Raw genomic sequence first — 57,671 nt, 5'->3', positions numbered from 1 at the left:
TGAGCACACCGCAGACCGTCGCGCTGAACGTTCAAAGTGCAATCAGCGGCCCTTGGGGCGCCTTCGGATCGATCCGATGGAGGAATTGGGATGACGTCGCTGTAGAGTCTCCGGTTCTTGGCGGCCCGCTTGCGGAATTTGCGGAAAACTCGATCGACTACCAGATCGGCGTCGGTTACCTGCTGAATCCAAAATGGTACTTCTACGGCATCCTTTCGCGGTCGCAACCCGAAGGCGGGTTCGTTGGCTTTGACTATGAAGGCGGTGGCAAGGGCATCACTCTGGGCGCCGTACACTCAATTGGTCAGACCCGAATTCTGGTGGATGTCACGTATGGTACGCTTGGCGATGTGAACGAACCAGACGCCGGCCTGCGGATTCGGGATGTTTCCGGCACCGCCGTGCGTGTGAGCCTATCGCACAATTTCTGAACATGAACCCGACCGCAAACGCGGTCGGGTTTGGCGCACTGCTTTGCAAATGGTCGCTGCTCTATGTCCGATTTGTCGGCGACCATCTGCTTCCCATACGAGTTTGCTCGGCGGCGTTTCCTAACACCTTTGACAAAAAACGATCCTTATGATCTGTGTTTAGTGATCGATCACTTACTGCCTTGCTGAAAAAATGTTTCGGAGGAGAAGATGAACACCAATACCGAAAACCCATCAGTCAGCATGCAGCTGTTTTATGGCGCAGGTGGCATTGCCAACGGCATCCTGTCGAACGGGCTGAGCTTCTTCCTGCTGATCTATTACAACCTCGTCGTCGGGCTTCCAGCCGAGACCGTCGGTTTCGCGCTTTTTGTTGCGCTGATGTTCGACGCAGTGTCCGATCCCGTTGTTGGCTATCTTTCCGACAACACGCGTTCTCGTGCGGGCAAGCGCCACCCGTTCATCTACGCTGCGATTATCCCGGTCTCCTTCCTTTTTTGGTTCATCTGGAATCCGCCTGCGTCTCTGACATCAGAATCCCAACTGTTCTGGTTCCTTTTGATCACAACGATCCTTCTGCGGATGGCGATGACGTTCTTTGACGTACCCCATAACGCGATGGTGCCAGAGTTGACCAAGAACTATGGCGGGCGAACTATGTTGTCCGGCCTCAAGGTTTCGGTCACCTGGATTGCAGGTCAGATCATGGTCATTGCGATGTATGTGGTCTGGTTAGTTCCAACCGACACGATGCCTTACGGCATCCTCAACCAGGCAGGTTATCAGCAGGCCGGGCTTGTCGGGGCCATCCTCATAGCACTGGCGATCGCTATCACCGCCTTTGGAACGCGCCATTGGCAGAGCAGAATGCTGGATATATCGCACGAGGCGACCTACAGCACATCCGGGTTTTTCAAACAGTTTCTAGCGGCCTTCAAGTTGCCGGCATTACGTGCGATCTTTGTCAGCTCGGCCATATTCGCCGTGGGCGCCGGCATCGGAGCCGCCTTGTGGACTTATCTGACCTCATTCTTCTGGGAGCTTAACAATGATCAGATATCTCTGATCCTGTTGGCAAACCTGATCGGCGCCGTGATCGCAGGTGTCACCTTGAAGCCCATTGCGCGCTCCAGCGACAAGAAATCCAGCGCGATTTACCTGTCTATCCTTTCGGCAATCGTGGGCGTCGCACCTTATGTGCTACGCGAAATCGGGTTTTTCCCCTCGAACGGTACCGAGCTTTTGGTCTGGTTGCTGTTTGTCCACGGCATTCTGCAAATCATCCTGATTGTCTGGACCACGTCTCTGTTGACGTCGATGACGGCGGATGTTGTCGAACTGGGGATCAGCCAGAACGGGTTTCAAAACGAGGGGATCATCACGTCGGTCATCACATTCGTGCTCAAGGCCGGTACGGCAGGCGGCTTGGCGACCTCGGGAATATTCCTGGCATATGTTGGTTTTCCAGAGACGCCCGATCAATCGAACCTTACTGCCGAGGTTACTCGCGCGCTGGGGTGGAACTATGCCTGCCTGAGCCTTGCAATATACCTGACCTCAATTGTGGCGTTGATGTTCTACCGATTGGACAAGGCTCAGTTCGACCAGCTTCAGGCTGCCCATGACTAATCATTCGGCTCATCGTCATTTCGGCCTGTACCGCAGCTGCTCTGCATTGGCAGGCCACAACGTCACCTAACCCCTTCAACGCCATGCAGTCTGGTGAAGCACAGATTTACTTTCGTCGCGCTCACTTTGGATGCAGGCACAAACCCTAAAGAAAAACAGAGAAGTTCAATGCAATACCTCAAATCTCATCCCTTTTCCTGGATCATTTTCCTGTGTCTGCTGTTGGCAACATGGTTTCAGGTCTACTCAATCTGGGGATTGCTGTTCATGTGGTGGGCCGTTTCATCTTTCATGACCGGTCAGGCCTTTTTGATTGAGACAATCGACAGTCAGGAAAACCCGCCGCTCTTCTACGTCATTACGATCATGTGGTTCGCCTTCGGGCTGCTTTACGTCGTGCAGGATCTGGCATGGCGTCTGTTCGGAATTTACATCGGTTAACTGTTCAGGAGAAACCCAATGATCAAGTCTGCATTCATAGCCAACCTCATAGCGCTTACGGCATCCCAGGTTGCGGCGGGGGACATTCAGATAGATATCTCAGGCGTCGACGCCGGGCGCGGAGGTGTCATCCACGTTCTGGCTTTTGACGACAAGACGGCATTTGACCAAAGCCAGATGGCAAAAATCGTGGGCTACGCGAAAATCCCCGCAACAGGTGGCTCGGTTTCGGGAACGCTTAAGAACCAGAAACCCGGCCAGCTTGCAATCATGATCCACCATGATCAAAACGACAACGGCCAGTTCGAAATGAAGGGGCCAATCCCGCAAGAAGGATGGGCGTATTCCAAGGGCGCTGGCGTCAGATCGCTGCCCGCGTTTGAAGACGCGGCTATCGAATACGATGGCAGTAACTCGTCGGTAGATTTGAAAATGAACTACGCCAACTAACGCAGCTTCAGATGTGTGACCCCAACTGCCCCGGAAACGGGGCATTTTTTTAACAACCCGGGCCTTTCAGGTTGAAATAACGCGATCAGATTTTAAATTGTCTATTAAGACAATTAATATTTGTTTCAACCATCCTTGCCAGCTCTGAAGGACCGCTATCCGCCATGCAGACATCTCTGAAAGACACCAGTCGATTTTTGATGCAAGCCACACTTGGGGCAGATCAGAAGCTGCTTCAGCAGGTCCACCAAATCGGCGTGGAGCGATGGTTGGACGATCAGCTCAACGCTCCGATCGGAAACAAAGGGCCATTCGAAAAATCCACCCGCAAGATTTGGAAAAACTTCCGAAAACGACTGAAACGCGCGCATGGTGAAGAGTCGATCAATGGCGACGGCAATAACCCTGCCCTACCTTATAAATGGTATTTCCGTATGGCTTGGTGGAACCACACCCTAACGCAGCGCGAAGACCTTCTGCGCCAGCGTGTTGCGCAGGCCCTGTCCGAGGTTCTGGTCATCTCGGACGCGTCATCACTGGAGCTCGATGCCATCGGGATGGCGAACTATTACGACCTGCTCTACAAACACGCGTTTGGAAGTTATTCGGACCTTTTGTATGATGTGTCGATGCATCCGATGATGGGTATCTACCTATCCCATATGACCAACCAGAAAGCAGACAAGTCCAAGAATATCCATCCTGACGAAAACTATGCGCGTGAGATCATGCAGCTGTTTTCGATTGGCTTGTTCGAGCTAAACGCCGATGGCACGGAAAAACTGGATGCCGGGGGGAACCCGATCCCGACTTATGACAACCGCGACATCAAGGAATTGGCGCGCGTTTTCACCGGCTTGTTGCCTGCAGCATATCAATACGAGTGGAACACATCGTTCTGGGAAAACAGCTATAACGGCTATCCCGTCCAGTTCGATGACGGAGTCGAAAAGGCCTATAAGACTGTGCCGTTCATCGATGCTACGAAGCCGATGATCGTGGAAGAGGCCTATCATGACCGCGGCGCAAAGTCATTGCTGAACGGCCGATTGACCCTGCCCGGCGATCAGCCCGGCGCAAATGAAATTCGCTCGACCATTAATCAATTGGTTGCCCATCCAACAACCGCGCCATTTATTGCGATCCACCTGATCAACCGGCTTGTCACGTCCAACCCCTCGCCCGCCTATGTCGAGGCGGTGTCCCGGGCCTTTGGTCCAAACGGGGATCTGAAAGGCGCGGTTCGCGCAATTCTGACCTACACGCTGACCAATGAGGTCGCCAGCAACCGATTATCGTCGGCGTACAAAACCCCGGAAAAGACTGTGCAATCCCAAAAGCTGAAATCGCCATTGCACCGTGTTACGCAGGTTTTGCTTGCGTTTGGAGTGCACAACCAGACCGGCAGGTTGTGGCTGTTGGGGGATGACATTCAAGAAGCGTTGCAGATGCACCCACTGTCCGCGCCCACAGTTTTCAATTTCTACAAACCGGAATTCACTCCGCACGGCGCGTTGCAGAAAATGGGTCTGCGCGCGCCAGAGTTCGAACTGCACACAGCCGCGACCTCTGTCGCTTATATCAACAACATCTACTACTGGTTCTTTGGCGGCTACCTGCCGCTGGTTTCCACCGAGATCGGTTCGGGTCGCGAGCAGATGATGGTCATGGAATTCGACCCCGACACATTATGGGCCGATACCCAGAATGCGCTGCGCTTCGACCTAAGCGAAGAGATCAAAATCGCACAAAACCGAGGCCGTCATGATGAGCTGATCGACCGAATTTCGGTTCTGTTGACCGGTCGAACCGATGCCAACATGCGCAAACGGATCAAGCAGGCATATGCGCAGTATTCGGGCAATCCCGAATGGGTGGTGCAGACTATCGCTTTCATGATCGCCGTTTCCCCAGAATTCAACGTGCAGGAGGCCTGAGCCCATGCTGACCAGATCTTTCACACGCCGGAAGTTTTTGGCCTCGACCGGGGTCGCCGCAACTGGCGCAATGATGGGTGCCGCCCTGCCCGGCTTGGCGAAGGCTAGCACAGGAATGATCAAACCCGCCCGAAAAGCGCTTGTTTTCGTGATGTTGGACGGCGGCAATGACAGCTTCAACATGCTGGTGCCAAATGACAAAATCGCGCACAGCCAATACTCGGAAACGCGGGCAAATTTGGCCCTGTCACGGGGTGAGTTGCTGGACTTGAATACCCCCGAAGACAAACTGGGCCGCAGCTTTGGCCTGCACCCTTCAATGCCCGAGATGGCCGATCTGTTCAACCAAGGGCGCCTCTCCTTTGTTGCCAATGTCGGCCCTTTGGTCGAACATGTGCGCAAAGAGCAAATCTATGACGGCTCAGCAGCACTCCCCTTGGGTTTGCTGAGCCATGCAGATCAGTTCAAGCACTGGCAAACCTCGCGCCCAGATCTGCGGGTCAACGACGGTTGGTTCGGATTTTTCGCCGATGACTTGCAGCCCTCGAAATCGGCACATGAAATCGGAATGAACATCTCTTTGGCAGGAAACAACATTGCCCAGAACGGCAAGATCGACCTGCCGTACGCAATCACTGAAAAGGGCAGCGTCGGCCTTTACCTGAAAGAAGAGAAAAGCCCGCTCAACGACTTGTTGCTGGATAGCTTCAATCGGATGATGAATGCTGACCAAAACGGTGATCCATTCCGCGAGACATATCTGAACCTGACCCGCGACGCGCAATCCAAGCACGAGACGTTCAAATCAGCGACCCGCGAAATAAAGGTACCCAGGTCCTTCCCGCCCTCGGACCTTGCGCAACAACTGCGCATGGTTGCCAAGACCATTGCTGCCTCGGACCGACTAGGCCACGAACAGCAGACGTTCTTTGTGCGCTATATCGGCTGGGACCATCATGATGAGTTGCTAACGACCCATGCCCGCATGCTGCGCGTGTTGTCCGAAGCGCTCGGCACCTTTCAGGCAACGCTTGACGACATGGGGTTGGCCGATCGTGTCGTGACATTCACTGGATCAGATTTCGGCCGGACGCTGACGTCAAATGGCAATGGTACAGATCATGGCTGGGGCGGCAACACCCTGGTTATGGGCAACCCTGTCAAAGGTGGGCAAATTCTGGGGGACTACCCCGAACTTGGTCTGGCTGGCGACAACGCTCTGGATGTGGGCGACGGAGTATTGATCCCCACAACCTCGACCGATCAGCTCTATGCCGACCTGTCCCTTTGGTTTGGCGTTCAGCCTTCGGCACTGAACACTCTGTTCCCAAATCTCAGCAGATTTTCTGATGTCGCTGGCGGAGAAAGGCTTGGGCTTTTCATCTAGGCACTACAAACTAATGTCCCAGGCGAGTTGATGGGATGGTGGCTTTGCGTCTAAATAGATTGTCTATATTGACAGTATACTAGCAATAAGGTACTTTGAAAACTCTGTTTCAACGCAAGGGTAATCGCATGGGCCGCCCCTCGGTACAAGACCAACGTAAAAAAGAAGTCCTCGATGCATTTATGACATGCGTCGTACTGTACGGTGTCGAAGGGGCCACGCTTGAACATATCGCCGCGCAGGCCGGACTGAAGCGACCTCTGATCCGCCACCACCTGGGCAACCGCAAAGCTATGGTTTTAGCACTGGGTGAGCATATCGCCGATACACTCACCAATCAGAGCGAAGCACTGCGCGCGGCACTGACCAATCACCCCGGCGTCCGGAGCCTGATTGAAGCCTTGTTCAACTCAGACGGCGAATTGGATTCACGGGTCAACATTTGTTACCAGGCGCTGGTGAATTCAATTGAGAACTACCCAGAACTTCGTAAGCCATTGCTGGATTCGATGGAGGCCTTTTATAAGGTCGCTATAGACATCGTTCTTGCCTCGCACCCAAAAACCGACAAACAAGCCTGTGAGATCGTCGCACACGGTATCGTCAACCTCTTTGTCACCACGGATGCGTTCATTCCGCTCAAACCGCCGAAGACATGGGCTTATTCTTCCTATTTCGCCGCGTTGAAACTGGCTGAAACGCTGGAAGATAAATCCTGATCGCTACGGCCCAACCCATAACAAGTTCAATCGTAACTGACCGCAAGTTTGTCAGTTGTCGCAACGGCTTGGCAGGACAGTACGGCGCCCTTTGCGATTTCGCCATCATCCAATGCCGTGCGTGCCCGCATATGGACCGATCCCTTCTTTAGCTGGCACCGGCAGGCGCCACAGACGCCGGATTGACAGGAATAAGGTGGTTCCATCCCTGCCTGCTGGGCAGCCTGTAAGATCGTCTGACCTGACGTCATCTGAACTGATTGACGCTGACCGTTCAGTATTATGTCCAAAGTGGCGTCAACACCCTTGACGCTGTCGTCGGTATCTTGTGCCCCCCCATAACTTTCCATGTGAACCCGATTGGCAGGCACATCCAACGACATAAGCGCGTCTTTAACCGATTTGTTCATGCCGCCCGGACCACAGATGTAGTACTGAGCATTTTGGGCGTAAGGCGGATTTTCGGAGATCAGCGCCTCAATTGCATCCTTGTCGACGATACCCCTGCGCCAATAGTCGAAACTGGACCACATCGAGGGTTTGGACAGGATGTGATGCGCTGTCAGGCGCTCAGCATAGGCCAGCTGGTATTCGGCAAACTCATCTTTGAACAGGATACTATCCGCCTTCACATTGCCATAAGCCAGATGCGCGACCGACCACGGCTCGGCCAAAAGCACGGATTGAAGCATGGAGTGCAGCGGGGTAATGCCGCTGCCCGCGCCAAAGAAGTAATGTGTGCGCCGCTCTGTCGGGTCGGTATCAAGACAAAAACTGCCGAAGGGTGGCATCACATCAATCACATCGCCCGGCTGCACCGTGTCATTGATGTGGTTGCTGATAAGCCCCTTTTTGACTCGTTTGACCGTGATGCGTAGCGGATCGCCCGAAACAGGAGAGGACGAGATCGAATAACTTCTACGCACCTCTTCGCCTTTGATCGAAAAGCGAAGGGTCAGGTGCTGACCCGCGCGCCAGACGAACTCTTGCGCGAGATGCGGAGGCACGTCGAACATGATGGATTTCGCTTGCCCGCCGATCTCATCGCGCGTTTTAAGTACCTTAAGCGGGTGAAATTCTCTGTTCATAAGAGCCTCCGATACTCGTGCCATGCGAATGGCCGGAATGTGTGACGATACCCAATGTAAGCCAGGCGTATTGAAACGAACGTATTAAGCATTGGCACCCTGACGCGTTGCCGGCGTGTTGATCCGTTCGGTGATTTCGGACAAGCGGGCGAGGCTTTGCAGGACCATCGGCAACACCACTACCGATTGCACAAACTCGAACGAATAGGTGACAACGGAAAAGATCTGCCCGGCAGTCACCCCGCCTTGCGTCGACGCAAACCACAGGTTGAAAGCAAGCATACTGAGCAAGACAGCGAAAATCGCGCCGAAGACCAGTGCGTCGGAATCCGACAACCGTACTTCATGCGCGCGCATTCTGAAGAAGTGCTGACTGATCTTTTTCAGATCCATGCTTTGCAGCGCGGTCACCTGTCTTTCGGCCTGGTGGTTCAACAAACCGTTCAACCGGAAAAAACGGCGCGAAAACAAGGTGAAGATGATCAGGATAAGAACCGCAGCAGTCCCGGCGGCGGCGGCGAGCGCCCCGTGAAATGACATCAGAACGCCGACGGAAATCAGAACTTGCACAGCTGCACCCATTGAATCAGGGGCCTCACTTTCAAGAAAATCAACCAACTCGCGTGCCATCAGTACGCGCGCATTCAGTACCGAGACCTCCCGCCCCGCATCCCGTTTGGCCTGCGCCGCGCTCAATTCGACCCGGATTGTGCCATAAGCCCGTGTGTCGTAAATGCGCCGCAGCGTCGACACCACCAATAGTGCGGCCATAGTAATTCCGAAATGGACGAACGACGTGTAATCCCCCTGTGATAGCCCGTCGATTGAATACCCTATCAATAACGGCAGCAGGGCAAACAAAGCTGTCTCTACCAGCGTCAAACCCCAGGTCGTTGCGATTTTTATGCGGAAGATCCGCAGCAGGGTCGCAATCGACAACCGGTCATCCGGGTCGATCATTTTTCCTGCAACCAATCGCGGACGACCCTTTGGTGCTGAACCACTGGGCTTTCTCCGACTGCGGCTGGACCAACCTCAAAGTAAGGAGAAGTCAGCGATTTCTGTTGCTGTTCACAAGCATAGACGTCCTCTTGCGTGAAGTCGCCCGAGGCCATTGGATCGTCTTCGTCATAGGCATCATCACCCTCATATTTTCCCTTGATGCCAAAATTGTTCCAAAACGAGGCCGACCGGCTGGCCTGTTTCGTGAATTCCCAGCCGGAGGCGTTGGCGACCCTTGTCCGATTCAGAATTCGCGTCCTGTCTGGCCCAAGCGGGGTGATGATAAAGACGTTCCACACGTCCTCCGAAGCACCAATTCCCACTCCGGGAAACAACATCGGCACCCACGCGCCATTCTGATCTTCGGGGACGACCCGCGGCATCTGAAGTTTTTTATTCTGGTCTTTGGCGAACTCTTCGACCGGTGGCTCCCAAAAGATGTAGTGAGGCCCGTACCAGCCGTATTGCGCCTTGGCGTGGTCATACATCTGCAACGTGTTCGAGTGCAGGTGACTCAGATGATAAACGTCAATGTAGTTCTCGACGACGATCTTCCAGTTGGCTTTGATCTCATAGGTGTTGGATGTGTCCTCGTGCTCCACCAGTTCTTCTGGCACGTGCGGCCCGACTTTGTCGTCTACTTCGCCAAACCATTTCATGATCGAGCCCGCGTTTGGGTCAGGATGCACAAACAACATTCCCTTCCAGATATCCACCGAAGCAGGTTTCAGACCAAGGCAGGATTTGTCGACGGACTCATACTCTCGATGCTCATCCGGGACCGAGATCAGGTTGCCCTCCAGATCATAGGTCCAGTCGTGATAAGGGCAGGTCAGCGCTTTTTGGGTCTTGCCCACCGCGCGGATTAATTGGGTGCCCCGATGCCTGCATATGTTGTGGAAGGCCCTAAGTCTGCGATCACGGCCCATGACAATAAACAGGTTGTTCAACCCCGCCTGAACTGACAGGTAATGACCCGGCTCAGGCACATCCTCCATAAATCCCGCAAAACGCCACGTTTTAGAGAAAATCTCACGTTGTTCACGGTCGAACCACTCTTGCGACGTGTACGCTTCTGCGGGCAATTCATGGTACATTTGCGGCATGCTGTCCCCTCTTTGGGCCGTAGTGTTCACGGTTGGCAAGCTGATCAATTTGACCTCGGCAATTGTGCCTAACACCTGCCGGATCTTACGTTGCTTCGAAGCGAAATAGGCAAACAGATGCATACTGTCAACAGTGACAATCTAAAAAACGCAGCCTCAGCACCAGTCTTCGCAAATAACGGTTAATAAGTTTTCTTGAAAAAACCGCAAATGACTGCAAGATACTGAGGCAATTTATGAGCAGAACGCATAGATGGTTACGCCGCGACGCCTTTTCCCTTCAATCTCATCCCTGCGCGCGCTCGAAGCGCTGGACCGGTTAGGCTCAGCCTCTGCGGTAGCTGATGAGCTTTCCCTGACCCAAAGCGCCGTCAGCAGGCAATTGCAGACACTGGAAGCGCAATTAGGGATCGATCTTATCCGTCGGGACCGCAAACGCCTGCTGCTGACGCCGGTTGCACAGGAATACGTATCCGAGGTTCGGCAAGGTCTGAACCAAATCGCCCAAGCCTCGTTAAAGCTGCACGTGGCGCCCGTTGGTGGAACCTTGAACCTTGCGATCCTGCCCACGTTCGGAATGCGGTGGTTGGTGCCCAGATTGCCCGAATTTGCCCGCATGCACCCGGATATTACGATCAACATGTCGACCCGCCTGCGGCCGTTCAGCTTTACTTCAGAACCTTTCGATGCTGCGCTGCACTTTGGCGAACCCGACTGGCCCGGTACAGATCGGCTTTTGCTGCGGATGGAAAGTGTATTACCGGTTTGCGCCCCATCTTTGCTGCCCAAGGGTGCCCCAACATCGCCAAAAGATCTGCTGAAACTACCATTGCTACACATCCAGACGCGGCCCCACGCCTGGCAAGAGTGGTTCAGCCACATGGGAACAAATCATCCCGACGCGCTGCCCGGAACAATTTACGATCAGTACACAACGATCAATCAGGCGGCGGTTCACGGCCTCGGCGTTGCGTTGCTGCCCAACTATTTGATCGAGCAGGACCTCGCGACCGGTAAATTGATCGCGGCCTTCCCGGACGCTGTAGAGATGATGGGCGCCTACTATCTGGTATGGCCAAAAACTAAATCGGATGACCCATCGCTGCGCAGCTTTCGGCACTGGCTGTCCACACAGGCCCAAACCGAAGACGACCTGCCGCGTTGATCGCGTCAAATCTGCCAGACTGAGCAACCACAACGTTTCTGTCAACAGCACTGCCGCTCGCTTCAATTCGGCGCGCCAACCGGGCGACGTATAAAGCGTGGCCCAAGAATCCAAGGACAGGAAGATCGTCGAAATGCCTTGTGCGACGGCCCTCACCTGGTCTGACGCAGCATCTGGTGACACGCGACCAAGGAATTTCTCAAGAACCGCCACAAAGTGCGCCAGTACATCCAGCAGCGGCCTTGCTAGTTCGGGATGGTCTGCCGCAGATGCGGGCAATCCCTGCCAAGCAGCAGCAAGACGCGGATCGATCTCTTCACCTTCGGCAAACAGATTGTCTAACAACTGATCGCCAGTCTCCATCTGTAAAAGGTGAAGATCCAGCTCCGATGTCAGATCGTTGAACGCGTTTGCGACATGCTGATTTAGCGCCGCGATCATTTGGTCACGATTGCCAAGATAGTGCCGCAGCAAAGGCCGCTTCAAACCGGCCTCGGCGGCAACACGCTCCTGGGTGGCGCCGTCTAACCCGTGCCGGGCGACGCAGGTCATAGAGGCATCTAGGATTTCTGCTGACGTTGCGGTTTTAAGCTCGTACGAGGCATGGCATTTCCAATCTTTTTTGGCTCAGGAAATGAGCCCAAAACATTTCTGACGTATCGCTGTAATTGCAGCGGGCTTTGACCAATCAGAAAGAAAAGTGAACGATCACTTTTGATTGACAAACGCCATATTTCAAATTATCTGTCAACTTTGACAATTTTAAACTCAGTAGCCACTTGTGAGATTTTACATGCAACAGCCAAACCAAATGCCAGAAGTCGCCACGCAGGAATTGCCCGCCGAAGCTTACACATCGGATGAATGGCTGGCGCAGGAGAACCAGAAGCTGTTCTCGCGCAGTTGGGTTTATGCTGGCATCGAGGCAAAGGTTGCCAACGCGGGTGATTACATGACGGCCAAGGCAGGGCACTTTACCCTGGTCGTAATCCGCGGGAACGACGGTGAGCTGCGCGCGTTCCACAACATTTGCCGCCATCGCGGAACCGAATTGTTGGATCGCGGCTGCGGAAATGCCGGAAAGACGATCGTGTGCCCCTATCATTCGTGGACTTTTGGCCTGGATGGCGCGCTTCGAGGTATCCCTGACCAGAAAGCCTGCTTCCCGGACATCGACAAAAAAGAAAATGGCTTGCACAGGGCATCGGTCGCGACGTTCAAAGGGCTGGTTTTCGTCAACCCAGAACCAGATCAGGACCTGTCCGATTGGCTCAGCGGGTTGGAAGATGTCGTCTGGCCGCACGACATCAACAGCCCTGAGCTTATATCTTACGGTGAACCCGTTACCTATGAAATGCAGTGCAACTGGAAAGTATTCTTTGAGAACGCGATTGACGGATACCATCTGGCCTATTTGCACAAGAACACACTGGGCGGCCCGACCCAGGATAAAAATGTCTGGGACCCCTACGGCGACAATCAAGTCTGGTATTCGACCGAGAATGAAACCGTACGTTCGCGTGTTCCAAACTTCGTATCGACGCGCATGGATAAGTGGAACGCGAAGAAGATCCCGCATGCGGAAAAAGAAGGCTATGGCGGTGTATACATGTTGTTCCCGACGACCCTTATCGTAGCAAGCCCATGGTCCTTCTCGATATCTGTGATGGAACCGATAAGCGCCGGTGTAACGCGCCTGCATGCTTATGTCTGGGCGGCGAAATCGTGGATGTCCAGCCGTGGATCCGTCAAGGATATCCCCGGCTATGACAAGGTATCCGGCATGGTCAAAAGTTCGCACTGGAAGGTGCATCCGCTGGAAACTCAGGATTTCCAGACTGAGGATGTCTATGTCGTCGAGAAAATGCAGCGCTCACTAATGTCGCCGAAATATGCGGTGGGAAAAATGGCCGCTGGTGCGGGCGCCGAGTCTCCGCTGACTTACTTCCAGAAATCCGTGCTGCGCCACATGGAACCGTAGGTCCAAACATGGCTGGCGTCTGGGCTTCACCTTGCCCGGTCGCCTGCCAAAACAGATGACCAATTCACCCGCTGCCGAGCGCAAGAACGACGAGGCTTGACCGCATTACATGGCTCAAGCCTCAAATATATTTCCCCAAGTATTCCCCCTGATCACGAGCATTTGGTCAGGTAAGTTGCTCAGGCGGCACCGCTTTGATTATCACAACTGCAAATCTCAATGATTTCTCGCTTTTGAATTTTGCCGGTCGGTCCTTTGGGCAGCGAGTCCCAGATCTCGATATCTTTCGGGATCTTGAAGTTGGCAATCTTGCCACGGCAATATTCGCGCAACTCTGCGCCGCTGACGGCCGTATCCAAATTCAGGGTTACAACGGCATGAATCCGATCCCCCCATTTCGGATCGGGCAGACCAAAAACACTGACTTCGTCGACAGCATCATGCTCGGCCAGACAGTTTTCAACTTCAACCGGGAACACATTGTAACCACCGGACTTGATGCGGAACTTGGCCCGATCCTTGAGGTGAACAAACCCCTCGTCATCGATCACCGCGATATCCCCGGTGTGCAGCCAGCCATCCCGCACGGTTTCCGAATACTCAACCGCCTGGTTCCAATAGCCTGGTATGACATAGGGCGAATTAATCAGCAGCTCACCCGCCTCACCCCTGGGAAGGTCATTGCCCTGGTCATCCACAACACGGACATCGACGTAATAGAGTGGCCGACCCGCACTTTCCAAGCAGTTATGTCCGTCCTTCAACGCGCGCTCGTGGTCAGTTGCTGTCAGCATCATGCCCATGCCCATCAGTTCCGTCGTGCCGAACATTTGCAGAAATTTGCACCCGAAAGCCTTGAGTGCGTCACGCACCGTGGCAGGAGGAATTGGCGCGGAACCATAGCCCAGCTGACGGATCGACGAGCAATTGTATTGCGTGATCAGGCCGGATGACAGCAGATCGTTCAGCATCGTCGGCACCAGAACGCAGATCGTCGCTTGTTCGCGATCGATAAGCTTAAGCGCTGTTTCGGCATTCCATTCGCTGACAATCGCGCATTTCGTGCCGTGGAACATGTTACGCAGCAGGTGAATGATCGGAACGCCCGATGCCGGCATCGCATGGAGCCAGACATCGTCCGGGCCCGCGCCTTCCGTCAGTGCGATTACGCCCATCGACTCGATCATCAACCCGTGAGGATAGATCGCGCCTTTCGGCAAACCGGTTGAACCCGTGGTGTAGCAGATCATCAACTGTTCATGCGGGGTATGAGTGAAAGCGCCGCTACCAGTCGCAGCGGCGATCAGAGATTCATAATCCTGCCGCAGCTTGTGCTGGCTACCAACGCCGACCAGAACCGGCTGACGCTTACTGAAGGTCAGCGCCTCTTGGGCGATTTCTACCTTCGTGTCCTGAACGAACAAAACATCCACACCGGCATCATCGATCAGCGCGCCGATTTCGCGGGGGGCAAGGCGGTAGTTTAAACCGACCCGGATCGCACCAGCCTTGGCACAAGCGCCTATGGTTTCCACAACTTCAATGCAGTCGGGCAGGATAACGCCAACCCGATCACCCTTACGAATATCCAGCGATCGCAAAGCATGCGCCAGGGCGTTCGTACGCTGACCCAACTCTCGCCAACTGCGACGGCGATCCAGTTCTACATAGGCTTCCAGATCCCCAAAACGGTCTGCGTTTCGGTCGATCAACTGTCCAAGCGTGGGCATTGGTGTCTCCTCCCGGGCATCATCACGGCAAATCTCAGCTGCGTGATTGTCTTTTATTGGCGGCATAAAGCGTTCGGATTAAGATGAAATTTCCCCTTACCCCTCCTTCAACTCTCCAGCGGCGTGAGTTTGTGAAATCCCTTGCGCCCGTATATGAGCGCTGATTTTTCCGGGTTCAGGTGAACTTCTTTTACCATGCCGAAGAACACGGCATGTGTCTTCGTGTTGGCCCAGTTGTCGACCACACACTCAAAGGAAACGACGGCTTCCTTCAATACAGGCAGACCCAGATCACCGTCGATCCATGTCCCGGCCGCATTGAATTGTTTTTCCTTGTCCATTTTCGAAGAAAAGGCACCGACGACTTCGGTCATGTCATCGGGTATGAGGTTCACGGCGAAGTTTCGGCTATCCATCACGACGCCATATGTTCGCGCTGTCCGGTTGATGCAGACCAATAAGGCCGGTGGATCGGCGGTTAGTGAGCACACAGCCGTCGCAGCCATCCCGGCGCGCGATTCCTCGAATTTCGATGTGATGATGGTTGTCGAAGCCGCCAGCAACTGCATGCCGGTCTTGAACCTGTCTTCTGTGGTCAGGGCCATACTGCGCTCTTGCTTATTAGTGAACGATCACTTACCTTTCATATCACAGGGCCAATGTCAATGCAGACTTCGCAGCCCTGCGACGAAAACGCGAAACCCAGCCCTTGTCACAAAGGGGGCAAAAAGGGCACGCAGACCAACAGGAAAACGGTTGCATACAGCAGAACCAACCGTAGGAGACGCATAGTGAACCAGCATAACCCAAACACCGCCGAGGGCCTCTCGACGCTTTTGGAAACTCAGAAAACGCACCGGGTCCAGCACGGCGCGCCGAATGCGACGGAACGCAAGGATCGCATCACACGACTGATCGATTTGGTACTCGATAATCGCGATACCATCGCTGACGCAATCTCGGCCGATTTTGGGAACCGGTCGCAGCATGAAACTATTGCTGCGGATATTGTTGGAACGGCAAAGCAGCTCAAATATGCGCGGGACCACCTTGACCAATGGATGCGACCAGAGAAGGCCAAAATCGAGTTTCCCCTGGGATTGCTGGGCGCGCGCGGTCGCATTCACTATCAACCGCTGGGCGTTGTTGGGATTGTAAGCCCCTGGAACTTTCCAATCTTTCTGGCCATCGGCCCTATGGCCGAAGCCTTTGCTGCCGGCAACTCGGTCATGTTGAAACCATCGGAATTCACACCCCGCACATCCGACCTTTTGAAGTCGCTGATCGAGGCAAGTTTTGCACCGCACGAGGCCGTGGTCACGACCGGCGGCGTCGAAGTCGCACAGGCGTTTACTGCTTTACCCTTTGATCACCTGCTATTTACGGGAGCCAGCACTATTGGCCCGCACGTCCTGCGCGCCGCAGCCGAGCACATGGTACCAACGACGCTGGAACTTGGCGGCAAGAACCCCACCATCATCGCCCCAAGCGCGGATATGAACCTTACTGTTGCTCGGATTGCGGCAGGTAAAGTTTTCAACGCAGGCCAGGTCTGTCTTGCTCCGGACTATGTCCTTGTCCCGCGTGCAAAAATGGAAGAATTCGCCACAGCGCTTGAGGCAAAACTGTCCGAGATCTACCCAACCCTGTCTGGCAACGCGGACGTCACTCACATCGTGACCGATCGCCAATTCGACCGCCTCAAGGGTCTTGTGGATCAGGCGCGCTCAACTGGGGCGCGGGTTGTTCAGGTAAATCCCGCCAATGAAGACCTGTCGTCCACGAACGAGAAGATCTTGCCGCCGACTTTGATTGTCGACGCTGACCCCGCACTGGATGTCATGCAAGACGAAATCTTCGGGCCAATCCTGCCGATCATTCCCTATGACACGCTGGATCAGGCCATCGCCTTTGCGAACGCCCGCCCGCGCCCTCTGGCCGCTTATGTCTTCGCCAAAGACGTGGATGAGCAGCAGCGCGTGATGGAAGATACCATCTCCGGCGGGGCATGCATAAACGATACGATCATGCATTCGACCCAGAACACCCTGCCATTTGGCGGCGTTGGAAACAGTGGCATGGGTGCCTATCATGGTCTACACGGCTTCAAACGCTTCAGCCACGCAAAGGCCGTTTACAAGCAGATCAATATGGACGGCGTCTTTAGGGCCATTCGCCCGCCCTATGGCGCAAAATTCTTCAAGACAATGGCGCCGTTCCTGAAAAAGTAATCAGCTGCAGCGACAAAGAAGGGAACTCCGCGCCCACGGAATTCCTTTCTCCATTTTGAGCAAATTGGCAAAACGGCCTGCCTTGCGTGACGGACCGAGGACACCACCTCAAACCTCTAGCCACTCCTGCCGGATGTCGTCATTTTCGCGCAGAGCCTGCGGAGAACCTTCGAAAACCATGTGCCCATGGCCCATGACATAAACCCGGTTGGTCACTCGCAAAGCGATGGTCAGCTTTTGCTCGACCAATAGGATCGAAACCCCACGCTCGGCAATTTGCAGCAGCAAATCCCCTACCTGCTCGACGATCTTTGGAGCCAGGCCTTCGGTCGGCTCGTCGATCATGATGAAATCGGGATCGCCCATCAGCGCGCGGCAAATGGTCAGCATCTGCTTTTCACCGCCTGACATGACTGAGGCATCCACATCCGCGCGGTTTCGCAGGTTGGGGAACATCTCGAACATGTCTTCCATGCACCAGCGGCCATCGCCATCCTTTTGGCCGGGTTTCAGCCCCAGCATCAGGTTCTGGCGAGTTGTGAGACCGGGAAAGATATCTCGGTTTTCAGGCACATAGCCGATCCCGGATTTGGCTATCTCAAAGCTCTTGCGGCCTGCGATCTCCTCATCGCGGAACTGGATCGACCCGTGTGGGGCGACCTCGCCCATGATGGCTTTGCAAGTCGTTGAACGCCCAACCCCGTTGCGGCCTAGCAGCGATACGATTTCGCCCTCACCTACCTCAAGGTTTACCCCCTGAAGAATGTGGCTTTTGCCGTAATAGGCGTGCAAGTCGGTGACCTGAAGCATTACACCGCCTCCTCTTCCAAACTTGCGCCCAGATAGGCTTCTTTCACTTTCGCCGACGCGCGAACAACGCCCGGCGCGTCAGACTCGATCACTTCGCCATAAACAAGGACCGAGATCTTGTCCGCCAGATCAAAAATCACGCCCATGTCGTGCTCGACAATCAATAGCGTCTTATCCTCGGTAACGTTGCGGATCAGATCGACGATCAGGTCGGTCTCCGAATGGCTCATCCCGGCGCAGGGTTCGTCCAGCAGGATGATATCGGCACCACCCGCGATCGTGATCCCGATCTCAAGTGCGCGCTGTTCGGCATATGCCAGCGTGCCAGCCAGTTCATTCCGGCGCGAACTCAGATTGATCTGCGCCAGAATTCCCTCGGCGTTTTCAGTCACGTCCAGCTGCCGGCCAATCATGTGCCAAAAAGAATAGCGATACCCCATTGTCCACAACAGCCCACAACGAATGTTCTCAAACACCGTCATGTTAGGAAAGATGTTGGTGATCTGGAACGACCGACTAAGGCCGCGGCGGTTGATCTCGAACGGCTTCAATCCGGTGACATCTTCGCCGTGCAGGAATACCCCACCTGAGGTCGGCGCGAACCGTCCGGTGATCAGGTTGAAAAGGGTCGATTTCCCGGCCCCGTTCGGCCCGATGACGGCGTGGCGATCACCCTTGGCGATCTGCAGATCCACGCCTTGGATGATCCTGGCCAGACCAAAGCTTTTCTCGAGGTTTTTCAGCTCGATTGCGGGAGCGCTCATGCCCGATCCTCCGCATGGTTCGCATTGTCCCAGGCATCACGGATTTCCGGCAAAACGCGCGACACCAGGAAGAGTGAGATTGCGGCGATGATGGCAGCCAGCGCCACCGCCTGATAACCGCCACTGTCAAATGCAATGCCATAAAGGTGCATCTCGTGATCGCCACCGTAGCCGTGCCGCTTGTGGAACAGGATTTCCAGAATTGCAGCCAGAGACAAGACACTGGTGATCGCGGGGATCGCAACCTTGACATAGGGCTTGATCAGCAGCTTCAGTTTTCCAAGTGCGAACGGGCGTCGGTGCATCGCGATCAGCCCGGCAAATCCAGACGGGAAGAACATCACGCAGGCCACGAACAAAATGCCAAGATACAGGGCCCAAAGCTCGGTATGCAGTCCAAGAACTGTTTGAAGCAAGGTAAACACGACTGCCCCGATGATCGGCCCGACAAAGAAACCAGCCCCACCAATGAAGGTGATCAACAGGATCGAACCGGACGTAGCAAGGTTCAGGTTTTCCTCAGTCAGGATCTCGAAGTTGATCGCGAACAATGACCCAGCAACGCCGGCGAAGAAGCCCGATGCACAGAAGGAAATCCAACGCACATTGCGTTGGGAATAGCCTAGAAACTCGGCACGTTCCTCATTGTCGCGTACAGCGTTGGCGATCCGCCCGATCGGCGTGCGCGAGAACAGGTACATCAGCAGTGCTGCAACCAATAGCCAAACGACAGTCAGATAATAGACCTCTTGCTGCGTCAGGAATTCATACCCAAACACCGGTGGTCCCATCGTCCGGTCGCCCGAGATACCTTCTTCGCCGCCAAAGAACACAACGATGATGACCGAACAGGCGGCGATCAACTCTCCGACACCCAGCGAGATCATGGCGAATACCGTGCCAGCCCGTCGGGTCGAAAAGCTGCCGATCAGGAAGGCAAAAATCAGACCGAACAGACCGCCGACAAGAGGCAAAAGTGGTAGTGGCAGCCACAGCCCGTCCTCAACCATGTTCATCACATGTATGGCGAAAAATCCGCCAAGACCCATATAGACCGCATGACCAAAGGACAGCATACCACCCTGCCCCAGCAACATATTGTAGCTCAGTGCGAAAACGATGGTGATCGCCATCTGGTTCATGATCGTCAGCGCCGAACTGGTCTGAAACACAAACGGCAGGCACAACAGAAACAGCGCGGCAAAAGCCCAGGGTATCATGTTTGACAGCGAAATCAGGCGGGTCGTGCCCGCGGTCAGGGGCGTCTTACTTACGATAGTCATGATTCACGGTTCCCCATCAGACCCTGCGGACGCAGGACAAGAACGATGATCATCAGTAGGTATGGCAGGATCGGGCCCAGCTGAGGCAGTGTCAGCGTCCACAGGTCCTGCAACGGATGATCCCAGATCATCTCTGGTTTGGTAAAGCCGATCGCGGTCAGTATTTGTTCGGCCGTGACGTCGTAGGCTGTGGCGAAAGTCTGAAGCCAGCCGATTATCAGGGATGCTACCAAAGCACCCCAGAGCGAGCCCAGGCCGCCAATCACTATGGTCACGAAAACGATTGAACCAAGCTGCAAGGCCATGCCGGGGAAAACGCCCAGAACCGGACCGGCGATGACGCCAGCCAGACCGGCCATCGCGGTACCAACGCCGAATACGCACATGAAGACCAGCGGCACATTGTGACCCAGGTTTTGCACGGTTTCAGGATAGCTGAGCGCGGCTTGAATAGTCATGCCAATACGTGTCTTGGTCAGAATGTAAAGCAGTGTCAGGAATATCCCCATCGCCACGGCGATCATGAAAACCTTGTAAGCAGGGAAGGCATTTCCGGCGATTGCAAAGGCTGCAAAATCCAGCGCGGCGGGTTCCGAGAAGGGAAGCTGGCTTTTGCCCCAGAAGAATTGAACGGCCTCTTCAATCAGCAGAGCAAGACCAAATGTAAAGATCAGTTCCGGCACGTGCCCGTATTTGTGAACCCGCCTCAACCCGTATCTCTCGATCAAGGCTCCGATGATCCCGACGATCAGTGGCGCGATCAGCAAACCAGCCCAAAACCCGGTGACGAGGCTGATCTGATAGGCGAAATAGGCCCCCAGCATGTAAAAACTGGCATGAGCAAAATTCAGAACGCCCATCATTGAAAAGATCAGTGTCAGCCCGCTGCATAGCATGAACAGCAGCAAGCCGGTCACAAATCCATCCAACACGTTCACGAGGAACAGCGCCATTACGTGTCTCCTGCAATTTTTTGAGTGGTGGCCCGCCCGGCATTCGGACGGACCAACAGAGTGGTAATAGAGTTATGGGCGCTTCATCTCGCACGTGGTTGCCGAGTCATTGGACGCCAGTTCGACAACAGTCTCGGCAACCATACCGCGGCCAGATTTGTCGTATTCAAAAGCGGCCTCAGGTGTCTGACCCTGTACCGTCACAGTCTGGATTGTCTGGTGATCGCTTGCACGCATTACGGTCTTACCGGTGACGATGCTGTCGTACTCCATGCCTTCCAGCGCGTAAGCGATTGCTTTGATGTCTGTCGCATTGCCAACTTCGTTAATTGCGGCGGCTAGCATCGGTGCGACATTCGCCATCTGTGGCTGACCGAAATCCAGATCCGGGAAGTTAACGTAAAAGGCCTCGATGAACTCTTGCGCTTCTGGCGTCGGGGCCGGGTTCACCTGACCCGAGCCAACCAGCTTGACGATACCATCACCTTCCTCACCAAAGGCTGCGGTAATACCCGACGTTGCGCCATAGTAGGTGTAGATCGGCTTGTCGAAACCAGCACCCATAACCGCCTTGCCCAGACCGACCATATCGCCGCCCCAGTTCCCAGTGATCACGGCATCTGCACCTGAACCGACAATCTTGCGCGCGTAAGGTGTGAAGTCTTTGACCTTACCGATCGGGTGCAACTCGTTCCCGACAATCTCGATGTCGGGGCGCTTTTCTTTTAGGAAGCGCTGCGCTGCCGCAGCAACGGCCTTGCCAAAAGAATAGTCCTGACCGATCACGTAGACCTTTTTGATGTCTGGGTTGGCCGCAATGTCGTCAGTCAGCGCGTCCATTTTGATGTCAGCATTGGCGTCGAAGCGGAAATGCCAAAACTGGCACTTGTCATTGGTCAACGCAGGGTCAACAGCCGAATGATTGAGGAAGATAACGGGATCATCAGGATTACGGCGGTTATGCTTAGCGACGGCTTCGGTCAGCGCATTTGCCACACCGGATGATGCGCCCTGGGCGATGATGCGAATGCCCTGATCCATTGCAACCTGAAGCTGGATGAGGGATTCCTTGGCGCTGATCTTGTTGTCGAAGGGCACCATCTCGAACTCGGCCTGCCCATTCAGCAAGGCGCCGGGTTCATTCACCAATTCTTTAACGCTGTGGCGATAGATCGCCAGACCTTGGGTTCCCGTTGTCGCAAACGGCCCGGATAGCGGATCAATGAACGCGATTCGTATTTTTTCCTGTGCCGCGGCCACCCCCGCGACGAGACCAGCAGCAAGCGCGGACGCCATCATCAAATTGAACTTATTCATTTCTTCCTCCCTGTTGACAGCAGGCGGTAGGTTTCAGCCTGTCGTACGATCCACACTTAGGTGAGTGATCGATCACTATATTCATGGCTGTTTGTTAGTGTGTCAATGAATTACTGACGAAGTTGAGAACTTCATAACGTTCGCGAAACAAATTCGGCAGTGCGTCAGCAAAATGAATAATTTCATCACAATTAAAGTGAACGTGCCCCAATTTTCTTTAAAAATAAGGGGCAAGACCGAATTATTAAAAACCCTATGTTCAGATGCGCACTGATCTACAGGCGGAAACCAAATCGATTCAAACAAATCGTTGACATTTTTTTTCTTCGCGTAATATCATTTGTATACTAACGAGAAATTTCTCATCAGGACAGACACTTTGCGGTATCTCTCTCCCAATACGCTCGACGATGCGTTTGATTTGCTGACCACTCATGATCTGACGGTTGTAGCTGGCGGCACTGACTTTTTTCCGTCCAGGCAACGCCATGAACTGCACACTGATATCTTGGACGTCACAAGGATCGACGGCATCTCGGGTATCAATCTTTCAGATAGTCGTTGGAGAATCGGGGCCGCTACAACCTGGGCAGACATAGCCCGTGCCGATCTGCCCACCGCATTCAGAGGGCTGCAAATGGCCGCCCTTGAAGTCGGCAGCCTTCAAATCCAAAACAGTGGAACGATCGCAGGGAACCTGTGCAACGCCTCTCCTGCTGCGGACGGCGTGCCACCGTTGCTTACGCTTGATGCCAGCGTCGAACTTGGCTCGATCCGAGGCTTCCGCGAAGTTCCAATGTCAGAGTTCATAACCGGCGTGCGGAAAACGGCGCTGTCCGACGATGAAATTGTGACTGCGATTTACCTGCCCGATCCGCCCAAAGGAACTGTTGGCCATTTCGAGAAACTCGGCGCGCGGCGCTACCTAGTCATTTCAATCACGATGACATCGGTCATCGTCGGCCTGGATGAAAACTGCCAGATCAACTATGCCCGCGTCGCCGTGGGGGCTGCCTCAGCCGTGGCGCAAAGGCTGCTTAGCCTCGAAGCAGACCTGATTGGCAAAACGCCTGAAGCCGTTGAAGTCTCATCAGGCCATTTGGCTCCGCTCAGCCCGATTGATGACGTCCGCGGGGATGCCGCATTCCGATTGGACGCAGTGGCCGAGCAATGCGTCCGCGCAATCGCAGAAGCGGTACGTTTCCATGGATAAGCGCGCGGACGACGTCACGACGGAATTCACTCTGAACGGCACCCCTGTCAGCGCGGTGCCGCGTGTAGGTGAACGCCTTTCGGAAATGCTCCGAGAGCGGCTATCGGCTCGCGACGTTAAAATCGGGTGCAATGCCGGCGACTGCGGTGCGTGCACCGTTCTGATTGATGGTGACCCGGTCTGCGCCTGTCTTGTTCCGGCGCAACAGGCCGCTGGGCGATCAGTGGAAACGGTGTCTGGACTGACACGGGATGATCAGATTGCCAAGCGACTGACAATCAGCTTTCAAAACCACGGTGCCGCACAGTGCGGAATCTGCACACCTGGCATGATGACTGCCGCGGTTGCACTGTTGCGTGAGACACCAGAACCAAAAACCGAACAAGTTCAGGATGCCCTTTGCGGCGTTTTGTGCCGCTGCACAGGCTATCGCAAAATTATCGACGCCGTTGTCGCCGCTGGAGCGCCTGCACTGCCACAAGCGACCGCAGGACATGCGGGCGACGCGATCTGGCGCGTAGACGGGAGCGACAAAGTAACAGGTGCAGAGCTGTTCGGCGACGATGTAGCCCCGGCGGGCACGCTTGAGATCCATGTCATCCGCTCCCCTTATCACCGGGCCGGATTTTCGTTTGGCGATCTGGACGCATGGGCCAAAGCCACACCAGGGATCGAAGCGGTCCTGACCGCAATCGACATCTCCGGACGCAATGTTTTTGGCGTCATTCCCGATTTTGCGGACCAACCCGTCTTTGCGGAAACCGAGGCTCGTTTCCGTGGCGAGGCCGTGGCCGCCATAGTTGGCCTGCCCGAGGTTCTGGCAACCTTCGACCCAGCAAGTTTTCCAGTAACGTGGGAAGAACGCCCCGCCGCGCTGGATTCATTTCACGCAATGACGTCTGAGGCCGCACAGCTGCATCAAGATCGCGACGGCAATGTCATGTGTGGCGGCTTCGTGAAATGCGGCGCACCAGAAACCGCTCTGGACAACGCTGAGGTCGTTGTCGAGGGCCATTTCCGCTCGGGCTTTGTCGAACATGGGTATATCGAGCCCGAGGCCGGTTTCGCCGAGATCGTCAACGGGCGGGTAGAGGTTCACGCTTGCACGCAAGCTCCGGTGATGGACCTGGATGCGCTTGAGATCATTTTGGGGATGCCGCGCGATCAGATCCGTATTGCCCCGACCGGTGTCGGTGGCGGGTTCGGTTCGAAACTGGATATCTCGGTGCAGCCATACCTTGCGCTTGCCGCGCTCAAAACCGGCAAGCCGGTGCGACTAACGTACTCGCGGACCGAGTCCATGCAGTCCACCACCAAACGCCACCCATCAGACCTGCGGGTCAAGATCGGGGCAACCAAGGACGGCCGCATCAGTGGAATGACCTTTGACGGACTGTTCAACACGGGCGCTTATGCCAGCTGGGGTCCGACCGTGGCCAACCGGGTGCCCGTACATGCCTCGGGGCCGTACAAAATCACCGATTACCGCGCCGAAGCCAAAGGCATCCATACTCATTGTCCACCATCCGGCGCGTTCCGTGGGTTTGGCGTGCCGCAGTCTGCTATTGCGCAAGAATGCCTGTTTGACGAATTGGCGGACAAACTGGGGATCGACCCGCTTGAATTCCGCATCAACAATGCGCTGGAAAACGGAGTACCCACTGTTTGCGGACAGATCTTCGAAAAGGGTGTCGGCATTCGCGCCTGCCTCGAAGCGCTGCGTCCCGCATGGACCAAAGAAAGCAAAACGGCCAAGGCATTCAACGCACAAAATAACACGTTAAAGCGCGGTGTCGGATTGGCGGCAGGCTGGTACGGGTGTGGCAACACCTCGCTGCCGAACCCGTCGACGATCAAATCGGGCATCCGGCCCGATGGCAGTTTGGTCCTGCACCAAGGGGCGATGGATATCGGCCAGGGCGCTAATACTGTAATAACCCAGATCTTTGCCACCGCTCTTGGGGTTCCGGTTGCACAGATTGAAATCATCGGGGCCGATACGGATGTGACACCGGATGCGGGCAAGACCTCGGCCTCGCGTCAGACATATGTATCCGGCAGTGCATCACGTTTGTCGGGCGAAGCGATGCGAGCTCAGATACTGTCCCGCGTGAACGCCGGGCCAGATGCAATGATTTCATTGCGCTCAGGTGCAATTTTCGTAAACGACAACGGGCAGCAACATACGATCGATCTGACCACGCTGGAGCCCGACACCGAAGGTTACGTCCTGCGTGCCGAAGAAACCTATGACCCGCCCACAAAACCGCTGGATGAGAACGGTCAGGGAATTCCTTATGCTCAGTTCGGCTATGCAGCGCACTTGGCCGTGGTCGAGGTGGACACAAAACTCGGCACTGTGAAACCGATCAAATTCGTAGCCGCTCATGACGTCGGAAAAGCGATCAACCCGATGCTGGTCGAAGGCCAGGTGCAAGGCGGCATCGCGCAGGGTCTGGGCATGGCGCTGATGGAAGAGTACTTGCCCGGCCTTACCGAGAACCTGCACGACTATCTGATCCCGACTATTGGAGACATCCCTCCGATCGAAACTCTGATTATCGAGGAAGAGGATGCCCACGGGCCCTACGGCGCCAAGGGCCTGGGAGAGCACGTGCTGATCCCGACGGCCCCGGCCCTTTTCAACGCAATCAAGCGCGCCTGCGGCGTTCGGCTGACCCAAGGCCCCGCCACGCCTGCGAAACTGCGCGCAGCAATCAAGGAACTGACAGATGGCAACTGAACGCGCCGCTCCTGAGAAGATCCGCTGCGATGCTTGCCCGGTGATGTGCTATATCGCGGACGGCAAAGCCGGAGCTTGCGACCGCTATGCCAACCATGGTGGCGATCTGGTCCGTCTGGATGCGCTGACCATCATCGAAAGCACAGAAGACAAGCGGCTTGTCCCTTTTCTGAAGGATGGCAAAGGCCCCGAAGACTGGGACGGCGACATCGTGCAGGGCAGACGGCCCTTTGTGACCGCCGTTGGTGCGGGCACAACCTATCCCGACTACAAGCCTGCACCCTTCATAGTCAGTCAGGACGTTGCTGGCGTGGACATGGTCACCGTCGTGACCGAAGGGATTTTCTCGTATTGCGGCGTTAAGGTGAAGATCGACACCGATCGTCATATCGGCCACGAGCGCGATGTTGTCCGGGTGAATGGGGAGCCTGTCGGGCATGTTATGACGTCGGAATATGGGTCGAAGATGTTGTCCCTGGGCGGTGTGGAGCACCTGACCGGCGGCAGCAAAAAAGAGGGTCGGATCACCTGCGATGCGCTCCTTCGACTTTGCAACCGCGAAGCTGTCGAGATGTTGATCGGTGAGGAAGAACACGAAACCACGGTTATTGTTCAGGCTGGCAAGGCACCCATCATCAACGGGGTTGAGGAAAAACTGATGCGGGTGGGTTGCGGCTCGGCCACAATCGGGATGTTCGCCAAGCAGTGGATTGAGCACGTAGACGATGTGGTGGTGGTCGACGACCACATCACCGGCGTGCTGTCCGAGCATCAAGCAGGCAAACTGCTGGATGTCGAACCCACCGGCATCAAGATCAATGGCCGCCGTTCGACTCCGGGTCGGTATTTTCAGGTCGCAGAGCCCGGCACCGGCTGGGGCGGTACGGATATAGAGGATCCGCTGAAAATTCTGGGCGATTTCAATCCGAAATTCGCGCGTGAAGGTATGAGCCTGCTAATGGTATCCACCACCGGCGAGCAATATGGCTATTTTGAACTGGATGCCGACTTGAAACCTCAGCCTGTTGAGGTTCCCCCGGCCCTGAAAGCCTCTGCCGAGTTAATTGCCGAAAACTGCGAACCATCGGTCTGTTCGGTTCTGTTCATGGGTGGCGCAGGCGGCAGCTTGCGGGCTGGTGTCACAGAAAACCCGGTTCGTCTTACGAAATCCGTCAAGGACTCACTGACCTTTGTGTCCTGTGGCGGGGCCGAGGCTTATGTTTGGCCCGGCGGCGGTATCACCGTGATGGTCGATGTTCTGGATATGCCCACCGGATCGTTCGGGTACGTGCCAACACCGGCGCTGGTCGCACCTATCGAGTTCACGATGCGTGTCAGTGACTATGGCACGCTGGGCGGACACATGGATGAGATCAAGCCGGTTTCCGAGGTTGTCTCGGACGAAACCCGCAAGGTGGATCAGTTCGAAAACCAACCCGACCCGATGTCTTCGAAAAATTATCGCTGGGCGAAAGGAGCATAAGGCCGGATGCACCCCACCTCTGCCATATTGCCCTGCGGCCGCAGATTGCATCTGCAACACGGACCGATCGACCTGATCGTCGAGGCAGATGGCGCGCAAGATATCGCATTCAAGGCAGCACGGGTAAGGTTCGAAACGATCCTGAAAGGTTTGGTTGACGAACTGGCGCTATTGAAATCGCCTTTGACGGCTGACGCCACCCGCCCAAATGGACCGGTGGCGCGACGCATGGATGATGCTGCCCGTCCCCATTCGAATGTGTTCGTGACCCGCATGGCGGCCGTTGCCGGAGCCGTTGCTGACGAAATTCTGGCAGCCATGCTGCAAGCCGCGCCGCTGAATCGCGCGTCCGTCAATAATGGCGGCGATATCGCTATTCACTTGGATCACGGTCAGAAATTCCGCATCGCCATGAAAGGGCTTGATGGGCGTGATCTGGGGCGCATTGCCATCCATTCAGACGAAAAGGTTGGCGGTATCGCCACATCGGGTTGCGGCGGGCGTAGTCTGAGCCTTGGCATCGCCGACAGCGTGACAGTACTGGCCGGCAACACTGCAATGGCCGATGTTGCCGCCACCTTGATCGCCAATGCGGTCGATCTGCCCGGGCATACGGGCATTCGGCGGGTTCCAGCCAGTCAACTGAACGACGACAGCGATCTGGGCGACCTACCCGTTCCAGTCTCTGTCGGCCAACTGTCCGCGGATGACATGCAAGATGCCCTGTCGCACGGCCTGAACACTGCCGAAACCATGCTGAAGCGCGGTTTGATCACCGCTGCTCATCTGTCTCTTGGCGCACACTCTTGCCAGACGGGCGCGTCCCGGCTGATGAATACAATCCCTCAGAAGGTTCCACAATATGCCTGACGTTCAACTGCGAAAAAAGCTGTTTTCGCTTGAAGAAATCTATCACGAAGGCGGACCACTGTCCGACACGCCGCTGGTGCGGGTCGCTGCGATGGCCGTGATCGCCAACCCCTTCGCAGGGCGCTACGAACCCAAAATTCAGGGCTTTATGGAAGACCTCAAACCTCTGGGTCTGGAAATGGCACAAGCCCTGATCGACATGCTGGGCGGTCCGGAAAACGTCCAAGGCTATGGCAAAGGTTCCTTGGTTGGTGAAGGCGGCGAGCTGGAACACGGTGCACTGTGGCACGCCCCCGGCGGCTACGCGATGCGCCAGTTGCTGGGCACGGCCAACGCGATTGTGCCCTCATCCAAGAAAGTCGGCGGCGTGGGTGCGCGGCTGGACGTTCCAATCACGCATATCAACGCCTCATATGTACGTAGTCACTTCGATAGCATGGAAGTCGGCTGCAATGACGCCCCTCGGGCCGGCGAACTGGCATTTTCTCTGGTCATGACAACCGGACCGCGGGTGCATTCGCGCTCGGGCGGGCTTGAAGCTTGGGACATCAAAGGAGAGGACGGGCTAAGATGACAAAGATCCGAAAAATCGCCGTCAATATTGAAGAAACCCATATCGAGGCAGGCCGTGAGATCTCGCCCGCGACCCGCAAAGCGGTCGCGGTGGCCGTGATCGAAAACCCCTTTGCCGGGCAATATGTCGAGGATCTGACACCCCTAATGGACACCGGGGCAGAATTGGGGGCCCTGCTTGGCCGCCGCTGCGTCGAAGCCCTTGGCATCGCGCCGGAACAAGCTGAAAGTTATGGTAAGTCGGCGATGGTCGGCGAGAATGGCGAGTTGGAACATGCCGCCGCCATCCTGCACCCCAAGCTCGGCGCGCCATTGCGCAAAGAAGTCGAAAAAGGCGCCGCGTTGGTGCCCTCGTCAAAGAAGATGGGCAGCCCCGGGCAGGTGCTAGACGTGCCCTTGGGCCACAAGGACGCAGCCTACGTGCGCAGCCATTTCGACGGGATTGAGGTGCAACTAAACGACGCCCCACGCGCGAATGAGATCATGGTGGCAGTAGCCGTGACCGACAGCGGACGGCCGCTGCCACGCGTAGGCGGACTGACGAATGAGGAGGCAGAAGGCAAGGACGGGCTGCGCTGAATGTAGCAGTTACGCTCTTTAGGGCTGACAATACTTTAAGAAGCCGGGATAACTGGCCGCGAATAAAGATCATTGGGAGGAATTTCTTATGAACCTGATCAGACGCACGGTACTGGGCGCGCTTGCTGCTCTGCCCTTCTCCGGTTTGACCGCCGGGATTACCCTGGCGCAGGATACGATCGTGTTGGGTGAAGTGAACAGCTATACTCGCCTGCCTGCCTTTACCGAACCTTATAAGAAGGGTTGGCAATTGGCGGTCGAACAGATCAACGCCGCAGGTGGGATCGACGGCAAGCAACTAGAAGTGATCAGTCGAGATGATACCGGTGATCCAGCCACCGCGATCCGGATCGCCGAAGAACTGGTCTCGAAAGACGGCGCGGTTCTGATCTTTGGAACATTCCTGTCCAACATCGGATTGGCAGTCTCGGATTTCGCAAAGCAGAAAGAAGTTCTGTTCCTGGCCTCTGAGCCTCTGTCGGACGCGATTGTCTGGTCTAAGGGCAACAAGTACACCTATCGCCTGCGCCCATCGACGCACATGCAGGCCGCTATGCTGGCCGAACAGGCAGCAAAGCTGGACGCTGTGAAATGGGCAACGGTCGCGCCTAACTATGCCTACGGGCAGGATGCGGTGAAGGCGTTCAAATCCGAACTAACCAAGCTTCGCCCCGATGTTGAGTTTGTGGAAGAACAATGGCCACCGCTGTTTAAAATCGACGCCGGTTCTACCGTCCGCGCGCTTGAGGCTGCAAAGCCGGATGCGATTTACAACGTGACCTTCGGTGGCGATCTGGCGAAATTTGTTCGCGAAGGCTCGCTGCGATTCCTGTTCGAGGATCGCGATGTCGCGTCATTGCTGACCGGGGAACCCGAATATCTTGACCCACTTGGGGCAGAAGCGCCCGAGGGATGGATCGTCACCGGGTACCCCTCAACCGATATCGCTACGGATGACCACACGGCATTCGCAGAAGCCTATATTGAGAAGTTCGGCGAAGCGCCCAAAACAGGCTCCATCGTTGGCTATAACTCGATCCTTGCCATCGCCGCAGCACTGCAAAAAGCCGGATCCACCGACACTGACGCCCTGCTGGCGGCAATGGAGGGTTTGGCCGTCGAAAGCAGCCCGACGGGCCCATTCACTTTCCGTGCAGCTGACCATCAATCCACAATGGGTGCCTATGTCGGAAAGACCGGAATGGTCGACGGCAAGCCTGCGATGGTGGATTGGGTCTATGCCGACGGTACAGACTACCTGCCTAGCGAAGACGAAGCAGCAGCCCTGCGCCCGGCGGAATAGGTCGGCTTCGGCGGGGCATAGGTGCCCCGCCCCACTATAAGAACTCAAACAAGGGACGGTGGCACGATGGGGTTCTATTTTGCGCAGCTTCTGACTGGGTTGGCGAACGCTTCGTCGCTTTTTCTTATCGCATCCGGGCTTTCGATCATCTTTGGCGTTACCCGGATTGTGAACTTTGCGCATGGTTCTTTCTACATGATCGGCGCTTACCTCGCTTACACGCTTGTCACTCTCTGGAGCGGCAGCATCCTTGGTTTCTGGGTCAGCGTTATTCTGGCAGCCATGATCGTTGGAATGATCGGCCTTATCATCGAACTCACCATCCTGCGCCGAATTTACCATGCGCCTGAGTTGTTCCAGTTGGTGGCGACATTCGGCGTCGTACTGATCTTTCAGGATGCCACGCTGGCAATCTGGGGCGCTGAAGACTTGCTGGGCCCGCGCGCGCCGGGGTTAGATAGTGCGGTCCGGATCATGGGCGAACCAATTCCCGAATACGACCTTGCCCTAATTGCCATCGGGCCGGTTGTTTTGCTAGCTATCTGGCTCTTGTTTCACAAAACCCGCTGGGGCGTTCTGGTGCGTGCCGCGACCCAAGACCGAGAGATGGTCGGGGCACTTGGCGTCAATCAGGCCTGGTTGTTTTCCGCCGCCTTCGTGTTGGGCTCGTTCCTGGCAGGGCTGGGAGGTGCGCTGCAAATCCCACGCGAGGCGGTATCACTACAAATGGACTTGTCTATTATTGGTGAAGCCTTCGTCGTGGTTGTCATCGGCGGCATGGGCAGCGTGTCCGGCGCGTTTGTTGCGGCGGTTCTGATCTCGGTCCTGAACGCGTTTGCGATCCTGATCTTCCCACAAATCTCAATTGTACTGCCCTTCATCATCATGGCGATTGTCCTGATCTTCCGCCCCCATGGGTTGTTTGGCAAACCAGGCAGCGAAAAAGGCGCGCCGGAGGAGCCGGATCAACCATTGGCGCTGATGGATCAGAAATCGGCAATGGTTCTGATGGCAGCGTTATTGGTTCTGGCACTTAGCCCCTTGTTCACTGCTGACTTTACCTCTGTCCTAATGGTCGATGTGATGGTCGCAACCCTGTTTGCCGTGTCGCTGCACTTCATGATGGGGGTCGGCGGCATGGTCAGCTTCGGGCACGCTGCTTACTTCGGCGTTGGCGCTTATGGCGCTGCGATGGCGGTCAAACTGCTTGGGCTGGGCATGATCTCGGCAATGCTCTTCGGTCCGGTTTGCGCGGCCATTGCGGCGCTGTTCTTCGGTTGGTTCTGCGTTCGACTATCTGGCGTTTACCTTGCAATGTTGACCTTGGCGGCGGCCCAGATTCTATGGGGTGTCACGTTCCAGTGGCAGGAATTCACCGGCGGGGATGACGGAATACTTGGCGTCTGGCCTGCCAAATGGGCCAGCTCTGACAAGGTCTACTTCTACATCGCGTTCGTTCTGTGTATCGGCGGAATATGGGCTTTGCGCCGCGTGGCCTTTTCTCCGTTCGGCTATATCCTGCGCGGTATTCGCGACAGCCAGACCCGGGCGGAGTCGATCGGCATCGACACCCGGTTCCATCAATGGATGGGCTTTGTGCTGGCTGGTAGCTTTGCCGGTTTGGCCGGGGTGGTCTTTGCTTTCTCGAAAGGCAGCGTTTTTCCCGACAGCCTCAGCATCGGGTTGAGTATTGACGGTCTGATCATGGTTCTGCTTGGTGGCATTCACGCGCTGGCGGGTCCGATCCTCGGGGCCAGCGCCTTTGTCCTGATCGAAGATTGGGTCACGCGACTGGATTACTGGCGCTTTATTTTCGGAGCCATCATTTTGATCGTTGTTCTACTAGCGCCAGATGGCATTGCGGGCGGTATTCAACGGCTGCTGCGTGGTCTGAAAGGCGGTCGGGCATGACCAACGTTCTCGAGGTTCGCAATCTGTCCAAATCCTTCGGCGGCGTACACGCGGTCAAAGATGTCAATTTTGACCTGAAAGAGGGCGAGTTTCTTGCTCTCATCGGCCCTAACGGCGCCGGAAAGACGACTTGCTTCAACATGCTGAACGGCTATTTGAAACCCAATACCGGCTCGGTATCAATACGTGGCAAGGCTTTGATCGGCCATCCCCCGCGCAAGATTTGGCGTATGGGCGTTGGCCGTACGTTTCAGATTACAGCGACGTTTCTATCTATGACTGTCGTAGAAAACGTCCAGATGGCGTTGATCTCGCATCACCGCCGGGTGTTCGACCTGTTTTCACGGGCCACGCGGCTATACGCGGATGAGGCGATGGCCTTACTAGAGCTGGTCTCGATGCAGGATCAGGCCGGCCGGGCTTGCTCGGAACTGGCCTATGGCGACCTGAAACGCCTGGAACTGGCGATTGCACTGGCCCACGACCCTGCCCTTCTTTTGATGGATGAACCAACCGCAGGCATGGCGCCGTCCGAACGGCTTGCCCTGATGGCATTGACAGCTGAAATCGTGGCCAAGGGCGGCGTCAGCGTAGTGTTTACCGAACATGACATGGACGTCGTTTTTGCCCATGCCCATCGAATCTTGGTCCTGAACCGTGGCGAGTTGATCGCCGAAGGCACAGGATCTGAAATCCGCACCAACCCGCTGGTCCAAGAGGTCTATCTGGGCGGTGGTACCGTCTTTGAAGCGGAGAACAGCCATGCTTGATGTCGTGAAACTTGGCGCGTGGTACGGTCGCGCCCAAATTCTAAATGGTGTTTCGCTGAACGTCGGCGAAAACGAAGTGGTTGCGCTGATGGGCCGAAATGGTGCCGGTAAATCAACCACAATGAAATCTATCATGGGATTGGTGCGCCACATTGATGGCACCATCCGCTATGCCGAGAACGAGATTCAGAGACAGACCCCTCATGCCATCTGCCGCCTTGGATTAGGCTACGTTCCCGAAGACCGCCGGATTTTCAGCGACCTGACCATAGAAGAAAACCTCGAAGTTGGGCGCCGCGAACCGCGCCCGGATGCGCCCGAATGGACTCTGAAACATCTGTTCGAGTTGTTTCCCAATTTGGCCGAACGCCGCAAGAATCTGGGCAAGCAACTCTCGGGCGGTGAACAGCAAATGCTAACCATCGCCCGCACGTTGATGGGCAATCCCAAACTTGTCCTATTGGACGAACCATCGGAAGGGATTGCGCCGGTTATTGTCGAACAAATGGCACGCGTGATTGCGGAGCTGAAACGAGAAGGGTTGTCGGTGCTGATCAGCGAACAGAACCTGCACTTTGCGCGGATCGTGTCGGACAGAGCGTACATCATCGAAAAAGGCGAAATGCGGTTCGAGGGCAGCTTTGCTGATCTCGACGAAAATCCAGAAATTTCAAACACCTATCTTGCTGTCTAATACCTTGACCTTGTGGGAGGGACTGGCCTTTGTTTATTGTAGTACAAACAAATGAATCAGGCAGGGGCCGTCATGACGGAATCCATTGAAAGCTATGCGCTTGACGAGCAGGTCGGCTATTTGCTGCGGTTGGCCAACCAACGCCACGCAGCGATATTCCAATCGCACACTTTGGAAGGCCTGACGCCCACGCAGTTTGCAGCCCTGATCCGCATTGCCGATTTGGGCAAGTGTTCTCAAAACCGGTTGGGGCGGCTGGCGGCGATGGATGTTGCGACAATCAAAGGGGTCGTTGATCGCCTGCGCCAAAAAGGATTGACGGTTGTCGAACCCGATCCGGACGACAAACGGCGCACGTTGATTTCGCTATCCCCGGAAGGCGAGGCCATGGTCGCGCAGATGAAAGAGGTCGGCCAACAAATCACTAACGAAACGCTCAAGCCGCTGACGGCCGCCGAACGGCGAAACCTGATCCGTATTCTGCGAAAAATCTCATGATTTCACAGGCCGTTTGGCCGACGCCTTGTCCAACCGCAATTCAGATCGGGAGAACCGGATCGGAGTGCGTAAACCAGGCACACCTTCCGGGCTGATCTTCATCTCGCGATGCTGAAACTGCGGGTCGCTCAGCGCCTCGTGGACAGAGTTGATCGGACCGCCCGGCACACCGCGCTGTTCAAGTGCCGCCAACAGATCTGCTTTATTCCATCTCCGACATGAATTCGTCAGCAGATCTGTCAATTCGGCGCGATTTTCCACGCGATCCGCATTGGATTTGAACCGTGCATCGTCGATCAGGCCGGACAGGCCGAGTATTTCGCACAGGCTTGCATATTGCCGGTCGTTTCCACAGGCAATAATGATATGCCCATCTGCCACCGGAAACACTTGGTAAGGGACGATGTTAGGATGGGCATTGCCCAATCGTGTTGGGCACTTGCCCGAAGCCAGATAGTTCATCGCCTGATTGGCCAGAACACCCGTCATGCAGTCCAGCAAGCTCATATCTACGTGCTGCCCCTGCCCCGATCGCTCTCGTTCGGCAAGCGCGGCCTGAATGCCGATCACGCCATACAGGCCTGTGAATATGTCTGCAAAAGCCACTCCGATCTTTTGCGGCTCTCCTTCCGGATCGCCCGTCAGGTCCATGATCCCGCTCATGCCCTGGATCAGAAAATCGTAACCCGCGCGATGGGCATAAGGGCCATCCTGACCGAAGCCAGTGACAGACGCATAAACTAGCCGGGGATTGACCTGCTTCACGCTATCATAATCCAAACCGAATTTCTTCAACCCGCCGACCTTGAAGTTTTCAATCAGCACATCCGCATCGCGGATCAGATCCAACAGCTTCGCCCGGTCACCCTCATCCCGGAAATCCAGCGCGATACTGTCCTTGCCCCGATTGGCCGCGTGGAAATAGGCAGCCGTCCTGTCGCCATCGCGCTCGATGAACGGAGGGCCCCATTTGCGTGTATCATCCCCGTCGGGGCTTTCGACCTTGAGCACATCCGCCCCCAGATCAGCCAGTGTCTGCCCGATCCACGGCCCGGCCAGAATGCGGGCCAGTTCGATTACTTTCAATCCGTGCAAGGGAGTGCTCATGGCCTGAACCTTTCAAAACTCTATTACGATCAGCCAGGTTGCTTCCGGGACCGAATCCGATGTCTTGCCCTACAGGATGAGCCCGACGTCATGACAAACGGCTTGCCTGCCACACCACCCTGCCAAAGCGCTCTTTTTTGTTAGTATACTAATTTTTTTCTCTTTCCGGTCAAGAGTCCCACCCCGTGAAGGCTTCCTTTGCACAGAAACGTATTGACAGGCAGGTAATTCTCACAATACTCATTTGTATACTAACAATTAGGCAGCCCTATGACTTACGTCGTCACCGATAACTGCATCAACTGCAAATTCACTGATTGTGTGGAAGTTTGCCCCGTGGATTGCTTCTACGAGGGCGAGAATACGCTGGTCATCCATCCCGACGAATGCATCGACTGCGGCGTGTGTGAACCGGAATGCCCAGCCGACGCAATCCGCCCCGACACAGAAGACGGGATGGAGGAATGGGTCGAGCTAAACGGAAAATTCGCGGAAGCCTGGCCTGTCATCACCGAAAAGAAAGACCAAATGCCCGACGCAGACGACTGGAACGGCAAAGAGGGGAAGCTGGCGCTTTTGTCCGAAGCCCCAGCAGAATAGGAGATCAAGATGTCGCTGGATTCTACGACCAAGACCGAATTCCCAGTTCCCGCGGGCGTGTTCGCCGAAACCGTGACCGAGGTGAAGCACTACACCGACCGGTTGTTCAAATTCCGCATCACCCGCCCTGCATCTTTCCGGTTTCGCTCCGGTGAGTTTGTGATGATCGGCCTGCCAAATGCGGAAAAACCCGTGTTCCGTGCCTATTCCATTGCATCCCCCAACTGGGACGAAGAGATCGAGTTCTATTCGATCAAGGTGCCCGGCGGCCCGCTGACTGAACACCTGCAGAAAATTCGCGAAGGCGACACGATTTTGATGCGCAAAAAGCCCACCGGCACATTGGTCAATGATGCGCTATTGCCGGGTAAACGGCTGTGGATGTTCTCGACCGGAACCGGCATTGCGCCTTTTGCATCGCTGATCCGCGACCCTGAAACTTATGAGAAATTCGACGAAGTTATCCTGACGCACACCTGCCGAGAACAGGGTGAACTGGACTATGGAAAGGAACTTGTCGCCGCGCTCAGATCAGATCCGCTGGTCGGCGAGATGGCGCAGAATTTGCGGCACTATTGCACCCTCACGCGTGAGGATTATCCGTTCACAGGCCGGATCACCGATCTGATGGCATCCGGCAAAGTGTTCGAGGATCTGGGCCTGTCGCCAATCTCACCTGAAACGGATCGGGGGATGATCTGCGGCTCGATGGCGATGCTGCAGGATACCAAGGCCGCACTGGAGGGGTTCGGGCTGGAAGAAGGCGCGAATAACAAACCTGCAACTTTTGTGGTCGAACGCGCCTTTGTCGATTGACCAACCGGGGCTCTGCCCCGGCCCGACACCGGGATCCGGTGAAATGCTCTCACACCGGATCCCGCGTGTCTCGGGGCTTACTGATTGTCCCGCTTTCCCGTCTTGTTCAAAAATGCCTCCATCCCGGCCCGCGCTTCGGGTGAGGATTGGGCAATCGCGGCAGCCAGGCTTTCAGTAAAGAAGCCATCACTGGCCGACATATCGTTAATGCGCGTGATCGCCTGCATTATCATATAGTTGGACAAAGGCGCATTCTCGGTCACACGCCGGGCCAACTCCATCGCTTTATCGAACACGGTTCCGTCCGGCTCAACATAATGTGCGAGCCCGAGCTGCAGCCCTTCGTCCGAGCCATAGCGCCGACCGGTCAGCATCATCTCCATCATCCGGCTGGCCCCAATGATCCGGCCAACACGTACGGTGGCGCCGCCACCTACAAAGATCGCGCGTCTTCCTTCTGGCAGTTCATAGAATGTGTCCTGTTGCGAAACCCGGATATGAGCGGTCATGGCCAGTTCCATCCCGCCGCCCAGCACACCGCCGTTCAATGCGGCAACAACCGGAACCCGGCCGTATTCGATCTTGTCGAAAATCCGGTGCCATAGGCGACATTCATGCATGGCCCCGGCCGCGTCGCGCATCGAATGTTCCAACAGGTCCAGCCCAGCACAGAAATGCTGGCCGGAGCTGCGGATCACAACTGCACCGATTTCATCGGGAAGGGTGTCAAAATAGTGCTCGATCTCGAACAGCAGACCGTGATTGATCGCATTGAACTTGGCAGGTCGGTCCATGGTTAAGATACCGACCGGGCCATCTGTTTCTGAGGCGATATGAGTGTATTCCATTGCAAAGACCTACTTGGGTTCAAGACGGATCGCGCCGTCCAGGCGCACGCACTCGCCGTTCAGCATGGTGTTCTCGATCATGTGCGCAGCCAAGCGCGCAAATTCAGCCGGCTGTCCAAGGCGCGACGGGAAAGGTACCTTGGCGCCCAGGCTGTCCTGAACCTCTTGCGGCAGCAAATCCATCATTGGCGTCGAGAATATACCCGGCGCAATCGCCATCACCCGAATACCTGAACGCGCGAACTCACGCGCTGCCGGCAGGGTCAGGCTGGCGACGCCACCTTTGGAAGCGGAGTAGGCCGCCTGCCCGATCTGCCCTTCAAAAGCAGCAGCTGAAGCGGTGTTGATGATGATCCCGCGCTCGTTATCCTCAAGCGGGTCGTTTTGCATAATCCGCTCGGCCGCCAGACGCATTACATTGAAGGTGCCGATCAGGTTGATCTGTACGGTTCGGGCGAACCCGTCCAGCGCGGCCGGGCCAATGCGCCCAACGATCCGCTCGCCATGCGTAACGCCGGCGCAATTGACGATAACGCGGGGCAAACCATTGGCGGCAATCGCCGTGTCCAGCGCCGCTGTGACCTGTTCCTCGTTGGTGATGTCGCAGGGCGCGGCTATGGCCCCCAGTTTCTCTGCCGCCTCGTCCAGCTTATCGCCGGGCAAGTCAAACAAGGCCACTTTCGCCCCGCAGGATGCAAGATATTCGGCCGTCGCAAACCCCAGCCCTGAAGCACCGCCAGTCACGATTGCGGATGCGTTTTCAATTCTCAATTCAAATCTCCCTGTACGCTTCGAAAGCCATGACGCAACGAAATCAAGCTTCTGTCTTGAACGATTTCCTGTTGCATCATGCCCATTTAATCGCAATTAGTGAACGATCAATAATACATTTGCATACTAACAAACTTTTAGATAGCTTGATTTTCAAATGATGCATCATGCCGCGCCCAGCGCGACCCGATGGCAGGGAGAGGAAAAATGAGCATTTCAGCCCAACAAAAAGAAAACGGCTTGGTGTTTCTCGAAAAATTCGCGCCTTCACAGGTGTTACGTGAAGACCTGGGTGACGGCGCCTTTGTCCTGCGCAGCCCCTACCCGCTGAATATAGATGTACAGTGTGTTTCCGAATATTTGGAACGCTGGGCCGAAGAAACTCCTGATCGCCTGTTTCTGGCCGAACGCGGGCGGGACGGTGAATGGATTAACGTCACCTATTCGGAAGCTTTGGCTCAAACCCGCTCACTGGCTGCATTTCTACTCAGTAAGGGCTTGGGCAAAGATCGCCCGCTGTTGATCCTGTCCGGCAATTCGGTCCGGCATGGCCTACTGATGCTGGCCGCTATGCACGTAGGCATTCCGGTGGTGCCGGTATCCGTTCCGTATTCTCTGTTCGACAAGTCGTTGACCAAACTTCGCCATATCATTCGGACCACCAACCCCGGAATGGCCTATGCGGGTGATACCAAAGACTTTGCCCGGGCTTTCGAATACCTCGCCTCGGAAGACATCGAACAGTTGTCGGACAATGGCGCGCTAACGTTTGACCACGCCCTTGAATTCATAGCTGGTGAACAGGTTGCCCAAGCGCGGGCAGCGATCGATCACGACACGTTGGCCAAGATCCTTTTCACCTCCGGCTCGACCGGATTGCCCAAGGGAGTGATCGTCTCGCAGCGCATGATGCTGGCGACGCAAGAAGCCGTGGCCCAGATCTGGCCGTTTCTGGAAAGCGCCCCGCCTGTCGTGGTAGATTGGTTGCCTTGGAACCATACGTTCGGCGGCAATTTCAACTTCAACATGATGCTGCGCAACGGCGGCAGCTTTTATGTCGATGATGGCAAACCCGTGCCGGGAGAAATTGAAAAGACAATTCGCAACGTGCGCGATGTCTCACCCACCCTGTTTTTCAACGTCCCGCGCGGTTTTGACATGCTGTTGCCGGTCCTGCGCGAAGACACTGCCTTTCGCAGCGCCTTTTTCAAACGGCTTGATCTGATCTTTTTCTCAGGTGCCGGGCTACCGGACCATCTTTGGGAAGGCCTGGAACAATTGGGCGTTCAGGAACGCGGCGAAAATATCCCGTTTGTCAGCGCCTGGGGCCTGACCGAGGCGATGATGGCCACCTGTGTGCATTTCCCAATCGACAAGGCGGACGTTATCGGCGTGCCCGGGCCGGGGTCCGAGATCAAGTTCCTGCCCAACGGTGGCAAGCTGGAGATGCGCGTTCGCGGCCCGCATGTGACAACAGGCTATCTGAACAACCCCGAAAAAACCGCCGAGGCGTTCGATGACGAAGGGTACTTCCTGACAGGCGATGCGGGACGGCTGCAGGATCCCGACGATCCATCGCAGGGCATCGTTTTTGATGGCCGTATCTCGGAAAACTTCAAACTGATGACGGGCACCTGGGTCGCCGTGGGCAACCTACGTGTTGCGTTGCTGCAAGCCCTCAGCCCGATTGCGTCTGATGCGGTAATTACCGGCCATGACCGGACCGAGATTGGCGCGCTATTGTTCCTCAACGCAGATGAGTGCAAGGCCCTTACCGGGCGCAATGACACTTTGGCAGGTTATGCCGACGATCCTGCTGTGCGCGCGTTTATTTCCGAGCGGTTGGTCGCGTACAACGCCAGACAAACCGGCAGCGCCACACGCGTGAAACGTGTTCGCGTCGAACGTGATGCCCCGTCGGTTCAAAAGAACGAAATCACCGACAAAGGGTACATCAATCAACGCCTTGCACTGGAATTACGGGCTGACGCGGTCACCGGATTGTATGACGGGACCGAGGATGTGATCGTATTAGGAAAGACTGCCACATGATCGACTACACCGCTTCAGAGGCTGAGATTGCCTTTGTCCTCAAGCACATCGGCCGACCTGAGCGTTTGCCGGATTGGAGCGACGATCTGGCCGAGGCCCTAATTCCCGCCCTAGGCCGTTTCATCAACACCGAGATTGCGCCTCTGGACATGATCGGCGAGGAGCAAGGCGCGCGGCTGGAAAATGGCCGTGTGCGGATGCCACCTGAAATGGTCACCGCCTATAAGCGCTATGCCGAAGCGGGTTGGCCGGGCCTTTGCGCACCAGAAGAGTTTGGCGGACAGGAGTTGCCACACATTCTGGGTGCCGTTCTGGCAGACATGCTGGCTGGCGCCTGTATTTCCTATGAGATGGTATTGAGCCTGGCGCAGGGGTGCATCCGAACCGTAAGTGCTTCCGGCAATGAAGACCAAAAGGCACGGCTGCTACCGCCGCTGGTATCGGGTGAATGGATGGCCTCCATGTGTCTGACCGAACCGGATGCGGGGTCAGATCTGGGCCGGATCAAGACCACGGCGACACCTGAGGGTAATGGTTACACGCTCAGCGGAAACAAGATCTTTATTTCGGGCGGCGACCACGATTACACCGACAATGTGTTGCATCTGGTGCTGGCGCGTACTCCGGAAGCTGCGCCTGGCGTGCGTGGGCTAAGTCTGTTTGCCTGCCCTGCAGTATTACCGAATGGAACGCGCAACACGGTTCAAACGGTCCGCATCGAAGAAAAGATGGGCATGCACGGCTCACCCACCTGTCAGATGGCATTCGATTGCGCACAGGCTGAATTGCTGGGCAAGGAAGGTCAGGGACTGGCCGCCATGTTCACCATGATGAATGCCGAACGTCTGGACGTGACCCTCCAAGCCGTTGGTCAGATGGATGTCGCGTTTCAGCGGGCGCGGACCCATGCGGCCGGCCGACGTCAGGGCACCACGTCTGGGGGTACAGCGCTGATCACCGAACACGGCGATGTGCAGCGGATGCTGCTGGACATTTGCGCCTATACGCTGGGTTGCCGGGCTATGGCATATCGCACCTTTGTCGATATTGACCTCGGTGCCGATCAGGGCCTTCTGGATATTCTGACCCCCACGTGCAAGGCGTTTGCGACCGACGCGGTCAATGCCGCCTCAAGCCAAGCCGTGCAGATTCACGGCGGCTATGGGTTCTGCAAAGAATACCGGGTCGAGCAGATCATGCGCGATAGCCGTATCATGGCCATCTACGAAGGCACCAACGGTGTTCTGGCCACCGGAGTGGCCCGCCGCGCAATTCGGGCCAACGATGGCGCGACGGCAAATGCATTTGCCGAATTGGTTGCAGACGGGCCAACCTCCCTGGAACTGGCCGACGCCATCGACGCCTGGAAGGCGGCCACCAAGGCCATGCAGGCAAGCGCCGACATCGGACCATCTGCCACAGATTACATGCGCCTGACCGGCCTGGTTTATTTCGGTCGCGTCTGGGCCGATCTCGAAGCTGCCGCGGATGAGGCCCCGGAACCCGAATTGTTGCGCGCAGCCGCAGCCCATGTCCGGGCGCGAATCCTGCCTGAAGCCGGGTTACTGCGGCATCGTATCCTTAATCCAGAACCTACGCATTCTGCGGCGATCTTCGCCGCGTGAAAACCAAGGAAGACACATGACTGACTTTACGCTTCCCGAAGCCAGCCCTCAGGCCGACGCGGCATTCCGTTCCGGCCTTGTTGCAGGCAAATTCCTGATCCAGCGTTCAAAAACCACGGGCGAGTACAATTTCTACCCACGGGCCCTTTCCCCCACCACCGGAGCAGACGATCTGGAATGGGTCGAAGCCTCGGGCCGCGGCACCGTCTTTGCCTCGACCATTATCCGGCGCGCTGCAAAGTATGGCGGTGACATCAACAACGTGCTGATTGATCTGGATGAAGGTCCGCGCATGTTCAGCCGCATTTTGGACGTGGACAACGAAGCGATCACCATTGGCATGAAAGTACAGGCCGTCGTGATGACCCCCGATTTCGGCCCCAACGCAAAATCCGGCGAAGCCGCCGTGTTCTTCAAGCCCGCGGAATAGGGAATTCAAACATGGCACATGCACTTCGCGGCAAATCCGCAATCGTCGGCAAAGGCTATTGGGGTCTTGGCAAAACGCCCAACACCTCACCTATGGAACTGATCGCCAAGGCAACGCAAAACGCTCTTGCCGATGCAGGCATGGACCTGTCCGAAATCGACGGCGTCTGTGGCGGCACATTCTACCACTTCTTTCCGACCCTTTCGATTGCCGAGTATTTGGGCATAAAACCGACATGGGCGAATTCGGACATGGTGGGTGGCTCGTCCTTCATGTCCTATCTGGTCGAAGCCACTATGGCGATTCAAGCGGGCCTGTGTAAGAACTTTCTGATCTGCTACGGATCGAACGCGAAATCTGCACGTGACCTCAACGGGTTGATTGAAACCCCCCAATGGGAACGCGCCTATGAGCCAATGGTCCCGGTCCCGGGTTATGCCTTTACCGCGCAACGCTATGTGCACGAGTTCAACGTGCCCAAAGAGCATTTCGGTCATGTCGCCATCTCGGCCCGGAAATGGGCCCAGCTGAACCCCGACGCGACAATGCAGGATGACCTGACGATGGAGGAGTATCTGAACTCGCCCATGGTTGCCGATCCACTGGCCGTTCTGGATTGCTGCTTGATGTCGGATGGCGGTGCCGCGATCATCGTGACCTCAGCTGACCGCGCAAAGGACTATCAGGAAAAGCCTGCCTATTTCCTGGGTGGCGGCAATGCCATTTCCCATCGCGAGATCAGTCAGGCCGCGACCCTGACCACCACCTGTGCGGCCGAAAGTTCGAAACGTGCGTTCGAGATGGCCGGTATCACCACCAAGGATGTGGACGTAGTCGAGCTTTACGACGCCTTTACCATCAACACGCTGCTGTTCCTCGAAGATATGGGCTTTGTGAAAAAGGGCGAGGCCGGGGCATTTGTGGCCGATGGCAACATCGCGCCAGGCGGCTCGCTGCCGGTGAACACCAATGGCGGCGGGTTAAGCTGCGTGCACCCCGGCATGTATGGCTTGTTCTGCCTGATCGAGGCAGCAACCCAAATCCGGGGCGATGGCGGAGACCGGCAGATCGACAATGTGAACATCGCAATTGCGCATGGAAATGGCGGTACGTTCTCGAACGAGTTCACAACCATTCTGGGGAGCGAAGCGTCGCTTTAAACAATCAAAAAGGGGGCATTTGTGCCCCCACCCCAACACTTAAAGTGCAGAAAACCGTTTGCCAGACGGGCTTCAAATGCTTGGTGTAGACACCGATCGAACCCGCCGTACATATCGCCGCGTTTGAGCGCCGCCTGCCCAAGAGGAATCCTCCGCAAGTGTCAGGTACCGATAGATTCAATCACTCCAAAATCGTATCTACAGATTGCCCAAAAGGCCGACCATCGTTTAGATGGTCGGTCAAACTACTAGCCTACGTTGTTGGGTTTCTAAGCAATCGGCACACGCGCCGCAGGTGGGGTGGAACGCGAGCGTCCGGTACGCATCTTGCCATCAATCATAACGGCCCCAACTCCGGGGATGTTGCCCACTGCCATGGCTTCCAAAACACTCTTGCCAACCGATCCGTCGGGACGATCCATGAACACCAGATCGGCTGGTCGGCCGGGCGCGACGATTCCCTGCGCCAGATCCCGTCTTTTTGCCACGTTCCCGGTTCCGCAGCACCACGCTTGTTCGGCAGGCAATCCGCCAAAACTGGTCAGCAGAGTTGCCATGCGCAACATTCCGTTCGGCTGAACACCCGATCCTGCCGGTGCGTCGGTTCCGATCAGGAAATCGGCCAAACGGTCTTCGACCAGCGCCCCCTCCAGCGTTACGATTACGGATTTTTCATTACCGTTATGTACGGCTTCAAGTGCACCATTTGCGTGACGGCAGAGCTCTCGGATTTCATCCTGGGAAATTGACGTCGGCCCGCCATTGATATGGCTGACCACATCCGGTTGCGCCTCAAGCACATCAGCTGCACGCACATCATGAGAGCCTGCGATCGAAGGGCCACCAGTGTGCATGATGGTCTCAATTCCCAATTCCCGACACCAACCAGTAACGCGTGCAGCGTCCGGGCCTTTTGCCACGGTTCCGAGACCAATCTCTCCGATATGTCGAATTCCAGCCGTTTTGATTTCGGCGTAGAAATTGCGGTCAAAATCAAGTTCCGGCACGGGCGCGCCCGCCAGAACCTTGGCACCGGCAGGCCGGAAGTTCGAATAACAACGTTGCGCCACCATCGCCAACGCCTTGACGCCTTCGGCGTCTTTGGGGCGGCCGGGCAGATGAACTTCGCCCGCCGAGATAAAGCTTGTGACGCCACCATTCACATTCATCTCAATCCAGCCAAGCTGACTCTGACGCGGGGTCCAATCGCCGAAAACCGGGTGGCAATGCCCATCAATCAGACCCGGCGCGACCGCACAGCCAGAGGCATCAATGATGCGATCCGCATCGCCATCCTCAAAACCCACAATCACGCCATCCTCAATGAGAAGGCAATCGCTGTCGGCAATAGGCGCATCCAGATCACCCGTCAGAAGCAAACCGATGTTCCGGATGAGTGTGCGACCCTTTTCCGGCGTGTCTTTTGGTGCGTCAGCCATCTGATCCCCCATTTGGCGTGTCAAATCATGTTCTAAATCCGAGCCAAGGAAGTCGCACCAACAAGCCGTTCGGCTGTCAGGCTTTCCTTGTCTATTTTCATTAGTATACAAGCGATATTAGAGTGCTTGTGTCAAGACCTTCTGGTCGGCGTCAAGCGTTGTCTGTTTCACGTTGTCTTACCAGACAAATCTCGTCGGCACATGATACGGGGTGCGTTATTGGCAAAGTTAAACAGATTTTCGAAGTCGCGATTGTTTTGTTCGGCCCACGCTTCGGTTGGCGCTCCGTCAGCGCCTTGCATACCTGCCTACCCATCAGGTTCTTGGGACCAGCAGCAGTGTGTTTTTTCCAAAAAGCGGATTAGTTGGGGTCTCGATCCGGGTCCAAGCCTGGCAACAGTGCGGCTTCGCAATTTGAGTATGTATAAGGTTGAACAAGAGTTGCGTTTTCAAGGCATTACCCGTGTTCAATGTTCGATAAGAAAACGCTAATTTCGAACTCCTAAGTTGAATATTGTTTGATTCATATAACGCAAAAAGGGCGCTCTGTTTCCAGAACGCCCTTCAGCACCGCTGCCTGTGAAGAAGGAGGAGTTACAGACAGCGATTGGCCCGGAATACTACGCCGGGTTCGCCGGCCTGCATGATCATTTCGTGACTGACAGCACGTGGCAATGCCCGTGACATGAAGGCGCGCGCAGCATCTATCCGATCTGCATAGTATTCTGGCGATTGTGACCCACCGGCAACCTTGGCCATACGCGCAATCCGGGCCGACATCCAGGCCGATACGCTCAGCGCCACAATTTCCAGATAGTCGCACGCGCCAGAGAGCACGTCACCTTGCGCGGTGCTCAGGACCCAGTCAGTCGTACGCCCAAGTCGGGATGCCGCATCGCGCAGGTTACTTTCGACATCCGAAAGGTCGTTACCCAGGTGACCCGCCTCGTCCAGCATGTCGGCGATCAGTCCCTTGACCACGGCACCATTGTCGCCGCGCACTTTGCGCATGACCAAATCGCGGGCCTGAACGGCGTTTGTCCCCTCGTAGATCGCAGTAATCCGAACGTCGCGCACCAATTGCTCGACCCCATAATCCTTAATGAAACCGTGCCCACCATGCATCTGCACAGCCTCATTTGCCATGCGCGATCCCATGTCAGACAGATAGGATTTAACCACCGGAGTCAGCAGCGACAGACGCGCATCCGCCTCTTTGCGCTGTTCAGGCGTATTGGCGCGATGCGCCGCGTCTAACAGACCAGCGCCATAATAGGCCATCGCACGGCCGGCATCCATTTCGCCCTGCGCGGTCAGCAACCGGCGGCGCACATCCGCATGAGCGATCAGCGGATCAGCTGGGCCCATCGGGTTCATAGGTTCCCCGTCCGCGCGTCCCTGAAGGCGTTCGTGGGCATATGATGTCGCAGTCTGAACTGCAGCTTCGGCCACGCCCAACCCTTGCAGGCCAACCGACAGGCGCGCGGCGTTCATCATCACGAACATCGCGGCCAGGCCCTTGCCCTCTTTGCCGACAATCCAGGCTTTGGTGTCCTTGAACGAAATGGCGCAAGTGGGTGATCCGTGGATACCCATCTTATTCTCGATCCCAGCGATGGTGATCGAGTTTTGCTCACCCGTCGTGTTGTTGTCCGCGTCAAGCATGTATTTCGGCGCCAGAAATAGTGACAGTCCATGTGGGCCGGGCTGGGCCCCTTCGACCCGTGCAAGGATCAGGTGGGCGACATTTTCCGACATGTCGTGATCGCCCCAGGTGATGAAGATCTTGTTGCCGGTGATGGCATAAGACCCGTCATCATTACGGACCGCCTTGGTGCGGATCAGACCCAGGTCGGTGCCGCAATGCGGCTCGGTCAGGTTCATGGTCCCTGCCCAGTTTCCGGATGTAAGTTGCGGGCAGTAGACTGACTTTTGCTCGTCCGAACCATGGGCCATCAGCGCTTCGACAACGCCGAAGTTCAGTTCGTGGATCAGGGCGAAGGCCAGATTGGTTCCGGCCATGCCTTCGCGCAAGGCTGCGTGCAGGACAAAGGGCAATTGCTGACCGCCATACTCTTCCTCCAGCGCCAACGCATTCCAGCCGTCTTCGCAGAACACCTTGTAGGCGTCGCCAAACCCGGTGGCGGCATAGACCTGACCATCTACCAGCCGAGCGCCGGGGCTGTCGCCGGCCTCGTTGCAGGTGGCGAGATTATCGCGCACGAAACCATTGATCGCATCAACAACGGCAAAGAACGTGTCCTTGTCACAATGCTCGTAGCCCGGCAGCGCCAGAGTTCTGTCGAGGTCCAGCACCTCATCCAGCAGAAACGCGATATCCCGTTGAGGAAGTTGATAATCCATTCTGCGTTTCCCTTAATTTTTCAGCGGCTTACCAGTGGTCATAGTGTGGCGCATCCGCTCGATCGTCTTGTCCTGGCGGATCAGACGCATCATGCTCTGGGCTTCCAGCTTATGCAGCGCTTCTTCATCCAGCGCGCCACCATCGCCACCAGCCAGAACATGCGCCGTTTCACGAGCGATCTCGACCGTATAGGGCGCATCTGCCGTCGCTTCGGCCAGCACGGCCAGCTTCGGTTCCAGCGCAGCGTTGATCGCAGCAGCGTCCAGCGCGATTTCGGCCTTGACCGGAGCGGCATAGCCATTGGCCAGTTCCAAGGCGGCCGATTTCGCGTCCGCCAGCAAACGGTCCCGGTTCATCACCACACCATCGCCTCTACGCAGATAGCCGGCATGTTGCGCCATGGCGGCAGACCCCACCATCAGCGCCTTAGAGATGACATCAAATGCAGCTTCGGCCCCTTTTACCGGATCGCCCAATTCCGCTGTCTTGCGCAGCAACAGGGCAGTTGTTCCACCCCATGCGGGCAGTAGGCCGACATTGGCCTCAACCAGTCCGATATTGCTTTCCAGCGCGGCCATGACCCGATCCGAATGCATCAGGATTTCACATCCACCACCCAGGGCCAGACCACACGCAGCCGAAACAACAGGAAACGGCGCGTATTTGATCTTGCGCATCGTAGCCTGACCGATGGCAAGTTGCCCTTCGACCAGATCCAGCTCTCCGGCATCTGCGCGGTCCAACGCCTTTCTAAGGTTGGCGCCAACCGAAAAGTGATTGCCGTCCGAACCGATGACCATCGCCCTGAAATCACGCCCGACAATTTCCAGCACATCACTAATGCCGGTCATGACCTGATCGTCGAGGGCCGCATTCGGTGCGGTGATCGACAGCAGCGCGACACCATCGCCCATGTCACGCAGGGCAATGGCTTCGGTGGAGAAAACCGGATCATCCGTGAGGTCCAACGCAAAGATCACTCCGGGCCCGCGCGGTACATCCGCCTGTTGACCTGAGGGCAGCAGAACTTTGCGATCCCGGCCCTGCCCCGAATAGAAGCCGCCACGTTCCGCCGCCAATGCCAGCAAGGGCGGTACGTCCTGACCTTCTTCAGCAAGACGGGCAACAATCTTGGCTACGCCGATCTTATCCATCAGGCGGAACGGGCCCATGCGCCAGTTGTATCCCAACTCCATCCCCGCATCGACGGCCGCCGGGCTGCCGGTGATTTCAGGCACGCAATAGGCAGCATAGGAAAGGGTCGCACTCATAACGGCCCAGGCGTAGTCAGCCAGCCGGTCACCCTTTTGGTCGATGAAATCAATTCCAAAAGTCTTCGCCAGTTCCGGCGCTTTGGTTCGAGGGCGGTACTCCAGCGTGGTAAGGTCGATGGCTTGGGCAACGGTCTTTCCCGCCGCGTCTCTGGACCGGCGATAAAACCCTGATCCATCACCTTTACGCCCGACATAACCTTTTGCCGCCATCCGATCGAACGTATCGACACCCTCGGTGTGGATCTGTTGCGGATCGTCGGCCTCAAGCAGCGACCGCATCGACAGGCGCGACTTGCCCATCAGGTCGATGCCTACCAGGTCGAACAGACCAAAAATCCCAGTTCCGGGAACACCGAAGGGGCGCGACAGAACGGCGTCGGCCTCATCAACCGCGATACCACGCGCGACGGCCTCTCGGACAGCAGCGTTCATCCACAGTCCGCCCAGACGGTTGGCGATAAATCCAGGGCGGTCGTTGCAGGGCACAACGGTTTTGCCCAGTCGTTCATCACTATAGGCACGTGCGCGTTCCGTAACCGACGGATCGGTGTCGGGGCCCGTCACGAGCTCAAGAAGGCGCATATATCGCGGCGGGTTGAAGAAATGGGTGATGATAAATCGTCTGCCCAACCCTTCATCCAAATCAGCCACCAGATCTGCCAGCGGTATTGTCGAGGTATTCGAGCTCAGGATAGCGTCATCGCGCAAATGCGGTGCGATTTTGGAATAGAGCTCACGTTTGACCCCGACATCCTCCAACACAACTTCGACCACCCAGTCGCACGTCGAAAGCTGATCCAGATCATCGTCCAGATTGCCAGCTGTTAGCCGCCCCGCGTAAGCGGGATCAGCCAGTTGCGGAGTGCGGCCCTTGGTCATACGTGCGATGGCGCCCTTGGCCAGCGCAGAACGATCCTCTGCCCCTTCGGGCACAATATCCAGCAGAACCACCTGCGCGCCGGCATTGGCGAAATGCGCGGCGATACCCGCGCCCATCACGCCCGAGCCGATAACGGCGACTTTGTTAATCTCGCTCATTTACAGGACCTCAAACAGGCCAGCCGCGCCCATGCCGCCGCCGATACACATGGTGGCGACAACATACTTCGCGCCGCGTTTCTTGCCCTCGATCAGCGCGTGGCCGACCATGCGAGTGCCTGACATGCCATAGGGGTGGCCCACTGAAATCGCGCCGCCATCGACGTTCAAGATTTCATTCGGGATACCAAGTTTGTCGCGGCAATACAGGGCCTGTGACGCAAACGCCTCGTTCAGTTCCCACAGGCCTATATCGTCCATCTTCAGGCCATTGCGTTCCAGCAATTTCGGCACTGCAAACACCGGGCCAATACCCATCTCATCGGGTTCGCAGCCTGCAACGACATAGCCCACATAACGACCCAGCGGTTCCAGTCCCCGCTTTTCGGCCAGCTTTTCTTCCATCACGACCTGCGCCGAGCCACCGTCGGACAGTTGCGAGGCGTTACCGGCGGTGATCCATTTGCCCTCACCCATGACCGGAGCCAGAGCCTGCAAGCTTTCCAGCGTGGTCGACGGGCGGTTGCATTCATCCTGAGCCAGCGTGACCTCTTCATAGGTGATCTCGCCGGTTTCCTTGTTCTTGTTCGCTTTGGTGACGGTGATCGGAACGATCTCGTCATCGAACTTGCCCGCCTCTTGCGCCGCGGCAGTGCGCTGTTGCGACTGCAGGGCAAACGCGTCCTGCGCCTCGCGGCTGATACCGTAGCGGTCGGCAACGGTATCAGCGGTCTGGATCATCGGATCATAGAAACCGGGGATGTTTTGGTCGATCCAGCCCTCTTTCAGTCGATAGGTGTTGTCGCGCCCCATCACCAGCGAGATGCTCTCGGCACCACCGCCGACAACCACGTCACAGCCGTCGACCATGACCCGTGAACAGGCGCGTGTCAAAGCCTCAAGGCCCGACGAGCAGAACCGATTGATCGTCTGGCCCGACGCGGTGACGGGCAGGCCGGCACGCATGGCAACCTGACGGCCCAGATTTCCGCCATTCGCCCCTTCCGGCACGGCGTTACCAATGATCACATCTTCGATCTCGGACGGATCAACACCGGCGCGTTTAACTGCCTCGGCAACGGCGTGGCCACCATAGACGGCGGGGTGCGTGTCATTGAAGGCACCGCGGAAGGCTTTGCCAATGGCTGTACGGGCGGTCGAGACGATAACGGCAGAACGCATGGTTTTGATCCTTGAAGGCAGAAATTAGTTGTCTGTTGGAAGCTTGTAGTTCGCGAATTGCTCACGCAGGTGCAGCTTCGAAACCTTGCCAGTCGCGGTGTGCGGAAGTTCGGCCTGGAACACCACGTCGTCAGGTGTCCACCACTTGGCAATCTGACCGTCATAGAGCGCCAGAACATCCTCGCGGCGAACATCCGATCCCTCACGCTTGACCGCAACGATTAGCGGGCGTTCATCCCATTTTCGGTGCTTGGCGGCGATACAGGCAGCCTCCAGAATGTCCGGGTGGCTCATGGCGATGTTTTCAAGATCAATCGACGAAATCCATTCGCCGCCCGATTTGACAACATCCTTGGTCCGATCGGTCAGGCGCAGATAGCCCTTGGGGTCGATCGCCGCGACATCACCGGTGATGAACCAGCCGTCTGCGGTAAAGGCATCGGCACCGGCCCCACCCCAATAGCTTTCAGCAACCCAATGGCCGCGCACTTGCAACATGCCAGAGGCAACACCGTCATGTGGCAGCAACTCGCCCTCGTCATTGACGATACGCATCTCGACGCCATAAAGCGCGCGCCCCTGTTTGATCTTCAGTGCGAGGCGGTCATCGATCGGCAGTTTATCCTCGCCCCATTTGGGCACCGAAAGCGTGCCGACGGGGCTCAATTCGGTCATGCCCCAACCATGCACAACGTCGATCCCGTGCCCTTTCTCGATTTGCTCGATCAGGGACAGCGGCGCGGCCGATCCCCCCATCATCGCGCGTTTGACAGTTTTCAAAGTGGTTCCCTGTTGATCCAAATATTCAAACAAGGCCAGCCAGACAGTCGGCACACCCGAGATAATTGAGACCTCTTCATCGTCCATGAGTTCCAGAAGAGAGGCCGGGTCCATCCCCGGTCCCGGCATAACCAGCTTGGTGCCGTTCATCACGGCCGCATAAGGAATTCCCCAGGCACAGGCATGGAACATGGGCACCACCGGCAAGGTGGCGTCGCGAGAACTCAGCGCCAGCCAGTCGCCGCCGGAAACGCCCATAGCATGCAACACGGTTCCACGGTGGGAATACAGAACACCTTTGGGATTGCCGGTTGTGCCAGATGTATAGCACAGCGCCATGGCTGCATTTTCGTCCAGGTCAGGCCAATCATAGGTCTCGGGCCTGCCCGCAATCAGGGATTCATAATCGCTGACAGTTGTCCTCATCTGGGGCACCTGATCCGGGCAGGTCAGGCTGTACCAACCGCGAACGCTGGGGCAGCGAGCCGAGACCGCATCAATCAGCGGCGCAAAAGTCGTGTCGAAGAACATATGCGTATCTTCGGCGTCATTGATGATGAACGCGATCTGATCAGGATGCAGACGCGGGTTGATCGTGTGACAGATCGCGCCGATGCAAGCCAACGCATAGTACAATTCAAGATGACGATTGTTGTTCCAGGCCAACGTTGACACACGGTCACCCGGCCCCACGCCCAGCTCGGTCAAAGCATGTGCCAGTTGTTGTGTCCGCCGACCCATGTCCGCAAAAGTGTAGCGGTCAATGGTCATGTCCGTATTGCGCCAAACGATCTGAGCCTCGGGATGAGCACCCATACCGTGACGGAAGATGCTCGTCACAGTCAGCGGCATCGTCATGATCTGGCCGGTTAGCGTTGTCTTTTCAGTGCTCATTCGTGTCTCCCAATGAGTATTGCCGCGCAACTGTGTCGGTCACAGAGGTGCGGTTGGCATTTCTCCGATGTCCTGTTCGATCTGCCAGGACATCTGCAAGACGCCCAGATCGTCAAAGCGGCGTCCGACCAATTGAATACCGATCGGCAGACCGTTTCGGTCCAGTCCGACCGGGATGCTGGATGCGGGTTGCTCGGTCAGGTTGAAGAGAAATGTATTGGCCCAGCTTTCGAACGGTTTTTTGGGATCAGACCCCGGCAGTTCGGCAACAAAAGCGGTGTCAGGGGTCGACGGCAGCAGGACAAAATCATAACCGTCAATCAGCGCCAGCGCCCGTTCACGCAATGCCTGCGTATGGTCGTAGTTCCGCTGATGCTCGACCGCAGATAAAGCGCGTGCATCGTTGGTCCAGTTCCGGATGTAGGTCGTTTTTGCCTGCTCAGCCTCGGGCTGACGCATCAGTTCGCACAGAGTTCGGATCTTGTAGAACGCTTCGGTAGGGGCCCAATCTGTACGGCTGAACGGCGCGGCTTCAAGATAAGAGATTCGAACGCCCATATCTCGCAAAACCAGCGCCGCCCGTTCCAGCGCCTCCTGCACATCTTCAGCCACCGGTTCGCCCAGACCAAGCTCGGGGATAACCAGAACCGACATGCCATTATTGTCTCCCCGCGTCAGACGCGAGACATAGTTCACGCCGTCCCGCTCTAAAGCTGCGAAATCGCGCAGATCTTCACCGGTCAGTACATTCATGTGCAGCGCGACATCGCCAAAATTGCGGGCCAATGGCCCTGCCGTGATCGCCGGGCTGTTGCAGACATAGTAGGGCACCCGTCCCTGGCTGGGTTTCAGGGCGGCTAACCCGCAATACGAGGCCGGAAGGCGGATCGATCCCACTATATCGGTGCCAATTGAAACCGGCTCGATCCCCGCGGCAACACTCGCGGACGCCCCCGAAGATGATGCACCCGTCGTGCGCGACACATCCCATGGATTGCGGGTAACGCCGTGCTTTGAACTCACGCCACCCGCAAGAATGCCATAGTCGCACATTGTGTTCTTGCCCAGGATCACGGATCCGGCCTCGCGCATACGCGCAACGGTCGGGTGATCAGTTGTGCTGATCACGGCTTCGCCTGCTGCCGATCCGCGATAGGCGGGCATACCGACACAATCTATTGCGTCTTTGACTGTTGTTGGCACGCCGTCCAGCGGCCCCAACGGCATGTTGTCGTGCCAACGCTTTTCCGACGCCTTGGCTACATCAAGCGCATGCTCGGCATCTACATGATAAATCGCATTGATCTGGGGATTGACCGCTTCGATACGGTCCAGCGCAGCCTGCGTGACCTCGACCGGGGAAAGCTCCATCCGGGCAAAGGCCTGCACCATGGCACGCGCCGAAAGTTGAGAATAAGGGGCCGTCATTTGTTGGAATACTGGCTCGATCAGATAGGGGGATCAGTCTTCGGTGCGCTGGACGTAGTAGACCTTGGCTGCAATCTTCCAGCCCTCGACAGTGCGCACCAGCGACAGGTAGTCGATGAAGTATCGCGGCTGAACTGCGCAGTCGATCTTGACAAAGGCCGTGTTCGGCCCTGATTGGTCGATCGAGATTGTTTGGCCGTAAACCGGATATCCTTTGGATTTCGGACTTTCGCGGCCGCCGATAACGTCTTTGTATTTCTCCAGCGTCATGTGGGTATAACTGCCATCCTCGTTGGCACAGCAAAGATCACATTCCGGCAGAAACATTTGGTCGGTTTTGCTGATGTCTCCGTCATGTAGGTTTTCGATGTACGCCTGCATAAGGGTTTCAATCTCGGCGAATGCGGTCATGCTATGTCCTTGGTCGTGAGTGTCGTGAAACGCAGATGGCGTTGGCCATCAGGCCGCCTTGTCGGCAAGCAAAGCCCGACGGTACCTTTTCAGGTCTTCAATCGAGCCGACCTTAAGGCCGTGTCGGGCTCCAAACTCGAGCAGATCTGGCAGGCGCGCCATTTCACCTTCGTCATTCATGATCTCGCAGATCACACCGGAATCCCCCTGCCCGGACAGACGGGCCAGATCGACTGCGGCCTCGGTATGGCCTTCGCGCTGCAGAACGCCATCCGGTCGCGCCACCAATGGAAACATGTGCCCGGGTGAGATCAGATCTGTCGAACAACCGCCATCGGACGCCAAAAGCGCGATGGTCCGCGCCCGATCGCTGGCGGAAATACCGGTGGTGGTTCCCTTTTTCGCGTCTACCGAAATAGTGAACGCCGTATGATGCGGATCCGTGTTGAACGCTGTCATCGGCCCAAGGCTGAACTGCTCGGCCCGATGGGGCGGAATAGCCATGCAGATCAGACCCCGGCCATATCTTGCCATGAAGTTCACAGCAGCCGCATCCGCGCAGGCTGCCGGGATCACCAGATCGCCTTCGTTTTCGCGGTTTTCATCGTCGACAAGGATCACCATGCGGCCTTGTTCACAATCCGCGATGATCTCCTCGATGGGCGACAGCCGGTAAACCTCATGCAGGTCGAACATTGTCTTCCCCTTATCCGTTCAGAGGTTTGATAACGCCTTCGGCAAATTCGATCAGAGCTTCCTGCTCGATCTCATCGCCAAAGTAATTCACGTGGTGCCAGACAAAGAATTCCTCGATCTGATACCGCTCGGCCAGTTCACCGACCTGATCCAGAACCTGCTGTCGCGAACCATCCCAGACACGTCCCAGCGGCACGTGATACGGCGGCGCGTCATAGGCCGAGAACCACAGATTATCGAACATTTCGCGATACTGTTTGGTCTTGGCTGGGGTCTTGCCCATCATCAGATGCGCACCCAGTGCCAGAACATCGTTGTTGGTGGTCTGAGGCAGCCCGTTTTCATGTGCGGCCTTCAGACAGTTCTCAAGGATCACCGGCATGAATTCTTCTTTATCGGCGGTTACGAAGGATACCATCTTGGCCCCTTCCGACGCCCAGAACTTGGCGGTTTCCATCGAGTAAGAGAACGGCGCGTACACTTTCGGGTGTGGCTTCTGCAGCGGGCGCGGAACGATGCCCGACTTGCGCAGAATCTTGTTTTCATCAACCGGGCTGTCACCACCCCACAGCTTTGTCGGGTTGAACTCCCACGCGACGTTCGACGGGAAGTTCCAGAACTCGCCCTGATGTTCGGTCAGGTCGTCGGTCCATAGCGACTTGATCAGGCGCCAGTTTTCATACAGCGCGCGGCGGTTGCGCTGATCGGCCTCGGATTTGTCGGATTCAGCCGAGGTGATGTCCAGATGCTGGCCCATGGTTGCGGTCCAGCGCGGCGTGTTCCCCCGCGAGAAACCTGCGAACACGCGGCCGCCGGTCATGTGGTCCAGCATTGCGATGTCTTCAGCCGTTTTGATTGGGTTCATCGCGGTCAGGTTCATCCCCAACTGACCCACCGTGAAGTTCTTGGTGTGCTGGGCGATGTACATATTCCAGAACAGCGGGTTCGTGGTGCATTCAACGCCTTCGACCTGCATGTGATGTTCGGTCAGACAGAAGCCGTCATACCCAAGCTCTTCGGCCAGAACCATCTGATCACGCAGGGTGAGCATCATCTTGTTAAACCGCGCTGGATCACGTCCGGCAAGCTGAGTGTCCTCACCATGTTGGCGTGCGAATGGAATGGCGAGAATCTTGAACTTCATGCAGGCGTCTCCCAGCGTGTTACTGAACGTTCACTAACATTCCCATATGACCAGTAATTCCGTCAAGCCCCGAATTGAGTTTCCCGACGTCGCCACGATGCTGCGACGATTTCCAACTGGACAACACATAGGGATTTCAACATGTTGCCTTCAGGTAAGGACCCAAGGAGGCAGACCGGGTGTTTTTGTATTCCGCCGCGCAAGTTGATGAATTTATTAAGAAATCGCAGCTGGATGGCGTGTGTGTCGCGTTAGCGATTGAAGCCGCACGCGAAGAACTCAAACGCCTTGGGGAAACACTGCGCCCAACACTGGTCAATACTTCCGCGACGAATCTGGCAACCCCTGGACAGGGGCAGGTCGAAGCTCAGGCCATGCGCATGTCGCCAGAGGATTCGTCGCTGAGTTCGTACCGTGTCTCGATCGTTCAAGCCGGGCACAATCCTGGCGAGGCCACCGCGCTGATGGAAGTGACGTGCACGTTCTCTGTCGATGCGCAACTGGCAGAGACGCCAAAACCCGCTCTGGCCGAAAAACCGCCCCGCGCTCT

The 57,671-nt window shown here is 56.3% G+C and carries 50 protein-coding genes and 1 pseudogene (2 of these 51 cut by a window edge); 28 read left to right on the top strand and 23 right to left on the bottom strand.

Features of this window, described 5'->3' with window-relative positions; genetic code table 11:
• The 7 genes from ACR0AK_RS15595 to ACR0AK_RS15565 form a co-directional block, all read left to right on the top strand.
• On the top strand, positions 1 to 431 hold the end of the coding sequence (locus tag ACR0AK_RS15595) for a hypothetical protein (RefSeq protein ID WP_480793996.1). The gene continues 634 nt to the left of window position 1, outside the view; only the last 431 of its 1,065 coding nucleotides appear in the window; its start codon lies off the left edge, out of view; it ends in the stop codon at positions 429 to 431.
• Positions 432 to 641: 210 nt separating this feature from the next.
• Positions 642 to 2,060 carry an MFS transporter gene (locus tag ACR0AK_RS15590; RefSeq protein WP_480793995.1) on the top strand — a complete coding sequence of 473 codons (1,419 nt, stop codon included), beginning with the start codon at positions 642 to 644 and terminating at the stop codon, positions 2,058 to 2,060.
• A 168-nt stretch (positions 2,061 to 2,228) separates the two neighbouring features.
• Positions 2,229 to 2,501, top strand: a complete 273-nt coding sequence (locus ACR0AK_RS15585) for a hypothetical protein (RefSeq protein ID WP_480793994.1) — start codon at positions 2,229 to 2,231, stop codon at positions 2,499 to 2,501.
• Between the two features lie 18 nt (positions 2,502 to 2,519).
• Positions 2,520 to 2,951: a DUF2141 domain-containing protein gene (locus ACR0AK_RS15580; protein ID WP_480793993.1), complete on the top strand. Its 432-nt coding sequence runs from the start codon at positions 2,520 to 2,522 to the stop codon at positions 2,949 to 2,951.
• A gap of 200 nt (positions 2,952 to 3,151) precedes the next feature.
• Entirely contained in the window at positions 3,152 to 4,888 is a 1,737-nt protein-coding gene (locus ACR0AK_RS15575; protein WP_480793992.1) for a DUF1800 family protein, read from the top strand.
• 4 nt (positions 4,889 to 4,892) lie between these two features.
• Entirely contained in the window at positions 4,893 to 6,275 is a 1,383-nt protein-coding gene (locus ACR0AK_RS15570; protein WP_480793991.1) for a DUF1501 domain-containing protein, read from the top strand.
• 128 nt (positions 6,276 to 6,403) lie between these two features.
• Complete coding sequence (locus ACR0AK_RS15565; RefSeq protein WP_480793990.1) at positions 6,404 to 6,994, top strand: TetR/AcrR family transcriptional regulator; 591 nt, start codon at positions 6,404 to 6,406, stop codon at positions 6,992 to 6,994.
• Between the two features lie 26 nt (positions 6,995 to 7,020).
• On the opposite strand, the gene ACR0AK_RS15560 is transcribed toward ACR0AK_RS15565, so the two are convergent.
• The 3 genes from ACR0AK_RS15560 to ACR0AK_RS15550 all read right to left on the bottom strand — a co-directional run bounded on the left by ACR0AK_RS15560 (position 7,021) and on the right by ACR0AK_RS15550 (position 10,190).
• On the bottom strand, positions 7,021 to 8,082 hold the full coding sequence (locus ACR0AK_RS15560; protein ID WP_480793989.1) for a 2Fe-2S iron-sulfur cluster-binding protein: 1,062 nt from the start codon (positions 8,080 to 8,082) through the stop codon (positions 7,021 to 7,023).
• 84 nt (positions 8,083 to 8,166) lie between these two features.
• Positions 8,167 to 9,042 carry an ABC transporter six-transmembrane domain-containing protein gene (locus tag ACR0AK_RS15555; RefSeq protein WP_480793988.1) on the bottom strand — a complete coding sequence of 292 codons (876 nt, stop codon included), beginning with the start codon at positions 9,040 to 9,042 and terminating at the stop codon, positions 8,167 to 8,169.
• Positions 9,039 to 10,190, bottom strand: a complete 1,152-nt coding sequence (locus ACR0AK_RS15550; RefSeq protein WP_480793987.1) for an aromatic ring-hydroxylating oxygenase subunit alpha — start codon at positions 10,188 to 10,190, stop codon at positions 9,039 to 9,041. Before ACR0AK_RS15550 ends, ACR0AK_RS15555 begins: the two co-directional genes overlap by 4 nt.
• A gap of 253 nt (positions 10,191 to 10,443) precedes the next feature.
• Between ACR0AK_RS15550 and ACR0AK_RS15545 the strand changes: the two genes are divergently transcribed.
• The gene (locus ACR0AK_RS15545; protein ID WP_480793986.1) at positions 10,444 to 11,355 is read left to right on the top strand and encodes a LysR family transcriptional regulator; all 912 of its coding nucleotides are present in this window, start codon (positions 10,444 to 10,446) and stop codon (positions 11,353 to 11,355) included.
• A gap of 438 nt (positions 11,356 to 11,793) precedes the next feature.
• On the opposite strand, the pseudogene ACR0AK_RS15540 reads toward ACR0AK_RS15545, so the two are convergent.
• Positions 11,794 to 11,922: pseudogene (locus tag ACR0AK_RS15540) on the bottom strand (TetR family transcriptional regulator); the annotation flags it as partial.
• 226 nt (positions 11,923 to 12,148) lie between these two features.
• Here ACR0AK_RS15540 and ACR0AK_RS15535 point away from each other — a divergent pair.
• On the top strand, positions 12,149 to 13,336 hold the full coding sequence (locus ACR0AK_RS15535; protein ID WP_480793985.1) for an aromatic ring-hydroxylating oxygenase subunit alpha: 1,188 nt from the start codon (positions 12,149 to 12,151) through the stop codon (positions 13,334 to 13,336).
• Between the two features lie 179 nt (positions 13,337 to 13,515).
• On the opposite strand, the gene ACR0AK_RS15530 is transcribed toward ACR0AK_RS15535, so the two are convergent.
• Entirely contained in the window at positions 13,516 to 15,066 is a 1,551-nt protein-coding gene (locus ACR0AK_RS15530) for a class I adenylate-forming enzyme family protein (RefSeq protein ID WP_480793984.1), read from the bottom strand.
• 107 nt (positions 15,067 to 15,173) lie between these two features.
• A complete protein-coding gene (locus ACR0AK_RS15525) occupies positions 15,174 to 15,671 on the bottom strand; it encodes a flavin reductase family protein (RefSeq protein WP_480793983.1) in 498 nt (165 codons plus the stop codon).
• Positions 15,672 to 15,857: 186 nt separating this feature from the next.
• Here ACR0AK_RS15525 and ACR0AK_RS15520 point away from each other — a divergent pair, with 186 nt between their 5' ends.
• Positions 15,858 to 17,297 (top strand): coniferyl aldehyde dehydrogenase, encoded by a 1,440-nt coding sequence (locus ACR0AK_RS15520; RefSeq protein ID WP_480793982.1) that lies wholly within the window; start codon positions 15,858 to 15,860, stop codon positions 17,295 to 17,297.
• 108 nt (positions 17,298 to 17,405) lie between these two features.
• Here the strand turns inward: ACR0AK_RS15520 and ACR0AK_RS15515 are convergent, their stop codons facing one another.
• From ACR0AK_RS15515 to ACR0AK_RS15495, 5 genes are all read right to left on the bottom strand, one after another.
• Positions 17,406 to 18,107, bottom strand: coding sequence for an ABC transporter ATP-binding protein (locus ACR0AK_RS15515; protein WP_480793981.1), 702 nt, complete (start codon positions 18,105 to 18,107; stop codon positions 17,406 to 17,408).
• Positions 18,107 to 18,871, bottom strand: a complete 765-nt coding sequence (locus tag ACR0AK_RS15510; RefSeq protein WP_480793980.1) for an ABC transporter ATP-binding protein — start codon at positions 18,869 to 18,871, stop codon at positions 18,107 to 18,109. Before ACR0AK_RS15510 ends, ACR0AK_RS15515 begins: the two co-directional genes overlap by 1 nt.
• Positions 18,868 to 20,154 (bottom strand): branched-chain amino acid ABC transporter permease, encoded by a 1,287-nt coding sequence (locus ACR0AK_RS15505; protein ID WP_480793979.1) that lies wholly within the window; start codon positions 20,152 to 20,154, stop codon positions 18,868 to 18,870. The genes ACR0AK_RS15510 and ACR0AK_RS15505 overlap by 4 nt, the downstream gene beginning before the upstream one ends.
• Positions 20,151 to 21,107, bottom strand: coding sequence for a branched-chain amino acid ABC transporter permease (locus tag ACR0AK_RS15500; protein WP_480793978.1), 957 nt, complete (start codon positions 21,105 to 21,107; stop codon positions 20,151 to 20,153). Before ACR0AK_RS15500 ends, ACR0AK_RS15505 begins: the two co-directional genes overlap by 4 nt.
• A 72-nt stretch (positions 21,108 to 21,179) precedes the next feature.
• Positions 21,180 to 22,424, bottom strand: coding sequence for a branched-chain amino acid ABC transporter substrate-binding protein (locus ACR0AK_RS15495; RefSeq protein ID WP_480793977.1), 1,245 nt, complete (start codon positions 22,422 to 22,424; stop codon positions 21,180 to 21,182).
• Between the two features lie 379 nt (positions 22,425 to 22,803).
• Here ACR0AK_RS15495 and ACR0AK_RS15490 point away from each other — a divergent pair, with 379 nt between their 5' ends.
• The 11 genes from ACR0AK_RS15490 to ACR0AK_RS15440 all read left to right on the top strand — a co-directional run bounded on the left by ACR0AK_RS15490 (position 22,804) and on the right by ACR0AK_RS15440 (position 35,061).
• On the top strand, positions 22,804 to 23,637 hold the full coding sequence (locus ACR0AK_RS15490) for an FAD binding domain-containing protein (protein ID WP_480793976.1): 834 nt from the start codon (positions 22,804 to 22,806) through the stop codon (positions 23,635 to 23,637).
• The gene (locus tag ACR0AK_RS15485; protein WP_480793975.1) at positions 23,630 to 26,380 is read left to right on the top strand and encodes a molybdopterin-dependent oxidoreductase; all 2,751 of its coding nucleotides are present in this window, start codon (positions 23,630 to 23,632) and stop codon (positions 26,378 to 26,380) included. Before ACR0AK_RS15490 ends, ACR0AK_RS15485 begins: the two co-directional genes overlap by 8 nt.
• A complete protein-coding gene (locus ACR0AK_RS15480; protein ID WP_480793974.1) occupies positions 26,370 to 27,863 on the top strand; it encodes a 6-hydroxynicotinate reductase in 1,494 nt (497 codons plus the stop codon). The genes ACR0AK_RS15485 and ACR0AK_RS15480 overlap by 11 nt, the downstream gene beginning before the upstream one ends.
• A 6-nt stretch (positions 27,864 to 27,869) precedes the next feature.
• Positions 27,870 to 28,733 (top strand): UPF0280 family protein, encoded by an 864-nt coding sequence (locus tag ACR0AK_RS15475; protein ID WP_480793973.1) that lies wholly within the window; start codon positions 27,870 to 27,872, stop codon positions 28,731 to 28,733.
• Positions 28,726 to 29,307, top strand: a complete 582-nt coding sequence (locus ACR0AK_RS15470) for an amino acid synthesis family protein (protein WP_282119308.1) — start codon at positions 28,726 to 28,728, stop codon at positions 29,305 to 29,307. The genes ACR0AK_RS15475 and ACR0AK_RS15470 overlap by 8 nt, the downstream gene beginning before the upstream one ends.
• Positions 29,304 to 29,885 (top strand): amino acid synthesis family protein, encoded by a 582-nt coding sequence (locus ACR0AK_RS15465; RefSeq protein WP_480793972.1) that lies wholly within the window; start codon positions 29,304 to 29,306, stop codon positions 29,883 to 29,885. The genes ACR0AK_RS15470 and ACR0AK_RS15465 overlap by 4 nt, the downstream gene beginning before the upstream one ends.
• Positions 29,886 to 29,973: 88 nt before the next feature.
• Complete coding sequence (locus ACR0AK_RS15460) at positions 29,974 to 31,188, top strand: ABC transporter substrate-binding protein (protein WP_170559761.1); 1,215 nt, start codon at positions 29,974 to 29,976, stop codon at positions 31,186 to 31,188.
• A gap of 66 nt (positions 31,189 to 31,254) precedes the next feature.
• Entirely contained in the window at positions 31,255 to 33,099 is a 1,845-nt protein-coding gene (locus ACR0AK_RS15455; RefSeq protein ID WP_480793971.1) for an ABC transporter permease, read from the top strand.
• Positions 33,096 to 33,869, top strand: a complete 774-nt coding sequence (locus tag ACR0AK_RS15450; RefSeq protein WP_480793970.1) for an ABC transporter ATP-binding protein — start codon at positions 33,096 to 33,098, stop codon at positions 33,867 to 33,869. The genes ACR0AK_RS15455 and ACR0AK_RS15450 overlap by 4 nt, the downstream gene beginning before the upstream one ends.
• Positions 33,862 to 34,563 carry an ABC transporter ATP-binding protein gene (locus ACR0AK_RS15445; protein WP_480793969.1) on the top strand — a complete coding sequence of 234 codons (702 nt, stop codon included), beginning with the start codon at positions 33,862 to 33,864 and terminating at the stop codon, positions 34,561 to 34,563. Before ACR0AK_RS15450 ends, ACR0AK_RS15445 begins: the two co-directional genes overlap by 8 nt.
• 72 nt (positions 34,564 to 34,635) lie before the next feature.
• Positions 34,636 to 35,061, top strand: coding sequence for a MarR family winged helix-turn-helix transcriptional regulator (locus tag ACR0AK_RS15440; RefSeq protein ID WP_170559749.1), 426 nt, complete (start codon positions 34,636 to 34,638; stop codon positions 35,059 to 35,061).
• On the opposite strand, the gene ACR0AK_RS15435 is transcribed toward ACR0AK_RS15440, so the two are convergent.
• Positions 35,056 to 36,168, bottom strand: a complete 1,113-nt coding sequence (locus tag ACR0AK_RS15435; RefSeq protein ID WP_480793968.1) for a CaiB/BaiF CoA transferase family protein — start codon at positions 36,166 to 36,168, stop codon at positions 35,056 to 35,058. The genes ACR0AK_RS15440 and ACR0AK_RS15435 overlap by 6 nt on opposite strands.
• A gap of 270 nt (positions 36,169 to 36,438) precedes the next feature.
• On the opposite strand from ACR0AK_RS15435, the gene fdxA reads away from it, so the two are divergent.
• Together fdxA and ACR0AK_RS15425 are read left to right on the top strand one after the other, a co-directional pair.
• Positions 36,439 to 36,768, top strand: coding sequence for a ferredoxin FdxA (fdxA, locus tag ACR0AK_RS15430; protein ID WP_480793967.1), 330 nt, complete (start codon positions 36,439 to 36,441; stop codon positions 36,766 to 36,768).
• 9 nt (positions 36,769 to 36,777) lie between these two features.
• Complete coding sequence (locus tag ACR0AK_RS15425) at positions 36,778 to 37,584, top strand: ferredoxin--NADP reductase (protein WP_480793966.1); 807 nt, start codon at positions 36,778 to 36,780, stop codon at positions 37,582 to 37,584.
• A gap of 77 nt (positions 37,585 to 37,661) precedes the next feature.
• Here the strand turns inward: ACR0AK_RS15425 and ACR0AK_RS15420 are convergent, their stop codons facing one another.
• Positions 37,662 to 38,432 (bottom strand): crotonase/enoyl-CoA hydratase family protein, encoded by a 771-nt coding sequence (locus ACR0AK_RS15420; RefSeq protein ID WP_480793965.1) that lies wholly within the window; start codon positions 38,430 to 38,432, stop codon positions 37,662 to 37,664.
• Between the two features lie 9 nt (positions 38,433 to 38,441).
• Entirely contained in the window at positions 38,442 to 39,203 is a 762-nt protein-coding gene (locus ACR0AK_RS15415) for an SDR family NAD(P)-dependent oxidoreductase (RefSeq protein ID WP_480793964.1), read from the bottom strand.
• A gap of 207 nt (positions 39,204 to 39,410) precedes the next feature.
• On the opposite strand from ACR0AK_RS15415, the gene ACR0AK_RS15410 reads away from it, so the two are divergent.
• From ACR0AK_RS15410 to ACR0AK_RS15395, 4 genes are read left to right on the top strand one after another with little or no spacing between them, the layout of a single operon-like run.
• Positions 39,411 to 41,255 carry a feruloyl-CoA synthase gene (locus ACR0AK_RS15410; protein ID WP_480793963.1) on the top strand — a complete coding sequence of 615 codons (1,845 nt, stop codon included), beginning with the start codon at positions 39,411 to 39,413 and terminating at the stop codon, positions 41,253 to 41,255.
• Complete coding sequence (locus tag ACR0AK_RS15405) at positions 41,252 to 42,880, top strand: acyl-CoA dehydrogenase family protein (protein ID WP_480793962.1); 1,629 nt, start codon at positions 41,252 to 41,254, stop codon at positions 42,878 to 42,880. The genes ACR0AK_RS15410 and ACR0AK_RS15405 overlap by 4 nt, the downstream gene beginning before the upstream one ends.
• 16 nt (positions 42,881 to 42,896) lie before the next feature.
• Complete coding sequence (locus ACR0AK_RS15400; protein ID WP_480793961.1) at positions 42,897 to 43,310, top strand: Zn-ribbon domain-containing OB-fold protein; 414 nt, start codon at positions 42,897 to 42,899, stop codon at positions 43,308 to 43,310.
• Positions 43,311 to 43,321: 11 nt separating this feature from the next.
• Entirely contained in the window at positions 43,322 to 44,470 is a 1,149-nt protein-coding gene (locus ACR0AK_RS15395; protein ID WP_480793960.1) for an acetyl-CoA acetyltransferase, read from the top strand.
• 269 nt (positions 44,471 to 44,739) lie between these two features.
• Here ACR0AK_RS15395 and ACR0AK_RS15390 read toward each other — a convergent pair whose 3' ends face one another.
• The 9 genes from ACR0AK_RS15390 to ACR0AK_RS15350 all read right to left on the bottom strand — a co-directional run bounded on the left by ACR0AK_RS15390 (position 44,740) and on the right by ACR0AK_RS15350 (position 57,121).
• The gene (locus tag ACR0AK_RS15390) at positions 44,740 to 45,909 is read right to left on the bottom strand and encodes an amidohydrolase family protein (protein WP_480793959.1); all 1,170 of its coding nucleotides are present in this window, start codon (positions 45,907 to 45,909) and stop codon (positions 44,740 to 44,742) included.
• 594 nt (positions 45,910 to 46,503) lie between these two features.
• A complete protein-coding gene (locus ACR0AK_RS15385) occupies positions 46,504 to 48,273 on the bottom strand; it encodes an acyl-CoA dehydrogenase family protein (protein ID WP_480793958.1) in 1,770 nt (589 codons plus the stop codon).
• A 12-nt stretch (positions 48,274 to 48,285) separates the two neighbouring features.
• Positions 48,286 to 50,586 carry a 3-hydroxyacyl-CoA dehydrogenase/enoyl-CoA hydratase family protein gene (locus ACR0AK_RS15380; RefSeq protein WP_480793957.1) on the bottom strand — a complete coding sequence of 767 codons (2,301 nt, stop codon included), beginning with the start codon at positions 50,584 to 50,586 and terminating at the stop codon, positions 48,286 to 48,288.
• Positions 50,587 to 51,768: an acetyl-CoA C-acyltransferase gene (locus tag ACR0AK_RS15375; protein WP_480793956.1), complete on the bottom strand. Its 1,182-nt coding sequence runs from the start codon at positions 51,766 to 51,768 to the stop codon at positions 50,587 to 50,589.
• A 24-nt stretch (positions 51,769 to 51,792) separates the two neighbouring features.
• On the bottom strand, positions 51,793 to 53,442 hold the full coding sequence (locus ACR0AK_RS15370) for a long-chain-fatty-acid--CoA ligase (protein WP_480793955.1): 1,650 nt from the start codon (positions 53,440 to 53,442) through the stop codon (positions 51,793 to 51,795).
• A gap of 39 nt (positions 53,443 to 53,481) precedes the next feature.
• Positions 53,482 to 54,870 (bottom strand): amidase family protein, encoded by a 1,389-nt coding sequence (locus tag ACR0AK_RS15365; protein ID WP_480793954.1) that lies wholly within the window; start codon positions 54,868 to 54,870, stop codon positions 53,482 to 53,484.
• Positions 54,871 to 54,903: 33 nt separating this feature from the next.
• Positions 54,904 to 55,281 carry a nuclear transport factor 2 family protein gene (locus tag ACR0AK_RS15360; RefSeq protein ID WP_480793953.1) on the bottom strand — a complete coding sequence of 126 codons (378 nt, stop codon included), beginning with the start codon at positions 55,279 to 55,281 and terminating at the stop codon, positions 54,904 to 54,906.
• A gap of 48 nt (positions 55,282 to 55,329) precedes the next feature.
• The gene (gene ribB, locus ACR0AK_RS15355) at positions 55,330 to 55,977 is read right to left on the bottom strand and encodes a 3,4-dihydroxy-2-butanone-4-phosphate synthase (protein WP_480793952.1); all 648 of its coding nucleotides are present in this window, start codon (positions 55,975 to 55,977) and stop codon (positions 55,330 to 55,332) included.
• A 10-nt stretch (positions 55,978 to 55,987) separates the two neighbouring features.
• Complete coding sequence (locus tag ACR0AK_RS15350; protein WP_480793951.1) at positions 55,988 to 57,121, bottom strand: LLM class flavin-dependent oxidoreductase; 1,134 nt, start codon at positions 57,119 to 57,121, stop codon at positions 55,988 to 55,990.
• Between the two features lie 179 nt (positions 57,122 to 57,300).
• Here ACR0AK_RS15350 and ACR0AK_RS15345 point away from each other — a divergent pair, with 179 nt between their 5' ends.
• On the top strand, positions 57,301 to 57,671 hold the 5' portion of the coding sequence (locus ACR0AK_RS15345; protein WP_480793950.1) for a TetR/AcrR family transcriptional regulator. The gene runs 601 nt beyond the window's last position; the window shows 371 of its 972 coding nt (coding positions 1–371); it begins with the start codon at positions 57,301 to 57,303; its stop codon lies beyond the right edge, outside the window.

The organism is Ruegeria sp. BI12, from assembly GCF_056537985.1.
Note: the sequence above shows the minus strand (reverse complement) of the source record. Positions and strands in the feature narration are given on the sequence as shown.

Excerpts from the sequence above, each read along its gene's own strand:
- ACR0AK_RS15505 (WP_480793979.1), bottom strand. The coding sequence starts at position 20,154 with ATGACTATCGTAAGTAAGACGCCCCTGACCGCGGGCACGACCCGCCTG.
- ACR0AK_RS15545 (WP_480793986.1), top strand. The coding sequence starts at position 10,444 with ATGGTTACGCCGCGACGCCTTTTCCCTTCAATCTCATCCCTGCGCGCG.
- ACR0AK_RS15535 (WP_480793985.1), top strand. The coding sequence starts at position 12,149 with ATGCAACAGCCAAACCAAATGCCAGAAGTCGCCACGCAGGAATTGCCC.
- ACR0AK_RS15385 (WP_480793958.1), bottom strand. The coding sequence starts at position 48,273 with ATGGATTATCAACTTCCTCAACGGGATATCGCGTTTCTGCTGGATGAG.
- ACR0AK_RS15410 (WP_480793963.1), top strand. The coding sequence starts at position 39,411 with ATGAGCATTTCAGCCCAACAAAAAGAAAACGGCTTGGTGTTTCTCGAA.
- ACR0AK_RS15395 (WP_480793960.1), top strand. The coding sequence starts at position 43,322 with ATGGCACATGCACTTCGCGGCAAATCCGCAATCGTCGGCAAAGGCTAT.
- ACR0AK_RS15570 (WP_480793991.1), top strand. The coding sequence starts at position 4,893 with ATGCTGACCAGATCTTTCACACGCCGGAAGTTTTTGGCCTCGACCGGG.
- ACR0AK_RS15405 (WP_480793962.1), top strand. The coding sequence starts at position 41,252 with ATGATCGACTACACCGCTTCAGAGGCTGAGATTGCCTTTGTCCTCAAG.
- ACR0AK_RS15350 (WP_480793951.1), bottom strand. The coding sequence starts at position 57,121 with ATGAAGTTCAAGATTCTCGCCATTCCATTCGCACGCCAACATGGTGAG.
- ACR0AK_RS15375 (WP_480793956.1), bottom strand. The coding sequence starts at position 51,768 with ATGCGTTCTGCCGTTATCGTCTCGACCGCCCGTACAGCCATTGGCAAA.
- ACR0AK_RS15360 (WP_480793953.1), bottom strand. The coding sequence starts at position 55,281 with ATGACCGCATTCGCCGAGATTGAAACCCTTATGCAGGCGTACATCGAA.
- ribB (WP_480793952.1), bottom strand. The coding sequence starts at position 55,977 with ATGTTCGACCTGCATGAGGTTTACCGGCTGTCGCCCATCGAGGAGATC.
- ACR0AK_RS15485 (WP_480793975.1), top strand. The coding sequence starts at position 23,630 with ATGGATAAGCGCGCGGACGACGTCACGACGGAATTCACTCTGAACGGC.
- ACR0AK_RS15575 (WP_480793992.1), top strand. The coding sequence starts at position 3,152 with ATGCAAGCCACACTTGGGGCAGATCAGAAGCTGCTTCAGCAGGTCCAC.
- ACR0AK_RS15515 (WP_480793981.1), bottom strand. The coding sequence starts at position 18,107 with ATGCTTCAGGTCACCGACTTGCACGCCTATTACGGCAAAAGCCACATT.
- ACR0AK_RS15465 (WP_480793972.1), top strand. The coding sequence starts at position 29,304 with ATGACAAAGATCCGAAAAATCGCCGTCAATATTGAAGAAACCCATATC.
- ACR0AK_RS15500 (WP_480793978.1), bottom strand. The coding sequence starts at position 21,107 with ATGGCGCTGTTCCTCGTGAACGTGTTGGATGGATTTGTGACCGGCTTG.
- ACR0AK_RS15435 (WP_480793968.1), bottom strand. The coding sequence starts at position 36,168 with ATGAGCACTCCCTTGCACGGATTGAAAGTAATCGAACTGGCCCGCATT.
- ACR0AK_RS15510 (WP_480793980.1), bottom strand. The coding sequence starts at position 18,871 with ATGAGCGCTCCCGCAATCGAGCTGAAAAACCTCGAGAAAAGCTTTGGT.
- ACR0AK_RS15565 (WP_480793990.1), top strand. The coding sequence starts at position 6,404 with ATGGGCCGCCCCTCGGTACAAGACCAACGTAAAAAAGAAGTCCTCGAT.
- fdxA (WP_480793967.1), top strand. The coding sequence starts at position 36,439 with ATGACTTACGTCGTCACCGATAACTGCATCAACTGCAAATTCACTGAT.
- ACR0AK_RS15370 (WP_480793955.1), bottom strand. The coding sequence starts at position 53,442 with ATGAGCACTGAAAAGACAACGCTAACCGGCCAGATCATGACGATGCCG.
- ACR0AK_RS15455 (WP_480793971.1), top strand. The coding sequence starts at position 31,255 with ATGGGGTTCTATTTTGCGCAGCTTCTGACTGGGTTGGCGAACGCTTCG.
- ACR0AK_RS15380 (WP_480793957.1), bottom strand. The coding sequence starts at position 50,586 with ATGAGCGAGATTAACAAAGTCGCCGTTATCGGCTCGGGCGTGATGGGC.
- ACR0AK_RS15450 (WP_480793970.1), top strand. The coding sequence starts at position 33,096 with ATGACCAACGTTCTCGAGGTTCGCAATCTGTCCAAATCCTTCGGCGGC.
- ACR0AK_RS15550 (WP_480793987.1), bottom strand. The coding sequence starts at position 10,190 with ATGCCGCAAATGTACCATGAATTGCCCGCAGAAGCGTACACGTCGCAA.
- ACR0AK_RS15480 (WP_480793974.1), top strand. The coding sequence starts at position 26,370 with ATGGCAACTGAACGCGCCGCTCCTGAGAAGATCCGCTGCGATGCTTGC.
- ACR0AK_RS15390 (WP_480793959.1), bottom strand. The coding sequence starts at position 45,909 with ATGGCTGACGCACCAAAAGACACGCCGGAAAAGGGTCGCACACTCATC.
- ACR0AK_RS15555 (WP_480793988.1), bottom strand. The coding sequence starts at position 9,042 with ATGATCGACCCGGATGACCGGTTGTCGATTGCGACCCTGCTGCGGATC.
- ACR0AK_RS15365 (WP_480793954.1), bottom strand. The coding sequence starts at position 54,870 with ATGACGGCCCCTTATTCTCAACTTTCGGCGCGTGCCATGGTGCAGGCC.
- ACR0AK_RS15400 (WP_480793961.1), top strand. The coding sequence starts at position 42,897 with ATGACTGACTTTACGCTTCCCGAAGCCAGCCCTCAGGCCGACGCGGCA.
- ACR0AK_RS15525 (WP_480793983.1), bottom strand. The coding sequence starts at position 15,671 with ATGGCCCTGACCACAGAAGACAGGTTCAAGACCGGCATGCAGTTGCTG.
- ACR0AK_RS15585 (WP_480793994.1), top strand. The coding sequence starts at position 2,229 with ATGCAATACCTCAAATCTCATCCCTTTTCCTGGATCATTTTCCTGTGT.
- ACR0AK_RS15440 (WP_170559749.1), top strand. The coding sequence starts at position 34,636 with ATGACGGAATCCATTGAAAGCTATGCGCTTGACGAGCAGGTCGGCTAT.
- ACR0AK_RS15580 (WP_480793993.1), top strand. The coding sequence starts at position 2,520 with ATGATCAAGTCTGCATTCATAGCCAACCTCATAGCGCTTACGGCATCC.
- ACR0AK_RS15425 (WP_480793966.1), top strand. The coding sequence starts at position 36,778 with ATGTCGCTGGATTCTACGACCAAGACCGAATTCCCAGTTCCCGCGGGC.
- ACR0AK_RS15475 (WP_480793973.1), top strand. The coding sequence starts at position 27,870 with ATGCACCCCACCTCTGCCATATTGCCCTGCGGCCGCAGATTGCATCTG.
- ACR0AK_RS15590 (WP_480793995.1), top strand. The coding sequence starts at position 642 with ATGAACACCAATACCGAAAACCCATCAGTCAGCATGCAGCTGTTTTAT.
- ACR0AK_RS15445 (WP_480793969.1), top strand. The coding sequence starts at position 33,862 with ATGCTTGATGTCGTGAAACTTGGCGCGTGGTACGGTCGCGCCCAAATT.
- ACR0AK_RS15420 (WP_480793965.1), bottom strand. The coding sequence starts at position 38,432 with ATGGAATACACTCATATCGCCTCAGAAACAGATGGCCCGGTCGGTATC.
- ACR0AK_RS15495 (WP_480793977.1), bottom strand. The coding sequence starts at position 22,424 with ATGAATAAGTTCAATTTGATGATGGCGTCCGCGCTTGCTGCTGGTCTC.
- ACR0AK_RS15460 (WP_170559761.1), top strand. The coding sequence starts at position 29,974 with ATGAACCTGATCAGACGCACGGTACTGGGCGCGCTTGCTGCTCTGCCC.
- ACR0AK_RS15560 (WP_480793989.1), bottom strand. The coding sequence starts at position 8,082 with ATGAACAGAGAATTTCACCCGCTTAAGGTACTTAAAACGCGCGATGAG.
- ACR0AK_RS15470 (WP_282119308.1), top strand. The coding sequence starts at position 28,726 with ATGCCTGACGTTCAACTGCGAAAAAAGCTGTTTTCGCTTGAAGAAATC.
- ACR0AK_RS15530 (WP_480793984.1), bottom strand. The coding sequence starts at position 15,066 with ATGCCCACGCTTGGACAGTTGATCGACCGAAACGCAGACCGTTTTGGG.